At 65.3% G+C, this 55,208-nt stretch carries 56 protein-coding genes (1 of these 56 running past the window's edge); 30 read left to right on the top strand and 26 right to left on the bottom strand.

Annotation, left to right across the window (positions count from 1 at the left end):
- Positions 1-207: 207 nt before the first annotated feature.
- Positions 208-1,656, top strand: coding sequence for a S41 family peptidase (locus H3H36_RS06125; RefSeq protein ID WP_182215221.1), 1,449 nt, complete (start codon positions 208-210; stop codon positions 1,654-1,656).
- Positions 1,657-1,805: 149 nt separating this feature from the next.
- On the top strand, positions 1,806-2,927 hold the full coding sequence (locus tag H3H36_RS06120) for a beta-ketoacyl-ACP synthase III (RefSeq protein WP_182215219.1): 1,122 nt from the start codon (positions 1,806-1,808) through the stop codon (positions 2,925-2,927).
- 99 nt (positions 2,928-3,026) lie between these two features.
- Here the strand turns inward: H3H36_RS06120 and H3H36_RS06115 are convergent, their stop codons facing one another.
- Positions 3,027-5,063, bottom strand: coding sequence for an NADPH-dependent 2,4-dienoyl-CoA reductase (locus tag H3H36_RS06115; RefSeq protein ID WP_182215216.1), 2,037 nt, complete (start codon positions 5,061-5,063; stop codon positions 3,027-3,029).
- A gap of 188 nt (positions 5,064-5,251) precedes the next feature.
- Between H3H36_RS06115 and H3H36_RS06110 the strand changes: the two genes are divergently transcribed.
- Positions 5,252-5,821: an SRPBCC family protein gene (locus H3H36_RS06110; RefSeq protein ID WP_311196587.1), complete on the top strand. Its 570-nt coding sequence runs from the start codon at positions 5,252-5,254 to the stop codon at positions 5,819-5,821.
- A gap of 48 nt (positions 5,822-5,869) precedes the next feature.
- On the opposite strand, the gene H3H36_RS06105 is transcribed toward H3H36_RS06110, so the two are convergent.
- From H3H36_RS06105 to H3H36_RS06075, 7 genes are all read right to left on the bottom strand, one after another.
- Positions 5,870-6,322 (bottom strand): hypothetical protein, encoded by a 453-nt coding sequence (locus tag H3H36_RS06105; RefSeq protein ID WP_182160762.1) that lies wholly within the window; start codon positions 6,320-6,322, stop codon positions 5,870-5,872.
- 53 nt (positions 6,323-6,375) lie between these two features.
- A complete protein-coding gene (locus H3H36_RS06100; RefSeq protein WP_182215213.1) occupies positions 6,376-6,819 on the bottom strand; it encodes a DUF2721 domain-containing protein in 444 nt (147 codons plus the stop codon).
- A gap of 63 nt (positions 6,820-6,882) precedes the next feature.
- Positions 6,883-7,836, bottom strand: a complete 954-nt coding sequence (gene pip / locus H3H36_RS06095; protein WP_182215211.1) for a prolyl aminopeptidase — start codon at positions 7,834-7,836, stop codon at positions 6,883-6,885.
- A 113-nt stretch (positions 7,837-7,949) separates the two neighbouring features.
- The gene (gene phbB / locus H3H36_RS06090) at positions 7,950-8,690 is read right to left on the bottom strand and encodes an acetoacetyl-CoA reductase (protein ID WP_182215209.1); all 741 of its coding nucleotides are present in this window, start codon (positions 8,688-8,690) and stop codon (positions 7,950-7,952) included.
- Positions 8,691-8,782: 92 nt separating this feature from the next.
- Positions 8,783-9,961, bottom strand: a complete 1,179-nt coding sequence (locus tag H3H36_RS06085; RefSeq protein ID WP_182160766.1) for an acetyl-CoA C-acetyltransferase — start codon at positions 9,959-9,961, stop codon at positions 8,783-8,785.
- 174 nt (positions 9,962-10,135) lie between these two features.
- Positions 10,136-10,342, bottom strand: coding sequence for a hypothetical protein (locus H3H36_RS06080; protein ID WP_182215207.1), 207 nt, complete (start codon positions 10,340-10,342; stop codon positions 10,136-10,138).
- A gap of 113 nt (positions 10,343-10,455) precedes the next feature.
- Positions 10,456-11,364, bottom strand: coding sequence for a LysR family transcriptional regulator (locus H3H36_RS06075; RefSeq protein WP_182215205.1), 909 nt, complete (start codon positions 11,362-11,364; stop codon positions 10,456-10,458).
- 109 nt (positions 11,365-11,473) lie between these two features.
- Here H3H36_RS06075 and metE point away from each other — a divergent pair, with 109 nt between their 5' ends.
- Positions 11,474-13,798, top strand: coding sequence for a 5-methyltetrahydropteroyltriglutamate--homocysteine S-methyltransferase (metE, locus tag H3H36_RS06070; RefSeq protein WP_182215203.1), 2,325 nt, complete (start codon positions 11,474-11,476; stop codon positions 13,796-13,798).
- A 94-nt stretch (positions 13,799-13,892) separates the two neighbouring features.
- Here the strand turns inward: metE and H3H36_RS06065 are convergent, their stop codons facing one another.
- Together H3H36_RS06065 and H3H36_RS06060 are read right to left on the bottom strand one after the other, a co-directional pair.
- A complete protein-coding gene (locus tag H3H36_RS06065) occupies positions 13,893-14,393 on the bottom strand; it encodes a GNAT family N-acetyltransferase (RefSeq protein ID WP_182215201.1) in 501 nt (166 codons plus the stop codon).
- The gene (locus H3H36_RS06060; RefSeq protein WP_182215199.1) at positions 14,341-14,664 is read right to left on the bottom strand and encodes a type II toxin-antitoxin system TacA family antitoxin; all 324 of its coding nucleotides are present in this window, start codon (positions 14,662-14,664) and stop codon (positions 14,341-14,343) included. Before H3H36_RS06060 ends, H3H36_RS06065 begins: the two co-directional genes overlap by 53 nt.
- 279 nt (positions 14,665-14,943) lie before the next feature.
- Here H3H36_RS06060 and minC point away from each other — a divergent pair, with 279 nt between their 5' ends.
- Genes minC through minE form a run of 3 tightly spaced genes read left to right on the top strand, consistent with a single transcriptional unit; the run spans position 14,944 to position 16,820 of the window.
- Complete coding sequence (gene minC / locus H3H36_RS06055) at positions 14,944-15,723, top strand: septum site-determining protein MinC (RefSeq protein ID WP_182215197.1); 780 nt, start codon at positions 14,944-14,946, stop codon at positions 15,721-15,723.
- Between the two features lie 28 nt (positions 15,724-15,751).
- Positions 15,752-16,567 carry a septum site-determining protein MinD gene (gene minD / locus H3H36_RS06050; protein ID WP_182160771.1) on the top strand — a complete coding sequence of 272 codons (816 nt, stop codon included), beginning with the start codon at positions 15,752-15,754 and terminating at the stop codon, positions 16,565-16,567.
- A 1-nt stretch (position 16,568) separates the two neighbouring features.
- Positions 16,569-16,820: a cell division topological specificity factor MinE gene (gene minE, locus H3H36_RS06045; RefSeq protein ID WP_173594320.1), complete on the top strand. Its 252-nt coding sequence runs from the start codon at positions 16,569-16,571 to the stop codon at positions 16,818-16,820.
- A gap of 5 nt (positions 16,821-16,825) precedes the next feature.
- Here minE and H3H36_RS06040 read toward each other — a convergent pair whose 3' ends face one another.
- Complete coding sequence (locus tag H3H36_RS06040; RefSeq protein WP_182215195.1) at positions 16,826-17,338, bottom strand: hypothetical protein; 513 nt, start codon at positions 17,336-17,338, stop codon at positions 16,826-16,828.
- Between the two features lie 240 nt (positions 17,339-17,578).
- Here H3H36_RS06040 and H3H36_RS06035 point away from each other — a divergent pair, with 240 nt between their 5' ends.
- From H3H36_RS06035 to H3H36_RS06005, 7 genes are all read left to right on the top strand, one after another.
- Entirely contained in the window at positions 17,579-18,268 is a 690-nt protein-coding gene (locus H3H36_RS06035) for a response regulator transcription factor (protein ID WP_182215193.1), read from the top strand.
- 135 nt (positions 18,269-18,403) lie between these two features.
- Entirely contained in the window at positions 18,404-19,678 is a 1,275-nt protein-coding gene (gene hemA, locus H3H36_RS06030; protein WP_182160774.1) for a glutamyl-tRNA reductase, read from the top strand.
- 90 nt (positions 19,679-19,768) lie between these two features.
- Positions 19,769-20,845: a peptide chain release factor 1 gene (gene prfA, locus H3H36_RS06025; protein ID WP_182215191.1), complete on the top strand. Its 1,077-nt coding sequence runs from the start codon at positions 19,769-19,771 to the stop codon at positions 20,843-20,845.
- Positions 20,846-20,968: 123 nt separating this feature from the next.
- Entirely contained in the window at positions 20,969-21,451 is a 483-nt protein-coding gene (locus H3H36_RS06020; RefSeq protein WP_182215189.1) for a disulfide bond formation protein B, read from the top strand.
- A complete protein-coding gene (gene prmC, locus H3H36_RS06015) occupies positions 21,448-22,290 on the top strand; it encodes a peptide chain release factor N(5)-glutamine methyltransferase (protein WP_182215186.1) in 843 nt (280 codons plus the stop codon). The genes H3H36_RS06020 and prmC overlap by 4 nt, the downstream gene beginning before the upstream one ends.
- A gap of 195 nt (positions 22,291-22,485) precedes the next feature.
- Positions 22,486-24,084 (top strand): glutamate--cysteine ligase, encoded by a 1,599-nt coding sequence (gene gshA, locus H3H36_RS06010; protein ID WP_182215183.1) that lies wholly within the window; start codon positions 22,486-22,488, stop codon positions 24,082-24,084.
- Positions 24,085-24,088: 4 nt separating this feature from the next.
- On the top strand, positions 24,089-25,132 hold the full coding sequence (locus H3H36_RS06005; RefSeq protein WP_182215180.1) for a histone deacetylase family protein: 1,044 nt from the start codon (positions 24,089-24,091) through the stop codon (positions 25,130-25,132).
- A 6-nt stretch (positions 25,133-25,138) separates the two neighbouring features.
- On the opposite strand, the gene H3H36_RS06000 is transcribed toward H3H36_RS06005, so the two are convergent.
- Complete coding sequence (locus tag H3H36_RS06000) at positions 25,139-25,489, bottom strand: HVO_A0114 family putative DNA-binding protein (RefSeq protein WP_182215177.1); 351 nt, start codon at positions 25,487-25,489, stop codon at positions 25,139-25,141.
- The gene (locus H3H36_RS05995) at positions 25,486-25,851 is read right to left on the bottom strand and encodes a toxin-antitoxin system TumE family protein (protein ID WP_182215175.1); all 366 of its coding nucleotides are present in this window, start codon (positions 25,849-25,851) and stop codon (positions 25,486-25,488) included. The genes H3H36_RS06000 and H3H36_RS05995 overlap by 4 nt, the downstream gene beginning before the upstream one ends.
- Positions 25,852-26,122: 271 nt before the next feature.
- On the opposite strand from H3H36_RS05995, the gene H3H36_RS05990 reads away from it, so the two are divergent.
- From H3H36_RS05990 to H3H36_RS05980, 3 genes are all read left to right on the top strand, one after another.
- Entirely contained in the window at positions 26,123-26,548 is a 426-nt protein-coding gene (locus tag H3H36_RS05990; RefSeq protein ID WP_182215172.1) for an organic hydroperoxide resistance protein, read from the top strand.
- Between the two features lie 100 nt (positions 26,549-26,648).
- Positions 26,649-27,101: a GNAT family N-acetyltransferase gene (locus H3H36_RS05985; RefSeq protein WP_182215170.1), complete on the top strand. Its 453-nt coding sequence runs from the start codon at positions 26,649-26,651 to the stop codon at positions 27,099-27,101.
- A gap of 103 nt (positions 27,102-27,204) precedes the next feature.
- Entirely contained in the window at positions 27,205-28,860 is a 1,656-nt protein-coding gene (locus H3H36_RS05980; RefSeq protein ID WP_182215167.1) for a methyl-accepting chemotaxis protein, read from the top strand.
- 76 nt (positions 28,861-28,936) lie between these two features.
- Here H3H36_RS05980 and H3H36_RS05975 read toward each other — a convergent pair whose 3' ends face one another.
- On the bottom strand, positions 28,937-29,788 hold the full coding sequence (locus H3H36_RS05975) for an FKBP-type peptidyl-prolyl cis-trans isomerase (RefSeq protein ID WP_182215165.1): 852 nt from the start codon (positions 29,786-29,788) through the stop codon (positions 28,937-28,939).
- 120 nt (positions 29,789-29,908) lie between these two features.
- Positions 29,909-31,786: a potassium transporter Kup gene (locus H3H36_RS05970; protein ID WP_182215163.1), complete on the bottom strand. Its 1,878-nt coding sequence runs from the start codon at positions 31,784-31,786 to the stop codon at positions 29,909-29,911.
- A gap of 218 nt (positions 31,787-32,004) precedes the next feature.
- Here H3H36_RS05970 and rarD point away from each other — a divergent pair, with 218 nt between their 5' ends.
- Positions 32,005-32,892, top strand: a complete 888-nt coding sequence (rarD, locus tag H3H36_RS05965) for an EamA family transporter RarD (RefSeq protein ID WP_182215359.1) — start codon at positions 32,005-32,007, stop codon at positions 32,890-32,892.
- A gap of 198 nt (positions 32,893-33,090) precedes the next feature.
- Complete coding sequence (gene ettA / locus H3H36_RS05960) at positions 33,091-34,758, top strand: energy-dependent translational throttle protein EttA (RefSeq protein WP_182215161.1); 1,668 nt, start codon at positions 33,091-33,093, stop codon at positions 34,756-34,758.
- A 126-nt stretch (positions 34,759-34,884) separates the two neighbouring features.
- Here the strand turns inward: ettA and H3H36_RS05955 are convergent, their stop codons facing one another.
- Both H3H36_RS05955 and H3H36_RS05950 read right to left on the bottom strand, forming a co-directional pair.
- Complete coding sequence (locus H3H36_RS05955) at positions 34,885-35,472, bottom strand: outer membrane beta-barrel protein (RefSeq protein WP_182215159.1); 588 nt, start codon at positions 35,470-35,472, stop codon at positions 34,885-34,887.
- Positions 35,473-35,685: 213 nt separating this feature from the next.
- Positions 35,686-36,282 carry an alpha-ketoglutarate-dependent dioxygenase AlkB family protein gene (locus tag H3H36_RS05950; protein ID WP_182215157.1) on the bottom strand — a complete coding sequence of 199 codons (597 nt, stop codon included), beginning with the start codon at positions 36,280-36,282 and terminating at the stop codon, positions 35,686-35,688.
- A 43-nt stretch (positions 36,283-36,325) separates the two neighbouring features.
- Between H3H36_RS05950 and H3H36_RS05945 the strand changes: the two genes are divergently transcribed.
- On the top strand, positions 36,326-36,928 hold the full coding sequence (locus H3H36_RS05945; RefSeq protein WP_182215155.1) for a putative pterin-binding protein: 603 nt from the start codon (positions 36,326-36,328) through the stop codon (positions 36,926-36,928).
- Positions 36,929-36,947: 19 nt separating this feature from the next.
- Here H3H36_RS05945 and H3H36_RS05940 read toward each other — a convergent pair whose 3' ends face one another.
- From H3H36_RS05940 to H3H36_RS05910, 7 genes are all read right to left on the bottom strand, one after another.
- Positions 36,948-37,310 carry a hypothetical protein gene (locus H3H36_RS05940; protein ID WP_182160789.1) on the bottom strand — a complete coding sequence of 121 codons (363 nt, stop codon included), beginning with the start codon at positions 37,308-37,310 and terminating at the stop codon, positions 36,948-36,950.
- Between the two features lie 243 nt (positions 37,311-37,553).
- Entirely contained in the window at positions 37,554-38,375 is an 822-nt protein-coding gene (locus tag H3H36_RS05935; protein WP_182215153.1) for a Rossmann-like and DUF2520 domain-containing protein, read from the bottom strand.
- Positions 38,375-38,959, bottom strand: a complete 585-nt coding sequence (locus H3H36_RS05930; RefSeq protein WP_182215356.1) for a DUF924 family protein — start codon at positions 38,957-38,959, stop codon at positions 38,375-38,377. Before H3H36_RS05930 ends, H3H36_RS05935 begins: the two co-directional genes overlap by 1 nt.
- Before the next feature lie 39 nt (positions 38,960-38,998).
- Positions 38,999-39,745 (bottom strand): MgtC/SapB family protein, encoded by a 747-nt coding sequence (locus tag H3H36_RS05925; protein WP_182215151.1) that lies wholly within the window; start codon positions 39,743-39,745, stop codon positions 38,999-39,001.
- A 58-nt stretch (positions 39,746-39,803) separates the two neighbouring features.
- Positions 39,804-40,061, bottom strand: a complete 258-nt coding sequence (locus H3H36_RS05920; protein WP_182215149.1) for a hypothetical protein — start codon at positions 40,059-40,061, stop codon at positions 39,804-39,806.
- Positions 40,058-41,872, bottom strand: coding sequence for an aminopeptidase P family protein (locus tag H3H36_RS05915; RefSeq protein ID WP_182215147.1), 1,815 nt, complete (start codon positions 41,870-41,872; stop codon positions 40,058-40,060). Before H3H36_RS05915 ends, H3H36_RS05920 begins: the two co-directional genes overlap by 4 nt.
- Before the next feature lie 419 nt (positions 41,873-42,291).
- The gene (locus H3H36_RS05910; protein ID WP_182215144.1) at positions 42,292-42,978 is read right to left on the bottom strand and encodes a Crp/Fnr family transcriptional regulator; all 687 of its coding nucleotides are present in this window, start codon (positions 42,976-42,978) and stop codon (positions 42,292-42,294) included.
- Positions 42,979-43,141: 163 nt separating this feature from the next.
- On the opposite strand from H3H36_RS05910, the gene H3H36_RS05905 reads away from it, so the two are divergent.
- The 8 genes from H3H36_RS05905 to H3H36_RS05870 all read left to right on the top strand — a co-directional run bounded on the left by H3H36_RS05905 (position 43,142) and on the right by H3H36_RS05870 (position 52,146).
- Positions 43,142-45,088 carry an AMP-binding protein gene (locus H3H36_RS05905; RefSeq protein ID WP_375539577.1) on the top strand — a complete coding sequence of 649 codons (1,947 nt, stop codon included), beginning with the start codon at positions 43,142-43,144 and terminating at the stop codon, positions 45,086-45,088.
- Between the two features lie 14 nt (positions 45,089-45,102).
- Entirely contained in the window at positions 45,103-45,924 is an 822-nt protein-coding gene (locus H3H36_RS05900; protein ID WP_182215139.1) for an ABC transporter ATP-binding protein, read from the top strand.
- A 6-nt stretch (positions 45,925-45,930) separates the two neighbouring features.
- Complete coding sequence (locus H3H36_RS05895; protein ID WP_182215354.1) at positions 45,931-46,827, top strand: branched-chain amino acid ABC transporter permease; 897 nt, start codon at positions 45,931-45,933, stop codon at positions 46,825-46,827.
- Positions 46,828-46,838: 11 nt separating this feature from the next.
- Positions 46,839-47,897, top strand: a complete 1,059-nt coding sequence (locus H3H36_RS05890) for a branched-chain amino acid ABC transporter permease (RefSeq protein WP_182215137.1) — start codon at positions 46,839-46,841, stop codon at positions 47,895-47,897.
- A 61-nt stretch (positions 47,898-47,958) separates the two neighbouring features.
- Positions 47,959-49,260 carry an ABC transporter substrate-binding protein gene (locus H3H36_RS05885; RefSeq protein ID WP_182215134.1) on the top strand — a complete coding sequence of 434 codons (1,302 nt, stop codon included), beginning with the start codon at positions 47,959-47,961 and terminating at the stop codon, positions 49,258-49,260.
- Between the two features lie 74 nt (positions 49,261-49,334).
- Positions 49,335-50,177 carry an ABC transporter ATP-binding protein gene (locus tag H3H36_RS05880; protein WP_182215132.1) on the top strand — a complete coding sequence of 281 codons (843 nt, stop codon included), beginning with the start codon at positions 49,335-49,337 and terminating at the stop codon, positions 50,175-50,177.
- A 35-nt stretch (positions 50,178-50,212) separates the two neighbouring features.
- A complete protein-coding gene (locus H3H36_RS05875) occupies positions 50,213-51,472 on the top strand; it encodes a phenylacetate--CoA ligase family protein (RefSeq protein ID WP_182215130.1) in 1,260 nt (419 codons plus the stop codon).
- A gap of 98 nt (positions 51,473-51,570) precedes the next feature.
- Positions 51,571-52,146 carry a hypoxanthine-guanine phosphoribosyltransferase gene (locus tag H3H36_RS05870; protein WP_182215128.1) on the top strand — a complete coding sequence of 192 codons (576 nt, stop codon included), beginning with the start codon at positions 51,571-51,573 and terminating at the stop codon, positions 52,144-52,146.
- A gap of 71 nt (positions 52,147-52,217) precedes the next feature.
- Here H3H36_RS05870 and H3H36_RS05865 read toward each other — a convergent pair whose 3' ends face one another.
- The gene (locus H3H36_RS05865; protein WP_182215125.1) at positions 52,218-52,823 is read right to left on the bottom strand and encodes a LysE/ArgO family amino acid transporter; all 606 of its coding nucleotides are present in this window, start codon (positions 52,821-52,823) and stop codon (positions 52,218-52,220) included.
- An 85-nt stretch (positions 52,824-52,908) separates the two neighbouring features.
- Between H3H36_RS05865 and H3H36_RS05860 the strand changes: the two genes are divergently transcribed.
- On the top strand, positions 52,909-53,802 hold the full coding sequence (locus H3H36_RS05860) for a LysR family transcriptional regulator ArgP (protein ID WP_182215123.1): 894 nt from the start codon (positions 52,909-52,911) through the stop codon (positions 53,800-53,802).
- Positions 53,803-53,848: 46 nt separating this feature from the next.
- Here the strand turns inward: H3H36_RS05860 and H3H36_RS05855 are convergent, their stop codons facing one another.
- Positions 53,849-54,829 (bottom strand): CsgG/HfaB family protein, encoded by a 981-nt coding sequence (locus H3H36_RS05855; protein ID WP_182215121.1) that lies wholly within the window; start codon positions 54,827-54,829, stop codon positions 53,849-53,851.
- Between the two features lie 123 nt (positions 54,830-54,952).
- Here H3H36_RS05855 and H3H36_RS05850 point away from each other — a divergent pair, with 123 nt between their 5' ends.
- Positions 54,953-55,208 carry the start of a DUF1579 family protein gene (locus H3H36_RS05850; protein ID WP_182215119.1) on the top strand. Its footprint extends 257 nt past the window's final position, so only the first 256 of its 513 coding nucleotides appear in the window; the start codon lies at positions 54,953-54,955; its stop codon lies beyond the right edge, outside the window.

Below are 55,208 nucleotides of genomic sequence, written 5' to 3'. Positions count from 1 at the left end.
ACAGTGCAAACAAAACCCGGCCTGGCGCAACATTTACAGTCGTGCATGCTGCTAAGGTGGCTGCACGCGCGATGGAAAAAAAACGTGTAAATCATTACGCATTGGATACTACGTTTGCCGGAAATCAGGTTTATACTGAATCGTAGCGTTACGCCAGCGCCGACCGCGCGGCAGCAACGCCGGATGGATAGATTCAACAGGTGAAACATGGGCAAGAAACTCAAGAGTACCGGGCTGGTTGGCCTGGGCGTCATCGCCGGCATCGCCGTGTCGCTACAGTTTTCCGCGATGGCGCAAAAGCCCGTGGAACCTGCCCTGCCCCTGGAGGAATTGCGCCAGCTGGCCGACGTGTACGGCCTCATCAAGTCGGACTACGTGGAGCCGGTCGAGGACAAGAAGTTGCTGACCGAAGCTATCGCCGGCATGGTCGCCTCGCTCGATCCCCATTCGGCCTACCTGGACAAGAAAGCCTATGCCGAGCTGCGTGAAGGCTCGCAGGGCAAGTTCGTCGGCCTGGGCATCGAGATCGGCCAGAGCGAGGAAGGCTATATCAAGATCGTGTCGCCGATCGAGGATTCGCCCGCCTACCGGGCCGGCATCAAGGCCGGTGACCTGATCACGCGGCTCGACGGCACCCCCGTCAAGGGCATGAGCCTGGACGACTCCGTGAAGAAGATGCGCGGCGAGCCGCACACCAAGGTCAACCTGACCATCTTGCGCAAGGGCGAGACGGAGCCGCTGGTGTTTTCCATCGCCCGCGAGGAAATCCGCCAGAAAAGCGTCAAGGGCAAGCTGATCGAACCGGGCTACGCCTGGCTGCGCATCTCCCAGTTCCAGGAACCGACCGTCGATGACCTGGCCGCCAAGATTGTCGAACTGTACAAGCAAGACCCCAACATCAAGGGCCTGGTGCTGGACCTGCGCAACGACCCCGGCGGCGTGCTGCAAGGGGCCATTGGCGTGGCGGCCGCCTTCCTGCCGCGCGACTCGGCCATCGTCTCCACCAACGGCCAGCTGCCCGATTCCAAGCAGATCTTCTACGGCCGGCCCGAATACTATGCCCTGCGCAATGACAGCGACGCGCTGGCCAAGCTGCCCGAGGCCGTCAAGAAGGTGCCGATGGTGGTGCTGGTCAACACGGGATCGGCCTCAGCCTCGGAAATCGTGGCCGGCGCGCTGCAGGACTACAAGCGCGCCGCCATCATCGGCACCCAGACCTTCGGCAAGGGCTCCGTGCAGACCATCCGCCAGCTCACGCCGGACACGGCCGTCAAGCTGACCACGGCCCGCTACTACACGCCCAATGGCCGCTCGATCCAGGCCAAGGGCATCTCGCCCGACCTGGTGGTGGACGAGAACGCCAATGACGACGGCCTGAACAGCCTGCGCACGCGCGAAGCCGACCTCGACAAGCATTTGTCCAACGACCGCGACCAGGAAAGCGCCAAGACCAACCGCGACGAGCTGGAAGAACAGTTACGCGTGATGGCGATGGAAAAGCAGCGCAAGCCGCTCGAATACGGCAGCAATGACGACTTCCAGCTATCCCAGGCGCTGAACCACCTGAAAGGCTTGCCGGTGCAACTGGCCAAGTCGGAATCCAAGCTGGTGCAGGTGGCGAGCCCCACCGTCAAGAAAGACCTGAGCAAAAAATAGGCGACGACACAACGGACCGCCCCCGCCACGCGGGCGCGGTCCGCAAAAAAATCAAGCGGGCGATTAGAAAATGCGCTGATCGGGCCCGCCATTGTGTAGAATTTGCTCACTCGCGGCGCCAGCCCATTACCATATTTGAAAGTTTACCCATGAAACAAGCCGTCATCAGCGGTACCGGCCTCTTTACGCCAGCGCAATCGATCTCCAACGAGGAGCTGGTCGCCAGCTTCAACGCCTATGTCGAAAAATTCAACGCCGACCACGCGGCCGCCATCGCGGACGGCAGCGTGACCGCGCTGGAGCCGTCCAGCGTCGGCTTCATCGAGAAAGCGTCCGGCATCAAGTCGCGCTTCGTGATGGAAAAGAGCGGCATCCTCGATCCCGAGCGCATGGTGTCGCGCATCCCCGAGCGCGGCGACGACGAACTGTCGCTGCAGGCCGAAATCTGCGTGGCCGCCGCCCGTCAGGCGCTGGACCGCGCCGGCCGCACGGCGGCCGACATCGACATGGTGCTGGTCGCCTGCAGCAACATGCAGCGCGCCTACCCGGCCATGGCGGTGGAAGTGCAGCAGGCGCTGGACATCGATGGCTACGGCTTCGACATGAACGTGGCCTGCTCGTCGGCCACGTTCGGCATCCAGACGGCCGTGGCGGCCATCAAGAGCGGCCAGGCGCGCGCCGTGCTGGTGCTCAATCCGGAAATCACCAGCGGCCACCTGAACTGGCGCGACCGCGACAGCCACTTCATCTTCGGCGACGCCTGCACGGCGATCGTGATCGAGGACGCGGCCACGGCCCAGGGCCCGCACCGCTTCGAAATCCTGGAAACCCAGCTCAAGACGGCGTTCTCGAACAACATCCGCAACAACTTCGGCTTCCTGAACCGCTTCGACGAAGCGGGCATCGGCCAGCCGGACAAGCTGTTCCGCCAGCAGGGCCGCAAGGTGTTCAAGGACGTGTGCCCGATGGCCGCCGAGATGATCAAGGCCACCATCGCCGGCGCCGGCCTGGAAGTGCCGCAGGTGAGCCGCTACTGGCTGCACCAGGCCAACCTGAACATGAACCTGCTGATCAGCCGCATGGTGCTGGGCCGCGACGCCGAACCGGGCGAAGCGCCGGTGATCCTGGACACCTACGCCAACACCTCGTCGGCCGGCTCCATCATCGCCTTCCACAAACATTCGGACGACCTGGCCGCCGGCCAGCTGGGCGTGATCTGCTCGTTCGGCGCCGGTTACTCGATCGGCTGCGTGGTGGTGCGCAAGCTGTAAAAAAAGGACGGGGTCAGGTCCGGCATCGCGCCACCGCTGGCGCATTGCCGGACCTGACCCCGCTTCTTGAGCCCGCTTTTCCCCCGATAGCGCGCCCCGTTACAGGCGCACGGCCAGTTCCGCGCCTTCCTTGATGGCGCGCTTGGCGTCCAGTTCCGCCGCCAGCGCGGCGCCGCCGATCTTGTGGAAGCGCGGGCCGCTCTTGGCCTGTTCCTCGGTCGGCATCAGTTCCGTCAGGCTGTCCTGGCCGGCGCACACCACCACGTTGTCCACCGCCAGCAAGCGCTGCTCGCCGCCCACCGTGATGTGCAGGCCATGGTCGTCGATGCGGTCGTACTGCACGCCGGCGATCATCACCACGCCGGCGCGCGCCAGCGTGGCGCGGTGCACCCAGCCCGAGGTCTTGCCCAGGCCAGCGCCCAGCTTGGAGGTCTTGCGCTGCAGCAGATAGAGCTGGCGCACCGGCTCCGGCGCGTGCGCCGGCACCAGGCCGCCGGACGTATCACCCTTCAGGTCCACGCCCCACTCGCGCGCCCACACGTCCAGCGCCAGCGGCAGCGCATGGCGCGGGTCGTGCAGCAGGTATTCGCTGACGTCGAAGCCGATACCGCCGGCGCCGATGATGGCTACCCGCTTGCCCACCGGCGCCTTGTTCTGCAATACGTCCACATACGACAGCACCTTGGCATGCTCGATGCCAGGGATAGGCGGCCGGCGCACCTTGATGCCGGTGGCCACCACCACGTCGTCGTAGCCGCCAGCCAGCAGCTGCTCGCGCGTGACGCGCTCGCCCAGCCGCAGCTTGACGCCGGTCAGTTCGATCTTGCGGCCGAAATAGCGTATGGTCTCGGCGAATTCCTCCTTGCCGGGAATCTGCATGGCGATGCGGAACTGGCCGCCGATACTGGTGTTGGAGTCGAACAGGGTCACGTCGTGCCCGCACTCGGCGGCCACGGTGGCGGCCGACAAACCGGCCGGGCCGGCGCCCACCACGGCCACCTTGCGTCTGGTGGCAGCCTTGGCGTACACCAGTTCCGTCTCGTGGCAGGCGCGCGGGTTGACCAGGCAGCTGGCGCGCTTGTTGGAGAAGGTGTGGTCCAGGCAGGCCTGGTTGCAGCCGATGCAGGTATTGATCTCGTCGGCGCGGCCCTCGGCCGCCTTGACCACAAACTGCGGATCGGCCAGGAACGGGCGGGCCATCGACACCAGGTCCGCCTCGCCGCGCAGCAGGATGCCTTCCGCCTCCTGCGGCATGTTGATGCGGTTCGACGCCACCACGGGGATGGTCAGTTCACGCCGCAGGCGGCCGGCCACGCTGGAGAACGCGGCGCGCGGCACCGAGGTGACGATGGTGGGCACGCGCGCCTCATGCCAGCCGAAGCCGGTGTTCATGATGGTCACACCGGCGTGCTGCAGGGCCTTGGCGACAGCGACCACGTCATCCCAGGTATTGCCGCCATCGACCAGGTCGAGCAGCGAGTGGCGGTACATGATGATGAAGTCCTTGCCCACTTCGGCGCGGATGCGCTTGACGATCTCCACCGGCAGGCGCATGCGGTTCTCGATGCTGCCGCCCCAGCGGTCGGTGCGCAGGTTGGTGCGCGCGCACAGGAACTGGTTGATCAGGTAGCCTTCGCTGCCCATCACCTCCACGCCGTCGTAACCGGCGGCCCTGGCCAGCCGCGCGCAGCGCGCGTAGTCGCGGATGGTCGATTCGATGCCAGCCTCGGTCAGCGCGCGCGGCTTGAACGGCGAGATGGGCGACTTCCGTTCCGACGCCGACACCACGAACGGCTGGTAGCCGTAGCGGCCCGCGTGCAGGATCTGCATCAGGATCTTGCCGCCCTCCTCGTGCACGGCGCCCGTCAGGCGGCGGTGGTTGAACACGTCGGCCTTGAAATTGAGCGTGCCGCCGAATGGCAGCAGCCAGCCGGCACGGTTGGGCGAGAAACCGCCCGTGACGATCAGGCCGACGCCGCCGCGTGCCCGCTCGCGGTAGTAGGCGGCCAGCTTGCCGAAATTGAAGAAGCGGTCTTCCAGGCCCGTGTGCATGGAGCCCATGATCACGCGGTTGCGCAGCGTGGTGAAGCCAAGGTCGAGGGGGGCCAGCAGGTGCGGGTAGCTTGGAGTAGTCATTATCGTTATGGGTGTGCTTGACGTGGAAATGCCGGCATTAAAACCGAATTCTCTAGACCCGTGGTTCTAAACGAGTCGCCTTGGCGAGTCGCCTGGGCGACTCGCCAAGGCGGCGCGACGCGGCTGCCGATTTGTAACCAGAACGTACCACTCTTGTATTCTGCCACCCTTTCCCTTACGCTGGAAAGATGATGCGATTCCTTCTGTTCCTGATGCTCGGTGTGACCGCCCCCGCCATGGCGCAAACACCCAGGCTTGAACTACCCAAGCTGGAAGTGTCGGTGAACCGGGTGGAGCTCGATGTGCTGCACCTGTTCGAAGTGAACGCGGCCGGCACGGTGCAGGCCTCGCCCGCCACCGTGTGGCGCATCCTGACGGACTATGAACGGATGGTCGAATTCGTGCCGGACCTGGAGTCATGCAGGGTGTTGGCCCGCAATGGCAATGAAGTCATCATTGAACAGTTCGGCACGGCCCGCTTCCTGTTCATGTCCAAGTCCATCCACCTGATCGTGCGCGCCACCGAGCAGCCGACGACGTCGATCGACATCGCCCTCATCTCGGGCGACATGAAGCACTATGAATCACACTGGGAACTGGTGCCCGTGCCGGAAACGGGCGGCACCAAGGTGATCTACACGGGGCGGCTGGTGCCCAACTTCTACGTGCCAGGCATCCTGGGGGCGAAGATCATCCGCCACGATATCGAACGCATGATGGCGGCCGTGCTCACGCGGCTCGACAGCAAGCGCGACTGAACAACACGCCCGTGGCGGCGGCCGGCGTCACCGGCCGCGCCGCCGGGATTACGCCAGGTAGGTATCGCGGTCGCGCAGCTCGGCGAAATTCTCCAGGCTGCCGATCTTGATCAGGATGGGATTGAGACTGAGCTGGCTTTGCATGGCGCGCCACGCGAACAGCCATTCGTGCTCATCGGCCTCGGCCGCCGTCTTGGTGAAGGCCGCGCCCAGGGCGGCGCGGGTGCCGTATTCCACGGCGCCGTCGATGCCGGCCCAGCTGGGCAGCGCGCGCTGCACGGCGCGGTGCACGCGCTCGCCGAATTCTTCCGTGTTGTGGATGATCAGGCAGCTGTCGGCGTTGAACTGCTCGAACAGCTTGCCGTCCCATACCTGGGAAAAGCTCAGCGTCAGGCAGTTCGACGCGGGGCGCAGCACGAATTGCCCCTGGCGCAGGGCCAGCTCCAGGTCTTCGCGCACGCCGTAGCGGTACAGGGTGGGGGGGCGTTGATAATCGTGCATGATGGTATTCGATTCGGTCAAAAGAGGTGGCGGCGGGCGCCGGACGACGGTGCTTATTTTACCGGCTGGCGCACGTGGCGGTGGGAACGCATGGCCGCCGAGGCGATAAAGATCTCGCGCAGGAACGACACCAGGCTGCCGACCAGACACACCATGGCCAGCACGAACATGCCGGCGATGTACTTATCGAGCGGCAGGTTGGTGATATCGTCCAGGAACAACATGGCGATGATCAGGCAGATCAGCAAGGCGCACGAGGTGGACAGCGTGATCGACACGTTGATCAGGTGCGAGCGCCGGTACAGGGTATCGAGTTCATCGAGGTAGGCATCGTTATAACCCACGTCCAGCCGGTCCTCCAGCACCCGCGAACGGTCGATGATGCGGGCCAGGCGGTTGATCAGCACCGTCAGGAAGGTGCCCACGCCCGTCAGCAGGAAGACGGGGGCGATGGACAGCTGGATGATGTGGCCGATGTCGCCGATCTGTATGTTCATGAGAGCGATGATGGTTCCTCGATGCTGGTTGTGGCGCAGGCGGTAGTGTAGCAGGCGGCCTGCTTATTCAAAACGCCCATGGCGGCGGAACTGCTCGGTGGCCGCCACCAGCGCGCGCGCGATGCCCTGCTCCAGCGCGCCGTGGCCGGCGTCCGCGATCATCTTCAGCACGGCGCCGGGCCAGGCGCCATGCAGGCGGTGCGCCGACAGCGGCGGGCAGATCACGTCATAGCGGCCCTGCACGATCACGGCCGGCAGGTGGGCGATGCGGCCCATGTCGCGGATCAGCTGGTCGTCCGTGAAGAAGCCCAGGTTGGCCATGTAGTGCGATTCGAGCCGGCCCACACCCAGGTCCAGCGCGTCGGATGACGCTTCGTCCGGCTGCGGCAGCAGGAACACGCGGCGGCCCTCGAAGCGGCTCCACGCGCGCACGGCCGGCCAGTAGACGTCGGGGTCGTCGCTCATGATGCGGTCCACGTACGCTTGCAGCAGGTTGCTGCGCTCGGCCAGCGGAATCGGCGCAATGAATTCCTCGTACAGCTCGGGATAGAACCACTGCACGCCGTGGATGAACCAGTCGATCTCGGCCTGGGTGCACAGGAAGATGCCGCGCAACACGAAGCCCAGGCAGCGCTCCGGGTGCGCCTGGCCGTAGGCCAGCGCCAGCGTGGAACCCCACGAACCGCCGAACACCAGCCACTGGCTGATGCCGAACAGCTCGCGCAGCCGTTCGATGTCCTCCACCAGCAACTGGGTGGTGTTGGCCTGGCATTCGCCGAGCGGGGTCGACTTGCCGGCGCCGCGCTGGTCGAACAGGATCACGCGGTAATGGTCGGGATCGAAGAAGCGGCGGTGCTGCGGCGACAGGCCGGCGCCCGGGCCGCCGTGCAGGAAGATCACCGGCATGCCATCCGGATTGCCCACTTCTTCCCAGTAAATCGTGTGCAGGTCATCGACGGGCAGCATGCCCTGGCGGCGCGGCGTGATGGGCGGGAACAGGGGCGACGTATCGGGCATGGCGACTCCTTTGCATGAGCGGGACGGGTGATACCGCATTGTACTTGAGCCCGCCGCCCATAAAAAAAGCGCCGCCCGAGGGCAGCGCTTTTTTGGTGCGCGAACAGCAGCGATCAGGACATGTGCTGGCCGCCGTTGATGGCGATGTTGGCGCCGGTGACGAAAGCCGCTTCGTCCGACGACAGGTAGGCCACCAGGCCGGCCACTTCTTCCGGCTTGCCCAGGCGGGCCATCGGAATTTGCGGAATGATCTTGGTGTCCAGCACGTCCTGCGGGATCTCCATCACCATCTTGGTGCCGATGTAGCCCGGCGAAATGGTGTTGACCGTCACGCCCTTGCGCGCCACTTCCAGCGCCAGCGACTTGGTGAAGCCGTGCATGCCGGCCTTGGCGGCCGCATAGTTGGTCTGGCCGAACGCGCCCTTCTGGCCGTTGACGGAGGAAATGTTGATGATACGGCCCCAGCCGCGCTCCACCATGCCGTCGCACACGGGCTTGGTCATGTTGAACACGGAGTCCAGGTTGGTGGCCATGACGGCGTCCCAGTTGGTCTTGTCCATCTTCTTGAACGTCATGTCGCGCGTGATACCCGCGTTGTTGACCAGCACATCCACCGGACCGATATCCTTGGTGATGGCTGCCACGCACGCTGCCGCCGAATCGTAATCGGCCACGTCGCATGGATACGCCTTGAAGTTGAAGCCCTGGTCACGGGTGGTGGCCAGCCAGTCATTGACTTTGGTATTGCCAGGGGAATACGTTGTCACGACGGTGTAGCCCAGCGCCGCCAGCTTGAAACAAACCGCTTCGCCCAGACCACCCATGCCGCCCGTTACTAATGCAACTCTTGCCATTTTTCGTCCCCTCGTTTTCAACAACTACAATAAAATCGTTGCCCGCCAGCTGAGCGGGCCGCGCACTGCTTACCGTTGATTGGCCGCGTCGCTTATTCGCGCTCGACCGCCAGCGCCACGCCCATGCCGCCGCCGATGCACAGCGAAGCCAGGCCCTTCTTGGCGTCGCGCCGCACCATCTCGTGCAGCAGCGTGACCAGGATGCGGGCGCCGGAAGCGCCGATCGGGTGGCCGATGGCGATCGCGCCACCGTTGACGTTGATCTTGCTGGTGTCCCAGCCCATTTCCTTGTTGACGGCGATGGCCTGGGCCGCGAATGCTTCGTTAATTTCCATCAGGTCCAGGTCCTGCGGCGTCCAGCCGGCCTTCTTCAGGCACAGGCGGGCGGCCGACACGGGGCCCATGCCCATCACGGACGGGTCGATGCCGGACGAGGCGTAGGCTTTCACGCGCGCCAGCGGGGTCAGGCCCAGCGACTTGGCTTGCGAGGCCGGCATCATGATGACGGCCGCGGCGCCGTCGTTGATGCCGGAGGCGTTGCCGGCCGTGACCGTGCCATCCTTGGCGAACGCGGGGCGCAGGCCCTGCAGCGATTCGAGGGTGGAGCCGGGCTTCACGTATTCATCGTTGTCGAACACGATGGTGCCCTTTTTCTGGGCGATTTCCAGCGGCAGGATTTCATCCTTGAACTTGCCGGCCTTTTGCGCCGCTTCCGCCTTCAGTTGCGACTGCAGCGCGAACTCGTCCTGCTCGGCGCGCGAAATCTCGTATTTCTTGGCCACGTTCTCGGCCGTGATGCCCATGTGGTACTGGTTGTAGACGTCCCACAGGCCGTCCACGATCATGGTGTCGACCATCTTGAAGTCGCCCATGCGGAAACCGTCGCGCGAGCCGTTCATGGCGTGCGGTGCGGCGCTCATGTTCTCCTGGCCGCCGGCGATGATGATGCTGGCGTCGCCGCACTTGATGGCCTGGGCCGCCAGGTGGGTGGCCTTCAGGCCGCTGCCGCACACCTTGTTGATGGTGTAGGCCGGCACGCTGTTGGGCAGGCCGGCCTTGATCACGGCCTGGCGGGCCGGATTCTGGCCGACGGCGGCCGTCAACACTTGTCCCAGGATAGCTTCGCTGATCAATTCTGGCGCAATGCCGGTCTTGGCCAGCAAGCCCTTGATCACGTGCGCGCCCAATTCCGAGGCGGGGATTTTCGCCAGACTGCCACCGAACTTGCCGACTGCGGTGCGGCCTGCGGCCACGATAACTACATCTTCCATGTGTTTCTCCAATGCGCCGGTGGGAACCGGCTTAGTTATGCCACAAACTTCAAGACTCCATCAAGCAACTGGTTGCTCAATTACAAATTCCATTGCCACGTTGTGTCGTGCATGTCATATCGACAAGCCGGCTGTTCGATAATACGCCGACAACGCCGACGGCGGCGCCCGGTTCTAGCGCTCGGAATCAACTGGCGCCCACATAATCTGCTTAGCAGCAACCGTGCCAGTGGCCAGCGTGGTGCGGACTACGTCGGCGTGGCGCTCTGCGCACAGCATGCCGCCGTCCAGCATCGCTTCCGTGTAGGCGCGCAGCGCGGCCAGCTGCGCCTGCATCAATTCGGTGCCTGCCTGTGTACATTGTTGTGCAATATCAAACATGATGACCTTTTTTCCTCTGTCGACCCGAGCCCCACATCGTATGCGGCGAGCGCGCGTGAGCGTTGATCTGTATCAAAGCTACTTAATCATTCTGAAGAACGGATGCATATTTGTCACGATAATAATTTGATACCATCGAGGCTGGCCGCGCACTGCTCCCGTATCACATTGACGAAGTCCAACACGTAGGCTTTCTGCCGCAAGGCCTCGGGTACGGACACGAACAGGTCACTCCACAAGCCCAGCTCACCCACGGGCTTGGCGATCACATAGTCGTAATCGACGTAATTCTTGATGGCCCAGTTGGGCAAGGCCGCCACGCCGCGGCGGCTGGCCACCAGTTGCAGGATGGCCACCGTCAATTCGGCCGTGCGGCGTTCGAAATGGATGCCGGCCGGGCGCAGCACTTCGCGGATCAGGTCGATGCGCTCCTCGGGCACCGGATAGGTGATCAGGGTCTCGCCCTCGAAGTCGGCGGCGGCCAGCCGGCGCGCGCCCTGCAGCCGGTGCTTCTGCGCCATCACCACCAGGATCTCGAAGCGGAACAGGGGGAAGGTGGCGAACTCGCTGCTGTAGTCGGAACCGATCACGAGGTCGGCCGCGCCGCTGCGCAGCAGCTCGGCCGGCTCGCTATGGAAACCCGACACCAGGTCGATCTCCACATCCGGCCAGCGCTGGCGGAATTCATCCATCACCGGCATCAGCCAGTCAAAGCAGGTATGGCATTCGAGCGCCACGCGCAGCTGGCCCTGGTCGCCCTGGGACAGGCGGGCCACGTCGCGCTCGGCCTGTTCTATCTCCGGCAGCAACAGATCGGCCAGCTTGAGCAGGCGCGCGCCCGTGGCCGTGAAGCCGATCGGCACCGACTTGCGCTCGAACAAGGGCCCGCCGTAGCGGTCTTCCAGCAGCTTGATCTGGTGCGACAGCGCCGATTGCGTGAGGTTCAACAGCTGGGCTGCACGCACCAGGCTGCCCGCGGAGCGCAAGGCGCTCAAGGTTCGGAGGTGGCGAATTTCGAGCATGGTCTATATATGAAACTTTTTCATGTGAAGCCGCAAAATCTTTCGTTTTGATTATAGACCGGAATGCCGCACACTTTATCGCACCTTTATGAAATGTAGATGACAAAACATGACAAACATACAAATTCACATTCCCGGCTTCCCCCGCATCGGCTCGGCGCGCGAACTCAAGACGGCGCTCGAACGCCACTGGCGCGGCGAACTGCCGGCCTCCGCACTGGAACAAACGGGCCGCGCGCTGCGCGCCCGGCACTGGGCCTTGCAGCGCGAAGCCGGGCTGGACCACGTGACCGTGGGCGATTTCGCGTTTTACGACCACGTGGCCAACCACATCCAGCTGCTCGGCTGCGAACCGGCCCGCTTCGGCTTCACGCCGCAGCAGGACGCATTGCAGCGCTACTTCGCCATGGCGCGCGGCGACACAGGGCACGCCGCCCATGCCGATTGCGGCCACGGCCACGCCTGCCAGCACGGCGCGGCACTGGAGATGACCAAGTGGTTTGACACCAATTACCACTACTTAGTGCCCGAATTCGCGGGGGATACGGCATTTTCGCTGCACGCCGAGCGCTTGCTGGCGGAAGTGGCGGAAGCGCGTGCGCTGGGCCATCCGGTCAAGGCCGTGCTGCTGGGCCCGCTCACCTTCCTGTGGCTGGGCAAGGAAAAAGGGGCATCCGGTTTCGACCGCCTGGGCCTGCTGGACCAGCTGCTGCCGGTGTATGGCGCGCTGCTGGCGCAACTGAAGCACGCGGGCGTGGACTGGGTCCAGCTCGACGAACCCATGCTGGGCCTGGACTTGCCGTCCGCCTGGCGCAACGCCTTCGAACCGGCTTACTGGCAGCTGAGCCAGGCCGGCGCGCCGCTGCTGCTGGCCACCTATTTCTCGCCGCTCGAGGAAAACCTGGGCCTGGCCTGCCGCCTGCCTGTCGCTGGCCTGCACGTGGACGGCGTGCGCGCCGCCCACGAACTGACCAGCGTGGCCGACTGGCTGCCCGGCCACAAGGTGCTGTCGGTCGGCATCGTCGATGGCCGCAACGTGTGGCGTACCGACCTCGACGCGGCGCTGGCCGTGCTGCGCCCGCTGCGCGACAAGCGCACCGGCCCACTGTGGCTGTCCACCTCGTGCTCGCTGCTGCACGTGCCATTCAGCCTGGAACAGGAAACCCAACTGGACCCGGAGATCCGTTCCTGGCTGGCGTTCGCCACGGAAAAGCTGGCTGAACTGGCCGTGCTGCGCGCCACCCTGGCCGGCGCCGACACTACCGGCGCGCTGGCGGCGGCGCGGGCCGCCGTGGCCAGCCGCCGCGCCAGCCCGCGCGTTCACAACACCGCCGTGGCAGCCCGCCTGGCCAGCCTGACACCAGAACAGGACCGCCGTGCCAAGCCGTTCCCGCAGCGCCAGGCCGTGCAGCGCGAACGGCTGGGCCTGCCCGCCTTCCCCACCACCACCATCGGCTCCTTCCCGCAGACGGCCGAGATCCGCGCCGCGCGCGCGGCCCACAAGCGCGGCGAGCTGGACGCGGCCGGCTACGAACGCACCATGCTGGCGCAGATCGCCGACGCCGTGCACCGCCAGGAACTGCTGGGCCTGGACGTGCTGGTGCATGGCGAAGCCGAGCGCAACGACATGGTCGAGTATTTCGGCGAACAGCTGGACGGTTTTGCCTTCACCCAACATGGCTGGGTGCAATCGTACGGCTCGCGCTGCGTCAAGCCGCCGCTGATCTATGGCGACGTGGCCCGGCCCCAGCCGATGACGGTGGCCTGGACCGCGCACGCCCAGCGCCTGACGAAGCGCCCGATGAAAGGCATGCTGACGGGGCCGGTGACCATCCTGCAATGGTCGTTCGTGCGCGACGACCAGCCGCGCGCCACCACGGCGCGCCAGATCGCGCTGGCCATCCGCGACGAAGTGGCGGACCTGGAACAGGCCGGCATCGCCATCATCCAGATCGACGAACCGGCCCTGCGCGAAGGCTTGCCGCTGCGGCGCGCCCGCTGGGACGACTACCTGGACTGGGCCACGGGCGCGTTCCGCCTGACGGCGGCCGTGGCGGCGGACCATACCCAGATCCACACCCACATGTGCTATGCCGAGTTCAACGACATCCTGCCCCAGATCGCGGCCATGGACGCGGACGTGATCACGATCGAGACCAGCCGCTCGGACATGGAGCTGCTGGCCGGCTTCGGCCAGTTCCAGTACCCCAACGAGATCGGCCCCGGCGTGTATGACATCCACTCGCCGCGCGTGCCGGACACGCAACAGATGGTGCGCCTGCTGCGCAAGGCCAGCTCGGTGATCGCGCCCGACCAACTGTGGGTCAACCCCGACTGCGGCCTGAAGACGCGCGGCTGGGAGGAAACGGAAGCGGCCCTGCGCAACATGGTGGCCGCCGCCCGGCTGTTGCGTGAGGAGCAAGCAGCACTATAGTTGCCGGCGGGGTTGCCCATCCCGCGCACCATAGCCCGGCTGACTGGTGACAGGTTAATAACCTATCGGGGGGTTCGAATCCCCCTCTCGGCTCCTATGCCGGAAACTTTGGCATCGCGGCGATGGGCAACACCAGCGTATCAGGGTCGGAAGGCAATGCCTTGAACCCGTACTGTGCATAGAACGACGCGGCACCTTCCTTGGCGTCAACGAAGAGCGCGAACCCGCCCACGTTCTCGGCAGCGCGCTGCGCGCGCTCCATCGCTTCCAGCAGCAGATAGGTGCCCAATCCCTGGCCTTGATGCTCTTTGGCCACCGCCAATCGCGCCAGGGTATAGCCCGGTACATGGCGAGGCAATTTCTTCTGCATTGCTTCCGGCAGGTCTTCTTTCCGAACCAGGCTCCGCATGGCCATGCTGAAAAATCCTGCCACCTGCGTGGCGTCCCGTTCATCGGGATGGACGAAAGTCCTGGACATGCCGCCTTTTTGGTGTTGCATGGCGATATCCCGAAACCAGCGATTCAAGTCCGCATTGCCGCAATCAAACGCTTTCGTGTCGTGCGTCTTGTCCAGCGCTACGATTTTCTTCGCCATATTTTTCCTTCATGTAGCGTTCGAACGCACGTGTCAGGGCCGCGTTGGGCGCGGGCGGGTTATCGAGCAGCTCGAGTAACATGGCAGCGTCATCTTTCGATATGTGTATCGCTTTTTCCCGATCGATGACCCGGTGCGCCTCCTTCAGCGCCGCTTGTACGACAAAGTTATTCATCGTCGTCCCAGCCAAATCCGCCGCTTCATGCAATAGTTCAGCCACCGCACTTGAAACGCGCGCGGTGATTCGCCCTCTTTCTTGCGTTGCACTCATTTCAAACTCCAGATTTGTTAGACATCGCCCCACGCTCGCCCGCCGCAGGCAAGTCCATTGTAAGGCAGCCGGTGCCAGATTGACACCACGCGCGCCTATCGATAGCGAATGTTGCAATGTCGCCAGCTCCCGCCGGCCGCAGGCCGCACGACGAAAACCGGCGCGCAAGCCGCACCATCAGCCGCTTTGATGTTGTGCGCACCCTCCCATTTCCGGGCTTTCCACAGTAAAATGTGTGCGCTTGCGCATGCGCGCGGGCTAACTCTTACCCTGTCGCCCATGTCCAACAGCCTGTTCCAGAAGCCTATCGAAATCAAGATTTCCACCGTGGTCGCCGTGTCCGCCATTCTGTCCACCGCGGACCGCATCGCCCTGGGCGCGGCGCTCAACGACATGACGGGCGGCTCGGCCGACTTTTTCGAAGATGACCTGACCGTGATCGACATCGGCGCGCTGCCGCCCGGCGGCGAGGCCATCGACTGGGACGCCATCATCGCCCTGCTCAAGAAATACCGGCTCAATCCCGTGGCCGTGCGCAACGCGCCGCCCGAGATGGCGGCCGCCATCCTGGCCCATGGCCTGAGCCTGGAAACGGCTGCCAAGCCGCGCAAGGAGGCGGAAGCGCCAGCGGCCGTGGCACCGGCGCCCGCGCCGGCCGCGCCCAAGCCCGCGCCCGCCCCGGTGGCGGCCCCGGCCACGGCCGTCGTCAGCCCCGGCACCCTGATCATCGACACCCCGGTGCGCGCCGGCCAGCGCATCTACGCGCGCGGCTGCGACCTGATCGTCACGGCCGTCGTCAACAATGGCGCCGAGCTCATCGCCGACGGCAGCATCCACGTCTACAACACCCTGAACGGGCGCGCGCTGGCGGGCGCTTCCGGCAATGCCGACGCCCGCATCTTCGCCATGGCCATGGCACCGGAATTGCTCTCCATCGCCGGCGTGTACCGCACCTTCGAGGACGGTTTCCCGGCCGAGTTTTCCCGCGTGCCAGCGCAAATTCGCCTGGTGGGCGACCGAATCGATATACTACCTGTCAACTCCGTATCCCGCGCTTAAGCACTGGGCTCTCTGAAAAGGATTATTTGTGGCAAGAATTATTGTTGTAACGTCCGGTAAGGGCGGTGTCGGTAAGACGACTTCCAGCGCCAGCTTCTCCACGGGGCTGGCCCAGCGCGGCCACAAGACGGCCGTGATCGACTTCGACGTGGGCCTGCGTAACCTGGACCTGATCATGGGCTGCGAACGGCGCGTGGTCTACGACCTGATCAACGTGATCAACCAGGAAGCGTCGCTGACCCAGGCCCTGATCAAGGACAAGCACTGCGACAACCTGTTCATCCTGCCCGCGTCGCAAACGCGCGACAAGGATGCGCTGTCGGAAGATGGCGTGGAACGCGTGCTCAACGAGCTCATCAACATGGGCTTCGAGTACATCATCTGCGATTCGCCGGCCGGCATCGAGCACGGCGCGCTGATGGCGCTGACTTTCGCCGACGAGGCGATCATCGTCACCAACCCGGAAGTGTCGTCCGTACGCGATTCGGACCGCATCCTGGGCATCCTCCAGGCCAAGTCGCGCCGCGCCCAGACGGGCGGCGAGCCGGTCAAGGAACACCTGTTGATCACGCGCTATTCACCGAAGCGGGTGGAGGCGGACGAGATGCTGTCGCACGAGGACGTGCAGGAAATCCTGCGCATCCCCCTGATCGGCATCATTCCCGAGTCGGAGTCGGTGCTGCATGCTTCCAACCAGGGCAATCCGGCCATCCACTTCAAGGGCACGGACGTGGCGGAAGCCTACGAAGACGTGGTATCGCGCTTCCTCGGCCAGCAAATGCCGCTGCGCTTCACCACCTACGAAAAGCCCGGCCTGCTGCAGCGCATTTTTGGGGGCAAGTGACATGGCTCTGCTTTCCTTCCTGTTTCCGTCCAAACCCAAGACCGCGTCGGCGGCCAAGGAACGGTTGCAGATCATTATCGCGCGCGAGCGCAACGGCCGCGGCGGGCCCGACTTCCTGCCGGCCCTGCACCGGGAACTGATCGAGGTGATTTCGAAATACACCAAGGTCAACGCGGACGACATCAAGATCTCGCTGGACCGCCAGGGCAACCTGGAGGTGCTGGACGTGAACGTGGTGTTGCCGGACGCGTAATCCCCTCAGTTGGCGGCCGCCATGCGGCCCGCCAGCAGTTGCTGCGCCACCTCGGCGCACGCTTCCACGTGCTGGTAGCCGAGCTGGCGGAACACGGCGAAGCCGATCGCGGCCGAGGCCAGCTGGCCGGCGATGGGCACCAGCTTGCCCGCCTGGCGTGCCAGCAGCTTGCCGCCGCTGCGGCGCAGCACGGCCGTCACCAGGTCACGTGTGACAATTTTTCCCACCAGCATGCCGCCGGCGCCCATGGCCGCCTCGTAGGCCAGCATGCGCCATTGCGGCTGCAAGCGGGCGATCTGTTCGGCGGAGAGGCCGAATTCCTGGTTCACATCCTCGATCAGCAGCGCGAACAGGCGCAAGTCCGTCACCACGTCCACGCCCGGAATCGGCACGGCCGCCATGCCGGCCGACCACACGGCGCGCCGCCGCACCAGGCGCCGGCAACGCTCGCGCACAGCCGCGATGTCGCGCGCCGAACCGGGCACCAGCACCCATTCCGACTCATTGTTGCTCGCCATTACGCCCTCCTGCGGACTTGCTTCACGCCATGTTGCATATTGAAATCAGGGTGATGTAAGTGTACCGTGTAATCGTGCAGGAGGCGCGCGAACTGAAAATAGTTATATCCAATCGGAAATATTTAGCTTTTTTACTAACTATTTTTGTAAATCTCTGTTATATTCAATGTGACTTCTCCTTAACATTTATTGACGGGTGGCCAACGATGGCGCCGCCGCCCCATCACACCCTGCACAACCATGCGAATCGCCGTACTTGACAACGACCGCAGCCAGGCCGATCTGATCTGCCAGGTTCTCACTTCCGCCGGTCACGCCTGCCACAGTTTTCAGACCAGCCGCGAGCTGCTCAATCACTTGCGCAAGGACAGTTACGATATGCTCATCATGGACTGGCAGGTGGCCGACCTGAGCGGCACCGAAGTCATGCGCCGCGCGCGCGAGAAGCTGCCCGACAACGCCCCCGTGCTGTTCCTCACCACCACCTCGGGCGAGGATGACATCGTGGCCGGCCTGGCCGCCGGCGCCGACGACTACATGATCAAGCCGCTGCGGCGCAGCGAGCTGGTGGCGCGGGTGCAGGCGCTGCTGCGGCGCGCCTACCCGTCCCAGAACGGGGCCGAACAATTGCAGTTCGGACAATACACGTTCGAGACCCGGCCCGGCCGCCTGCTCAAGGATGGCATCGTGCTGGACGTCACGCACAAGGAGTTCTACCTCGCGTTGTTATTTTTCCGCAACATCGGCCGCCCCCTGTCGCGCGCCTACATCCACGAAGCCGTGTGGATACGGGAAACGGATGTGCCCTCGCGCACCATGGATACCCACGTCTCGCGCGTGCGCAACAAGCTGCAACTGAAGCCGGAAAACGGTTACCGCCTGGTGCCCGTGTACAGCTACGGCTACCGGCTGGAAAAGCTGGGCGCCTGAGCCGGCACGCCGCTCGCTGGCGGCTAGCCTATAGTGCGTAGATCAAGCTCCTCCGGATGACAGGGGCGCCCCCCGGGCGGAATACGGACACAACACGCTATAATGTCGGCTAACAATCAATCGTCCCGCTCCGAAATGCAACTGCTTGCCGTCGGCCTCAACCACAACACCGCGCCGGTCGCCTTGCGCGAACGGCTGGCGTTCGCGCCTGACCAGTTGGGGCAGGCCGTGGTGGCGGCGCGCGCCTGGTTCGACCGGCTGGCGCCGAGCGGCACGGACGAGGCAGCCATCCTGTCGACCTGCAACCGCACGGAACTGTACGCGGCCAGCCCGGCGCCCAATCCGCTCGACGCGGGCGCCCACTTCCTGGCCGACTTCCACCAGCTCAACTACAGCGAACTGCGGCCGCACCTGTACATGCTGCCCCAGCACGACGCCGTGCGCCACACGTTCCGGGTCGCCTCCGGGCTCGACTCGATGGTGCTCGGTGAAACCCAGATCCTGGGCCAGATCAAGGACGCGATCCGCACGGCCGACGAGGCCGGCGGCCTGGGCACCTATCTGCACCAGCTGTTCCAGCGCAGTTTTTCCGTCGCCAAGGAAGTGCGCAGCACCACCGAGATCGGCGCCCACAGCGTGTCGATGGCGGCCGCCGCCGTGCGGCTGTCGCAGCGCATCTTCGACAAGGTGGCCGAGCAGCACGTGCTGTTCATCGGCGCCGGCGAGATGATCGAGCTGTGCGCCACCCACTTCGCGGCCCAGAATCCGAAAAGCATCACCATCGCCAACCGCACGCTGGAACGCGGTGAAGTGCTGGCCCACCGCTTCGGCGGCAAGGCGATCCGGCTGGCCGAACTGCCCGACAAGCTGCACCAGTACGACATCATCATTTCCTGCACCGCCTCGTCGCTGCCGCTGATCGGACTGGGACTGGTGGAACGGGCCATCAAGGCGCGCCGCCACAAGCCCATCTTCATGGTCGACCTGGCCGTGCCGCGCGACATCGAACCGGAAGTGGCGCGCCTGAACGACGTGTTCCTGTACACGGTGGACGACCTGGGCAAGGTGGTGCAGACGGGCCTGGAAAACCGCCAGGCGGCCGTGGCCCAGGCCGAAGCCATCATCGAAACCCGGGTCCAGTCCTTCATGCACTGGATCGACGACCGCGCCGTGGTGCCCGTGATCCAGAGCCTGCATGAAAGCGGCGAAGCGCTGCGCCAGCTGGAACTGGAGCGCGCGCGCAAGATGCTGGCCAAGGGCGAGGATATCGACGCCGTGCTGGAAGCCCTGTCCAAGGGGCTGACGGCCAAGTTCATGCACGGGCCGCAGCAGGCGCTGCACCGCGCCCAGGGCGACGAGCGGGCCCAGCTCGCCACGCTGCTGCCCCAGCTGTTCCGCGGCCGCCGTTAGCGGCCTTGCCGCGCCGCCCCGTCCGGCCCTGCGGCCGCGACCACCGGCCCCGTGCCGGTCCCTCCCCGAATTTCTTGAGATGCATACGCTATGAAACCATCAATGCTGGCCAAGCTGGACCAACTGGCCAACCGCCTGGCCGAACTCGACGAACTGCTGATGTCCGAAGGCGCCACCGCCAACATGGACAGCTACCGCAAGATGACGCGCGAACACGCGGAGCTCGGCCCGCTGGTGGCGCTGTACCACGACTACCAGAAGGCCAACGGCGACATCGCGGCGGCCCAGGAGATGCTGGCCGACCCCGACATGAAGGAGTTCGCCCAGGACGAGATCGAGGCGGCCAAGGCGCGCATGGCGCAGCTGGAACTGGAACTGCAGAAGATGCTGCTGCCCAAGGACGCCAATGACGACCGCAACATCTTCCTGGAAATCCGCGCCGGCACCGGCGGCGACGAGTCGGCCCTGTTCGCCGGCGACCTGCTGCGCATGTACACCCGCTTCGCCGAGCGCAACCGCTGGCAGGTGGAGATGGTGTCCGAGTCGCCGTCCGACCTGGGCGGCTACCGCGAAGTGATCGTGCGCCTGATCGGCCATGGCGTGTATTCCAAGCTCAAGTTCGAATCGGGCGGCCACCGCGTGCAGCGCGTGCCGGCCACGGAAACCCAGGGCCGCATCCACACCTCGGCCTGCACGGTGGCCGTGATGCCGGAGGCCGACGAGGTGGAGGACGTCAACATCAACCCGGCCGACCTGCGCATCGACACCTTCCGCGCCTCCGGCGCCGGCGGCCAGCACATCAACAAGACCGATTCGGCCGTGCGCCTGACCCACCTGCCGACCGGCATCGTGGTCGAGTGCCAGGACGACCGCAGCCAGCACAAGAACAAGGCGCAGGCCATGAAGGTGCTGGCGGCCCGCATCAAGGACGTGCAACTGCGCGAGCAGCAATCGAAGGAGGCGGCCACCCGCAAGAGCCTGATCGGTTCGGGCGACCGCAGCGAACGCATCCGCACCTACAACTTCCCGCAGGGCCGCATGACGGACCACCGCATCAACCTCACGCTGTACAAGCTGGACTTCATCATGGACGGCGACCTGACGGAGCTGACCAACGCGCTGGCCGCCGAGCACCAGGCCGAGCAGCTGGCCGCGCTCGGTGAGTAAAGTCAAGCAGGTCAAGCAGGCGGCCCCGGCCGCCACTGCCCGCAATACTTTATGCGAGAATAAGCGCGCCGCGCGGCGCCACGACCCTGCGGCCAAGACAACCAACCGGAACGGAACCGCCACATGATTTCTACGCGCACGCTGCTGCTGTCCATCGCCATCGCCTGCTTCGGCCTGATCGGGGTCGCCCTCTACCTGCAACACGGGCTGGACATGCTGCCCTGCCCGCTGTGCGTGATCCAGCGCTACCTGTTCCTGGGCGTCGCCTTCAGCTGCCTGCTCGGTGCGTGGTCCGGCAAGACCATGCTGGGCGCGGGCCTGGGCCTGGCCAGCGCGCTGGGCGGCCTGGGCACGGCCGGCAAGCACTTGTGGGTGCTGGCCCATCCGGGCCTGTCGTGCGGCATCGACCCGATGGAAACGGCGCTCAACAAGATTTTCCTGGCCGAATACCTGCCCTCCATCTTCCGCGCCGACGGCCTGTGCGAGGACGCGCTGGCGCCGTGGTTCGGCCTGTCGATTCCGCAATGGTCGTTCCTGTGGTTCGGCCTATTCGCCATCGCGCTGGGCTGGCTGCTGTGGCAGCAACTGCGCCGCCGCCGCGCATGAGCACGGCTGACATCCGGGCCGCGATCCGGCCCGGCATCACGCTGGCCGAACTGCAGCGGCTGCCGCTGCTGGACGCGGTCGACCGCCGCATCCTGCTGTGCCACGCGCTGGGCCTGTCGCGCGTGAGCCTGATCACGCAATCGGAGCGGGCGCTGACGCCAGACGAGGCGCAGCGGCTGGCCACACTGGTGCAGCGCCGGCTCGCTGGCGAGCCGGTGGCCTACCTCACCGGCCAGCGCGAATTCTTCGGCCTGCCGTTTGAAGTGAGCCCGGCCGTGCTGATTCCCCGGCCGGAGACGGAACTGCTGGTGGAACTGGCGCTGGAACGCTTGCCGCCGCAAGGCAGCGTGCTCGACATGGGCACCGGCAGCGGCGCCATCGCCGTCGCGCTGGCCCACAGCCGGCCCGACGCGGCCGTGACGGCGCTCGACGTGTCGGCCGACGCGCTGGCCGTGGCGCGCCGCAACGCCAGCACCAACGGCGCCCGCGTCACCTTCCTGCAAAGCGACTGGTTTGGCGCGCTGGCGCACGAACGCTACGACCTGATCGTGTCCAACCCGCCCTACATCGCCAGCGGCGACCGCCACCTGGACGAAGGCGATTTGCGCTTCGAACCGGCCGGCGCGCTGACCGACCATGCGGACGGGCTGTCGGCGTTGCGCACCATCGTGGCCGGCGCCGCGCGCCACCTGGCGCCGCAAGGCTGGCTGCTGATGGAGCATGGCTACGACCAGTCCGCGGCCGTGCAACAATTGTTGCGTGCTCAAGGCTACACCGAGGTGCAGAGCTGGGCCGACCTGGCCGGCATCGCGCGCGTCACGGGCGGGCGCGCGCCCTGAGCAGGCGCATGCGCATTTGAAAACGCGCTGACCGCGCTTTGATAAAATAAACATCAATCTTTGCAGTGCTGGCGGTGCGGCGACCCGGTCCCGATCAAGGGTGCGCCTGCCGCTTTTGGCGGTCCCCGGCGCGGTTTGCCGTTTTCGGTTACTCTCGCACCCATCATTGTGTGCTGCACAGAAAGGAAGATCCAATTGTCCAATCTCTTGACACGCCGCCTGGCCCTGCTGGGACAGGACACGCACCGGGCGGTGCTGACCGGCCTGCGCGGCATCGAACGGGAAACGCTGCGCGTGGACGCCACCGGCCACCTGGCCCGCACGCCCCATCCGCAAGCGCTGGGCTCGGCCCTGACGCATCCGCAGATCACGACGGATTACGCGGAAACGCTGCTCGAATTCATCACGCCGGCCGAAGCCGACATCGCCACCACGCTCGTCAAGCTGGACGGCATCCACCGCTACGCCTACAGCAAGCTGGGCGACGAACTGCTGTGGAGCGAGTCGATGCCGTGCCAGTTGCCGGCCGAGGAAGACATCGCCATCGCCTGGTACGGCAGCTCCAACATGGGCATGCTCAAGCACGTGTACCGGCGCGGCCTGGCGCTGCGCTATGGCAAGGCCATGCAATGCATCGCCGGCATCCACTACAACTACTCGCTCTCCGAAGACTTGTGGCGCGTGCTGGCCGAACATGAAGGCAAGCCGGCGCGCCAGTCCGCCATGGCCTACCAGTCGGAAGCCTACCTGGCCACGATCCGCAATTTCCGCCGCTACAGCTGGCTGCTGATGTACCTGTTCGGCGCCTCGCCGGCGCTGTCGAGCAGTTTCCTGCGCGGCCGCCCGCACAAGCTGGAACGCCTGTCGGACGACACGCTGTACCTGCCCTACGCGACCAGCCTGCGCATGAGCGACCTCGGTTACCAGAACGACGCCCAGTCCGGCCTGTCGCCGCGCGAGAACTGCCTGGACAGCTACGTGGCCGCGCTGACCAAGGCCGTCAACCAGCCCTACGAACCATACGCCAAACTGGGCACCAAGCAGAACGGCGAATGGGTGCAGCTGAGCACCAACGTGCTGCAGATCGAAAACGAGTACTACGCCACCATCCGTCCCAAGCGCGTGATCCGCACCGGCGAGCGTCCGATCCAGGCGCTGTGCTCGCGTGGCGTGCAATACATCGAAGTGCGCTGCATGGACGTGGACCCGTTCGAGCCGGTGGGCATCAGCCTGCCAACCGGCCGTTTCCTCGACACCTTCCTGCTGTTCTGCGCGCTCGAGGAAAGCGGCCCGATCTCGGAACAGGATGGCGCGCGCTACACGGACAACTTCGCGCGCACCGTCAAGGAAGGCCGCCGTCCCGGCCTCATGCTCAACAACAGCGAAGGCGAAATCAGCCTGCAGCAGTGGGGCCGGCAGATGCTGGAACGGCTGGCGCCCGTGGCCGCCCTGCTGGACCAGCGCCACGGCGGCGGCGAGCACGCGGCCGCGCTGGCCGACGCGGCCCGCAAGCTGACCGACCCGGACCTGACGCCATCAGCCCGCGTGCTGGCCGCGCTGCGCGACCATGGCGGCTCGTTCGGCGCGTTCGGCCTGGCGCAAAGCCAGCGGCACGCGGCCTACTTCCGCAACCCGGCGCCGTCCGCGGCCGAGGCGGCCTATTTCGACCAGCTGGCCGCCGCCTCGCTGGCCGAGCAGGCCGAGATGGAGCGCACCTCGACCGGCAATTTCGACGACTACGTGGCGGCCTACCGCGCCAGCAACCTGTGCCACTCCACGCCGGACTGCGACTGACGCCTTGCTGACCTTCTACAACGAACAGCACAGCCAGCACCAGGGGCGCCACGAATTCTTCCGTGGCCAGCAAGTGCCCTGCTTCGAGACGCCGGCCCGCGCCGACGCCGTGCTGGCCGAGCTGGGCCGGCGCGGCCTGGGCCGCATCGTCACGCCCCATGGCGTGCCGCTGATGTCGCTCGAACGCATCCACACGCCGCGCTACCTGCACTTTTTGCGCAACGCGTGGAGCGAATGGGTGGCGCTCGATCCGGCCAACGCCAGCAAGGATGCGTTCCCGTCCGTGTGGCCGGTGCGCACGCTGCGCTCGGACGTGGAGCCGGACAACTTCTGCGCCAGGCTGGGCCTGTATTCGATGGACAGCGGCACCCCGCTCACGGCCGGCACCTGGAGCGCGGCCAAGACGGGCGCCGACTGCGCCGTCAACGCGGCCCACGCGCTGCGCCTCGGCGAGCGCAGCGCCTTCGTGCTGAGCCGTCCGCCCGGCCACCACGCGGGCGCCGACTTCTACGGCGGCTACTGCTTCCTCAACAACGCCGCGCTGGCGGCCCAGCACATGCTCGACGATGGCGCCCGCAAGGTCGCCATCCTGGACCTGGACTACCACCACGGCAACGGCACCCAGAGCATCTTCTACCAGCGCGACGACGTGCTGTTCATCTCGCTGCACGCCGATCCGCGCGACGAATTCCCGTTCTACCTGGGCCATGCCGACGAACGGGGCGAAGGCGCGGGCCTGGGCTACAACCTGAACCTGCCGCTACCGGCCGGCACCACGGCCACGGCCTGGCTGGCCGCGCTGGAGACGGCCTGCATCCGCCTGGGCAGCTTTGGCGCCGACGCGCTGGTGGTGTCGCTGGGGGTGGATACCTTCGCCGGCGACCCGCTGTCGCGCTTCGCGCTGCACAGCGCCGACTACCTGCGGGTGGGCGAGCGGCTGGCCTGGCTGGGCCTGCCCACGGCCTTCATCTTCGAGGGCGGCTACGCCGTCAAGGAACTGGGGGTGAACGTGGTCAATGTGCTGGAAGGGTTCGAGACGGCGTTGTAGGCGCGTTCACTGGGCGACGATATGAAACTCCGTCGCCTTGGCGACTGGACGTACTTGATTACGCTCGCGCCGCAGCTCCACAATGCCGTAATTGGACATGGTCTTCAGCGTGCGCGATAAATTGCCGGGCTTGCGCCCCGTCACCTGCGCCAGTGCCGAGATGGATTCCGGCTTGGTTTCCAGGATGACATGCAGCAAGGCGCGGTTGTCGTCACTCAATACTTCAGCCAACGATTTCATCGAAGTGAACCAGACTTTAGGTTCGCCCGGCTTTGGCTTATAGCTGCCATTGGCGATCGCCAGTACGCGCGCACGTATCCGCTCTTGCGGCAAAATGCCGATCACTATCGGTTTCATCGTTTTCGTACCTCCTGCAACACCCGGTCGACGTCGGCAAAGAAATCTTCGACCAGTTGCTGTGCATCCTTGAACTCATATGGCACCCCATGGTCCGCGATATGCCGGTGCTTGTGGTCAAACGCCAAGATACGTCCAGCATACTTGAACTTCCTGGGCGGTTTCACCGCATGGGCGTTGTCGTCGCCAAGAATACGCTTTCCATAGGGTTCATGCAGCGTCAGCGAATAACGAATGCCATGTGGTACAGCGTGCGAAGCCGCTACCCGCCAGGCCTCAATCTTGACCCAGTAGCCGCCTTCCTGGTCAAGAATTGCGCCATGCAGATCCAACAAGGTATCGATGGCGGGGTCGCCCTTCATTTCATAACTATATCATCTGCTGATACTCAACGGGACCGTGACGAGGGGCAAACACCCAGCATTCGATATACATCAATTTCAAGACAGAAGCACCCGCGTCCGAACTTGCATTTAAAATCGCTTGCTATTTAATAGCGCGCGATTTATAGTCTTTCCATGGCGATGCGCTAGATCACGCCAGCGGGCGGTCCCACGTAGCGCCTGGACACTTGAATTAAATTGCGCGCGATTTAATCGCTAACACCAATACTCTCTCAAAAAGGAAATCATCATGTCGATCAAACAAGTTCTGTACCGTGCCAACGCCAAAGCCACCGGGGGCCGCGAGGGCCGCGCCGTATCGTCGGACGGCGTGCTGGACGTCAAACTGACCACGCCCAAGGAACTGGGCGGCGCCGGCGCCGTGGGCACCAACCCGGAGCAACTGTTCGCGGCCGGCTATTCGGCCTGCTTCATCGGCGCGCTGAAATTCGTGGGCGGGCGCGACAAGATCGCCGTGCCGGCCGATGTGTCGGTGGAAGGCACGGTGGGTATCGGCGCCATCGAGACAGGCTTCGGCATCGAAGTGGAACTGAAAATCTCGCTGCCGGGCCTGGAGCGCGCGCAAGCCGAGAAGTTGGTGGCGGCCGCCCACGTCGTGTGCCCGTACTCGAACGCCACGCGCGGCAACATCGACGTCACGCTGACGCTGGTGTAATCGCCTGCGCCGCACGGCCCGCCCGGCCGTGCGGGCCCTTCCCTGCCGGAATCGCCACGCTGCCGTACAATCGTCGTCTTCCCCAACGAACGAGGCACACATGATCGAGTGGCAATGGCTGGCATTCAACGATATTCCCGGCGCGGACCTGTATCAAGTGCTGTACCAGCGCCAGCAAGTGTTCGTGCTGGAGCAGCAATGCCTGTATCCCGACATCGATGGCTACGACCTGGCCGCCCATCACCTGCTGGGCTGGCGCACGGCCGACGGCAAGCGCGAGCTGGTGGCCTACCTGCGCTGCCTGGCGCCCGGCGCCAAGTACGAGGAAATGTCGCTGGGCCGCGTGCTGACGACGCAGGCGGCGCGCGGCGGCGGCATCGGCCGCCAGCTGGTGGAACAGGGCATACGGCTGGCCGAGCAGCTGCATCCGGGCCACCGCTTCCGCATCGGCGCCCAGGCCCGGCTGGAGCAGTTCTACGGCAGCCTCGGTTTCAAGGCCGTCACCGCACCGTATGACGAGGACGGCATCCTGCACATCGACATGGTGCGCTGAACGACAGCGCCGCCGTTGTTGCGGCCCCAAAAGATCAACCAGTTGATGGCTTGCCCGCCCCAAAGTGGGGCACAGTGACAGCCAGATCATCACTGGGGGTCACATGAAGCGAGCGCTGAGCATCAAGAAGACGATTTTATATTTTCTGGTTTTTCTGGCGCTGCTGTCCGGCGTCACGTTCTACGGCCTGCTGCAGGTGATCAAGGCGCAGGATGCATCGAACCGGGCCCATGACGCGCGCTACCGTTCCTACCTGCTGGCCGACGAGCTGCGCCAAAGCTCGGACGACCTGACCCGGCTGGCCCGCACCTACGTGGTGACGGCCAATCCTGCCTACGAACAGCAGTATTTCGACATCCTCGACATCCGCAACGGCAAGAAGCCACGGCCCCAGCATTACGAGCGCATCTACTGGGACTTCATCGCGGCCGGCCAGGGCAAGCCCACGCCCGACAGCGATACCTCCGCCCCCCTGCTGACGCTGATGAAGCAGGCCGGCTTCACCGACCAGGAACTGGGCAAGCTGGCCGAGGCGCAAGCCAATTCGGACGGCCTGGTGCGCACCGAGACGGTGGCCATGAACGCCGTCAAGGGCCTGTTTGACGATGGCGCCGGCCACTACACGAAGAAAGGCGCGCCGGACCTGGAGCTGGCGCGCCGCATCACGCACGACGCCGCATACCACGAGAACAAGGCCAGGATCATGAAGCCGGTGAACGAATTCCTGACCATGCTCGACCAGCGCACGAGCGATGAGGTGGCGCGCGCGGAAGCGGCCACGGCGTCGGCGTTCCGCACCACGGTGGGCTTGCTGGCCTTTTCGCTGGCCGCGTCCGTGCTGGCGCTATACCTGATTTACCGCAGCCTGATCGGGCAACTGGGCGGCGAACCGGCCGACACCAAGCGCATCGTGCAGCAGATCGCCGATGGCGACCTGACGGTGGAGATCCAGTTGCGGCACAACGACCGCCACAGCCTGCTGGCCGCCATGCAGGGCATGGTGCGCAAGCTGGCCCAGGTGGCGCGCGAGGTCAACAGCAGCGCCGCCACCCTGTCGAGCGCGTCGGAGCAGGTCAGCGCCACGGCGCAAGCCTTGTCGCAGGCGGCCAGCGAACAGGCGGCCGGCGTGGAGCAGACCAGCGCCGCCATCGAGCAGATGTCGGCCTCGATCGCGCAGAACAATGACAACGCCAAGGTCACCGACGGCATCGCCAGCCACGCGGCGCGCGAGGCCACCGAGGGCGGCACGGTGGTCCGGGAGACGGTGGCGGCCATGCAGCAGATCGCGCAGAAGATCGGCATCATCGACGATATCGCCTACCAGACCAATCTGCTGGCGCTGAACGCGGCCATCGAGGCGGCCCGCGCGGGCGCGCACGGCAAGGGCTTCGCCGTGGTGGCGGCCGAGGTGCGCAAGCTGGCCGAACGCAGCCAGGTGGCGGCGCAGGAGATCGAGCAGGTGGCGTCGGGCAGCGTGCGGCTGGCCGACCAGGCGGGCCGGCTGCTGGACGCCATGGTGCCCAACATCAAGCGCACCTCCGAGCTGGTGCGCGAGATCACGGCGTCGTCCGAGGAACAGGCGCATGGCGCGACCCAGATCAGCCACGCCGTGTCGCAGCAAAACCAGACCACGCAGCAGAACGCGGCCAACGCCGAACAACTGGCCGCCACGGCGGAGGAGATGAGTTCGCAGGCCGAGGCGCTGCAGGAGTCGATGGCCTTCTTCAAGCTGGACCGGGAGCGGACCGCCGTGGCGTGAGGCACGCGGCGGCGAAAAAAAGGGCGGCCTCGCGGGCCGCCCTGGTCGTCTGTCCGCGCGAGGCGCGGTATGGGATTTATTTCACTGCAACCAGTTCGATGTCAAAAATCAGGGTGGAATTGGCGGGAATCGAACCGACCGCCTTCGCACCATACCCCAGGCCAGGCGGAATGGTCAGCGTGCGCTTGCCGCCGACATTCATCCCCACGATGCCTTGGTTCCAGCCCGCGATCACGTTGCCACCGAGGACAAAGTCAAACAGCTTGCCTTGCAGGTCGGTGCTGTCGAACACGTTGCCTTTGAAATCGACGCGGGTGCCGTCATACAGGTAGCCCGTGTACTTGACCGTCAAGGTCTTGCCGGTGGCAGCGGTGGCGCCCGTGCCCACCGTCGTATCCACGCTCTCGAGCGAGGTCGGCGGCGCCACATAGACCGGCGCGGTGGCCTTGGCCACACTCACCAGTTCTACGTCATACACCAGTGCCGAATTGGCGGGAATGGCGGCGTAAGTGACGCTGCCCACGGCAGGGGCGGCCGTCTTGGCGTTGGCGCCATAAGCCATCGAGGCAGGAATGACCAGCGTACGCTTGCCGCCCACCTTCATGCCCAGGATGCCCTGGTCCCAGCCGGCCAGCACCTGGCCAGTGCCCAGCGTGAAAGCAATCGGCGCGTTGCGGTCGACCGAACTGTCGATCTTGGCGCCCTTGAAATCGGACTTGGAAGCGTCGTACAGCCAGCCCGTGTAGCTGACCACCAGCAGGTCGTTGTTGGCCGCTTCGGTGCCGGTGCCGGTCACGGTGTCGGCCTTCTGGAACGCGGGCTGGGTCACGGTCGGCGTGGTGGCGGTGGTGGTGCCGGAACCGCCGCCGCAAGCCGTCAGCGTCAGCGCGACGGCGACGGCAGCGATAAATGGGAACTTCGATTTCATGGTTACCTTTGTGTTGTGGGGTCGAATTGATGCGCGCCGCCGCGCGCCGATCGGAGCAGAAGTTTAGCAGACTGCGTCCCTTCCGCTGCGGGCCCTACATTCGGTTACATATTTATTTGCTCAGATTTCCACCTGGGTGCCCAGCTCGATCACCCGGTTGCTGGGGATCTGGTAGTAGTCGGCCGCGCCGCGGGCGTTGCGCGACATGGCCACGAACAGGTGCTCGCGCCATGGCGCCATGCCGGCGCCGGGGGTCGAGATCACGGTCTGGCGGGCGATGAAGAACGAGGTCTCCATCATCTCGAACGGCAGGCCGTGGCTGGCGCACAAGGACAGCACGCGGGGGATGTCCGGCTCATCCTTGAAGCCGTAGTGCACGTTCAACTGGAAGCAGTTGTGGCCCAGGTCGATGATCTTGATCTGTTCGGCCTCCGGCACATACGGTTCCTCGATGATGTGGATGGTGAAGAACACCACGCGCTCGTGCAGCACCTTGTTGTGCGACAGGTTGTGCAGCATGGCGTGCGGCACGCCGTCGCTCTCGCCGCGCAGGAAGATGGCGGTGCCCGGCACGCGCGTGGGCGGCGCCACGAACAGCGAGGCCAGGAAGTCTTCCAGCGGGATGGCGTGCTTCTGCAGGTTCTGGAACACCAGCGCGCGGCCGGCGCGCCAGGTCAGCATGACGACGAACAGGACAGAGCCAAGCAGCAGCGGGAACCAGCCGCCATGGAACAGCTTGAGCGCGTTGGCCGAGAAGAACGACACGTCGATCAGCAGGAAGAAGCCGGTGGCGGCCCAGCACAGCACCAGGTTGATCTGCCAGCGGTAACGGATCACGAAGAAAGTCAGCACGGTGGTGGCCAGCATGGTGGCCGTGACGGCGATACCGTAGGCGGCCGCCAGGTTGTCGGACGAGCCGAAGCCGATCACGGCCAGCAACACCACCACCAGCTGCAGCCAGTTCACCATCGGCATGTAGATCTGGCCGATCTCGCTGGCCGACGTGTGCAGGATGCGCATGCGCGGCAGGAAGCCCAGCGCGATGGCTTGCTTGGTCATCGAGAAGGTGCCGGAAATGGTGGCCTGCGACGCGATCACCGTGGCCAGCGTGGACATGGCCACCAGCGGGTACACGCTCCAGGCGCCCAGCTGCTGGTAGAACGGATTGGAAATGGCTTCGGGATGGGCCAGCAGCAGGCCGCCCTGGCCCAGGTAGTTCAGCGCCAGCGAGGGGAACACGATCAGGAACCAGGCCATGCGGATCGGCTTTTTGCCGAAGTGGCCCATGTCCGCATACAGCGCCTCGGCGCCCGTGAACGCCAGCACCACGGCACCCAGCGCGACGAAGGCGATCAGGCGGTTTTCCAGCAAGAAGCGCAGCGCATGCCAGGGATTGAGCGCGGCCAGGATTTGCGGCGCGGAGATGATGTTGACCACGCCCATGGCGGCCAGCGCGCCGAACCACAGCAGCATCACGGGGCCGAACCAGCGGCCGATGCCGGCCGTGCCATGCTGCTGCAGCGCGTACAGGGCCACCAGCACGGCGATGGTCAGCGGCACCACGTACGGTTTCAGGGCCGGCGTGGCCACTTCCAGACCTTCGATGGCCGACAGCACGGAAATGGCGGGGGTGATCACGCTGTCACCGTAGAACAGGGCGGCGCCGAACACGCCGCACAGCATCAACTTGTAGTGCAGGCCGGGGGACTTGCTGACGGAATTGAGGGCCAGCGCCATCAGGGCCATGATGCCGCCTTCGCCGCGGTTGTCGGCGCGCAGCACCAAGGTCACGTACTTGAGCGAGACGATGATGGTCAGGCCCCAGAAAATCAGGGAAATCACGCCCAGCAGGTTGGCCGGGTTCAGCGCCAAACCATGTTCACTGGAAAAAATGGTCTTGAGGGTGTACAGCGGGCTGGTGCCGATGTCGCCATAGACGATGCCAATGGCGGCCAGGGTCAGGGCGACGAGATTGCTCTTCTTGTGTTGCGCGGTCAAGATTGCACCTGTTGTTGTTTTGGTGCATTGCACAATAGGATAGGTATTAGCAAAAGGCAAGTAAATTTTGACATGCTGTGGCGTCCAAAGCGGTGCGAATCCCGCAGTGTACGCTGGCCGTGACAAAGTGAAAACTGCCGCGTTGGGAGCGGCTCAGCGAGCTTGCACCATTTCGGGGATAATGACAGACCGTGCCTCGCGCCCTCCCCTATTTCACCATGAACACCGGAATTGTCTACGCCGCGCTGGCGTTTCTCGTCTGGGGCCTGTTCCCCTTGTATTTTCACGCCATCGGCGAAGTGACGCCGCTGGAAATCCTGGCCCACCGCATGGTGTGGTCGCTGCTGTTCCTGGCCATCGTGCTGGCCGTGCGGCGCCAGTGGGGCTGGCTGCCCAAGCTGCTGAACCAGCCCAAGGTGCTGGCCGGCTTCGTGGCCAGCGCCATTTTCCTCAGCAGTAACTGGTTCATTTATATCTGGGCCGTCAACAACGGCCATGTGATCGACGCCAGCCTGGGCTACTTCATCAATCCGCTGGTCAATGTGCTGCTCGGTTTGCTGGTGCTGAAGGAAAAGCTGCGGCGCGGCCAGTGGCTGGCCATCGTCGTGGCGGCCTGCGGCGTGGCCTGGCTCACGTGGCAGGGCGGCCAGTTGCCGTGGATCGCGCTGCTGCTGGCCGGCACCTTCGGCGTCTACGGCCTGCTGCGCAAGACGGCCGCGCTGGCCGCGCTGGAAGGCTTGTCGCTGGAAACCATGCTGCTGTTCCCGCTGGCCGTCATCTATCTGGGCTGGCTCAGCTGGCATGGCCAGAACACCTTCATCAACACGGCGCATGACAGCACGCGCTGGCTGCTGGTGGCGGCCGGCCCCATCACGGCCATCCCGCTGCTGCTGTTCGCGGCCGGCGCGCGCCGCATCCCGCTGTCCGTGCTGGGCCTGCTGCAATACATCGGCCCCACCATCCAGATGCTGCTGGGCGTGTGGTTCTTCCACGAAGCGTTCACGCCGGCCCGGCTGGCCGGCTTCGCCGTGATCTGGAGCGCGCTGCTGCTGTACGTGGCCGAAGGGCTGTGGCTGATGCGCCGCCCCGCCCCCTTGCCCGCCTGAAAAATCGGGGACGTAACACAGTATTCCCATGCAGATAAATCGGGGACGTAACACGATATTCCCGTGCGGATAAATGGTGTTACGTCCCCGATTTTCACGTGGTCGCACGATTTCGGGCTGGCGGGGGCCATTTTTGTGTATGCTGTCACCCTTCCCCGCTTTTCTATTCGTTTTACAGTTTTCTAACCGAGAGTTTCAATGGCAAATTACGTCTACACCATGAACCGCGTGGGCAAAATCGTCCCGCCCAAGCGCCAGATCCTGAAAGATATCTCGCTGTCCTTCTTTCCAGGCGCGAAGATCGGCGTGCTGGGCCTGAACGGCTCCGGTAAGTCGAGCTTGCTCAAGATCATGGCCGGCATCGACACCGACATCCAGGGCGAAGCGCGCCCCATGCCGGGCCTGAACATCGGCTACCTGCCGCAGGAACCGCAGCTGGACCCGGAACAGACCGTGCGCCAGGCCGTCGAAGGCGGCCTGGGCGAAGCGTTCGAGGCGCAAGCCAAGCTCGACGCCGTGTACGCCGCCTATGCCGAGGAAGACGCCGACTTCGACGCGCTGGCCGCCGAGCAGGCCCGTCTGGAAGCCATCATCGCCGCCTCCGACGGCGGCAATCTGAATTTGCAACTGGAAATGGCGGCCGACGCGCTGCGCCTGCCGCCCTGGGACGCCAAGATCGGCGTGCTGTCGGGCGGTGAGAAGCGCCGCGTGGCGCTGTGCCGCCTGCTGCTGTCCAAGCCCGACATGCTGCTGCTCGATGAGCCCACCAACCACCTGGACGCCGAATCGGTCGAGTGGCTGGAGCAATTCCTGCTGCGCTTCCCCGGCACCGTGGTGGGCATCACCCACGACCGCTACTTCCTCGACAACGCGGCCGAATGGATCCTGGAACTGGACCGCGGCAGCGGCATTCCCTGGAAGGGCAACTACAGCTCGTGGCTGGACCAGAAGCAAGCCCGCCTGAAGCAGGAAGAGGCGACGGAATCGGCACGCCAGAAGGCGCTGCAGAAGGAACTGGAATGGTCGCGCCAGAATCCCAAGGCGCGCCAGGCCAAGTCCAAGGCCCGCCTGGCCCGCTTCAACGAGCTGAGCGAGCACGAATACCAGAAGCGCAATGAAACCCAGGAAATCTTCATCCCCGTGGCCGAGCGCCTCGGTAATGAAGTGATCGAGTTCAAGAATGTGTCGAAGTCGTTCGGCGACCGCATGCTGATCGACAACCTGTCGTTCACCATTCCGGCTGGCGCCATCGTCGGCATCATCGGCCCCAACGGCGCCGGTAAGTCGACCCTGTTCAAGATGATCACCGGCAAGGAAACGCCCGACAGCGGCGAAGTGGTGATCGGCAAGACGGCCAAGATCTCGATGGTCGACCAGCACCGCGACGCGCTGTCGGACGGCAAGACCGTGTTCGAGGACGTGACCGGCGGCGCCGATATGCTCAGCGTGGGCCGCTTCGAAATGCCGTCGCGCGCCTACCTGGGCCGCTTCAACTTCAAGGGCGGCGACCAGCAAAAGATCGTCGGCAACCTGTCCGGTGGTGAACGGGGCCGCCTGCACCTGGCCAAGACGCTGCTGATGGGCGGCAACGTGCTGCTGCTGGACGAACCGTCCAACGACCTGGACGTGGAAACCCTGCGCGCGCTGGAAGATGCACTGCTGGAATTCGCCGGCAGCGTAATGGTGATCTCGCACGACCGCTGGTTCCTGGACCGTATCGCCACCCACATCCTGGCGTTCGAAGGCAATTCGCAAGTGACCTTCTTCGACGGTAACTACCAGGAATACGAAGCCGACAAGAAGAAGCGCCTGGGCGAGGAAGGCGCCAAGCCCAAGCGCATCCGCTACAAGCCGCTGACGGTGTAAGCCTCAGCGCTCAACGGAAAAAATGGAAAAAGGCACGGTGCGCAAACACCGTGCCTTTTTTTGTTGCCCGGGAGCCCGGACGGCCCCCGTTTCCAAGTGAGATCTGCGTGAGGCGCGAGGTCGGACTTAGAAGTTGTAGCGCAGACCGCCCGTGATGGCGCCGGTCTTGCGGCCCAGATCGTTGTCATTCTTGCCGTAGTGCTCATATTCGAGCGACAGCGAGACGTTCTTGTTGAGCGCATATTCGCCGCCCACGGAAGCGTACAGCGCATTCTTGTTGCCGCTGCCGCCGTAGGCCGCCGCCGCGCCCGTCGCGTCCACGCTGTTGTGGTTGCGCGAGACGCCCAGCTTGCCGAACACATTGAATTGCTCGTTGACGGGCATGCTGGCCTTGCCGGCCACGTAGAACGAATGGGCATCGCTTTCCAGGCGGCCGTTGGCGCCGTTGAGCGTGTAGTTGTAGCTCTGGCTGCCGAAGTCCGTGTAGCCGCCTTCCACGGCGAAGGTCTTGTCGATGTTGTAGCCGGCGAAAATCTTGCCGCTCACTTTATTGCCACTGTGGTCATCCGTGGCGGACGTGACGGGCACGTCGAAATTGTAGCGGCTGCCGACCAGGCCGGCGCCCACATAGCCCGTGCCGGCATCGGCGGCGTGGGCGGTCACACCGCTCAGGGCGGTAGCGGAGGCAATCAATGCGAACAGAATCTTTTTCATTTGTTGGATCTTTCAGCAAAAAGTTGAGGGACTTGCCTGGGATCGCAGTTCTCTGAATTGCGATGTGACCAAGATAGCAGTTAGGCCGGTCAACGTCCGTCCTAATTTCGTAAGATTTGTGTCCAGTTGTAAGCCCTGCGGCGCATGCGCACCGGGCCAGCCATGATGGCAAAAGCGCGCCGTAGCACGCAATTTCGGACAGTTTGACGAAGATTAAAGAATGCTGCGGAAGGTCAGATTAACCCGCGGCCCGCACGGCGTGCCCTGCTTGTTGATGCCGTGGCGCCAGTGGCGTTGCAGGGTGCCGGCCATCAGCAGCAGGCTGCCGTCGCCCAGCGCCAGCTTGACCGTGCGCGGCAGGCGCTTGTGCTTGAGGATGAACGTGCGCGGCGCGCCGAAGCTGACGGAGGCGATGGCCGGTTCCGGCCCCAGTTCCGGCTCGTCATCGCTATGGAAACCCATGCTGTCGCGCTCGTCGCGGTAGTAATTGAGCAGCACGCTGTTGTAGCGCCGCCCCGTGGCCTGCTCGACGGCGGCCTTGATGGCCAGTTGCAGCGCCGTGAATGGTTGCGGCTCCAGCGTCATGCCCGAATAGCGGTAGCGCGCCGCGCCATGCCAGGCCGTCAGGCGCGGCTGCGGGTGGGTCTTGCCCCACAGGGTGATGGATTCGGCACGCCAGTCCGTGTCCGCGATCAGGCGCGCCAGCACCTGCTCCGGCGGCCAGGGCAAGGCCAGCCGCTGCTGGAAGGCCAGTTCGCCATCCTCGATGGGGATGGGCATCAGGCTGGAGGTGGCGTCAAACAAGTCCATGCGCGTTATGATAGCGGCATCCCACCAGACTAGGACGCCACTGATGCAAAAACGCCAGTTCCTGACCGCCGCCGGCGCTGCCGCCCTGACCTTGCCCGCCGCGTCCACCCGCGCCGGCACGCCCGCTTCGGCAGCTTCCCCCGCCTTGCGCGGCCCCGCCCTGCTGACGGTGACGGGCGCCATGGTCCAGCCCAACCGCGGCCCGTTCGACCCCGTGACGGACCAGATGATGCACAAGCAAAAGCTCAGTTTCGACAAGGCCCACGCGTTCGACTACAACGCGCTGCTGGCCCTGCCCGCGTTCACCATCCGCCCCACGCTGGAATACGATGGCAAGCCGCACCTGCTGCACGGGCCGGCGCTGGTGGACGTGGTGAAGGCGGCCGGCGCCCGCCTGGCCGACAGTGGCAAGCTGGTGCTGCGGGCGGTGGATGGCTATGCGGCCGTGCTGAGCCTGGCGCAAGCGCGCGCGCAGCGCTACATCGTGGCCACCCACCTGGATGGCGCACCGATGGCGTTGGGGGGATTGGGCCCGCTATGGGCCATCTATGACGCGGACCAGGTGCCCGAGATGGCCGCCAAACCGCTGCCGGAGCGGTTCGGCGCCTGCCCGTGGGCCCTGTACCACGTCGAGGTCCAGGCCTGAGGCCTGGATCAGTCCGGGATCAGGCGTAGGCTTCCGCCAGCGACATCACGCGCGGCGTGATCTGGATGCCGATGCCGTTGAACAGGCTGGTGATGGCGGCCAGGTTGGCTTCGCATTCCTCGGCCTTCCAGCCCTTGAACAGGTCGGTGCCATCCTTCTGGAAGTGCAGGTCCAGCACCTTGCCGCGGTCCTTGTGGGTATAACCGCCGCTGTAGGTGTTGTGGAACCCCATGGCGGCCAGCGCCGCCAGCACTTCGGTCGGCTGGTTGTCGGGATCGGTGGCCAGGAAGACGCCGTAAGTCTTGCCAGGCGGCTTGGCGGCGATGTCCACTTCGTAGATGCCGGGCGCCTTGGTCACCGTCGTACTCTTCAGAAATAACATGTTCTTACCCCTATCCTAGTAGCGCAGGCCTGGGCCGCGCGCGTGCTGACTTGTTTTTCTGATCGCTTGCTTCGTCAAGAAAAGATTCCAGAGAACAAGCTTATTGCTAATTGGGGGGTTTGTCGACACCTCCCGTCATTAATTTGCAATTTCGTCTCCTGGCGGCGGCACCGGCGCCCGGCGACGCGGGCCGCCTCTTGTCTAAAATATAGTTGTGAACTAGTCATTTGCAAGGATGGCGCGCTAGCGTGGCTTGCGGCGCGCCACGTCGGCCGTGGGCGCCACCAGCGCCTCGTACAGCGCGCCCGTGGCCGCGTCCCAATCTGTCACGGCCTTCTGCTGGCGCGCCACCGTGGCGTAATCGCCGCGCGCCACCGGGCCGCTGAGCGCGGCCGGCGCCCCCAGCCGGAACACATTGGCCAGCGATTCCGTCGCCAGCGGCCTGGCCAGTTCGCGCGCCACCGCCTCCGGCACGCCGGCCGCCTGGTAGGCGCGCAGGGCCGCGTCCAGCACCGTCACCAGGTAATTGCTGGCGAATACGGCCGCCGCGTGGTACACGGTCTTGGCCGAGGCATCGATGGCCACCGGCCGCGCGGCGATTGCTTCCAGCGCCGGATTGAGGATGGCCAGCGCCTGCGCGTCGCCCTCCACGCCGCAATATGTGCCGGCGAAATGGGCCGCCACCGCCTCGGGGTCGGCGAAACTACGGATCGGGTGGACGCTGGCCACCAGCGCGCCGGCCGCGCGCGCGGCCTGCAACTGGTCCGACGCCAGCGCACCGCTGCAATGGAACACGACGGCGCCCGCCAGCGGCACGGCCTGCGCCAGCGCGGCGCAGGCCGGCACGATCTGGTCGTCGGCCACGGCCAGCAGGTACACGTCGGCCGGGCGCAACCGGTCCCAGCCGCCGGGCGCGCGGCCGGCGCCGATGAAGGCCAGCGCCGACTCGGCCGACGCCGGGGAACGGGTCAGCACGTCCGCGATGGCGAAGCAGCCAGCCTGGGCCAGCAGGCGGCCGAACACGCGGCCCACGTGGCCGGCGCCGATCAGGGTCAAGCGCCGCATCAGAAGCCCGATCCCGGCTGCTGCAGGAATGCCAGCTCGTCCGGCGTGGACGGCCGGCCCAGGATGGCGTTCCGGTGCGGGAAGCGGCCGAAGCGCTCGATCACGTCGCGGTGGCGGTGGGCATAATCGAGCATGTTCTGGAAGCCCGTGCTGGCCGCCGCCAGCCGCGTGAACAGGGCCACGGACTGGCGCTGCATGTCGAGATCCTCCGCGTGCTCGAACGGCAGGTAGACGAAGGCGCGCTGCAAGGGCGTCAGGGCCAGGTCCTCGTCGTCGTCGACCATGTCCTGCGCCGCCTGCAACGCCAGCTTGTCGCCGGCGAACGCGCGCGGCGTGCCGCGGAAGACGTTGCGGGTGAACTGGTCCAGCAGCAGGATGCGGGCCAGCGCCGCCTGCGGGCCGCCCGCGTCCCAGTGGTGCAGGCCGCCGGCCAGCGCCTGCTCGATCAGCGGGCCGAAACGGTGCCCGATCTCGCGGTCGAACGCGTCGTCCTTGCGGAACCATTCGGCGCGCGCGGCGCCGGCGCCGGGCGTACCGGCCGGCAGGAACCAGAAATCGAAGATCGCCTTTGCTTCCGCGTTCATCATGTCGGCCTCCATCGTGGGGACTGCTTCGGTTGCCGCTTAGTTGCGGGCATGCGTCAGCTGGAAGCTGTCGATGCCGTCGAACAGCGCCAGTTCGGCCGCCACCTGGGGCAGGGTCGAGCCGCTGCGCTTGCTCAGCGCGATGGCCACGAAGCGCCACTCCTGGGCGCCGCCCTCGCTGCCTATCATCAGCGTGCCGCTGGCGATCTCATAGCCGCGCGCCAGCGCCATTTCCCGCAGCGCCGGCTCCTGCGGCATGTAGCCGGGCCGGAAGCGCATCGTGATGGCGACCGCGTGGCGCGACGGCAGCCACGCTTCCACCTTGGACAGGAAGATCATGGACATCGCGCACAGGATGGCCAGCCCCATGGCCGACATGTAGAACCCCACGCCCACCATGACGCCGATCACGGACGAGGCCCAGATCGAGGCGGCCGTGGTCAGGCCGCTGATGTTGAAGCCCTCGCGCATGATCACGCCCGCGCCCAGGAAGCCGATGCCCGTCACGATGCCCTGGATGATGCGGGTGGGATCGGTGCCCATGGCCGACGGGATCACGTGGCCGCCGAACCAGAACTGGGGATAGCCGGTGACCACCGTCAGCGCGGCCGAGGCCATGCACACCAGGCCATAGGTGCGCATGCCGGCCGCGCGGCCGTGGTAGGAGCGCTCGTAGCCCACCAGCAGGCCAAGCAGCAGCGCGCCGATCAGGTTAAGCAGGATGACGCCATTGGTGGCGAGCTCGCCCGAGGACCAATAGGCGAACAGGAAATCGAGGGTGGGCATGATGGGCCTCTTGTCAGTGTTGGTTCCCGGGCGCGCACCAGCGGGCGCGCCGCGGCGCTCAAGGCGCCTTCTTGTTCAGCTGCTTTTCAAACGCCACGTCGAGCTTGCTGACGCGCTTGGGCGTCTGCGGCCCCAGGCCGTTGACGAAGGCGACAAAGTCGTCCAGTTCCAGCGGCGCGCACAACGGTGGCAAGCCCGGTCCCTCGGTCAGGAAGAAATGGCCGCTGCCGGTGCGCGACATGGTGTATTTCGGATTGCCGCTGCGCTCCTTGAGCCGGGCGATGGCCGACGTGGCCCTGGTCGAACGGGCGCTCATACGGCCTCCGTGCGCCGCACCAGCCACGCCAGCGCATCGCCGGCCAGGTGCGCACGCAGGCGCGCGCGCACGGTGGCGTGGTAATCATTGAGCCACTGGCGCTCATCGTCGCGCAGCAGCGCCAGGTCCACGCAGCGCGTGTCGATCGGGCACAGCGTGAGCGTTTCGAAGCGCAGGAAGCTGCCGAATGCCGTGCTGCCCGCGTCCACGTTGAGCACCAGGTTCTCGATCCGTATGCCCCACTGGCCGGGACGGTACAGGCCCGGTTCGACGGAGGTGATCATGCCGGCCTCCATCGCCGTGTGCGGCTCCGGCATGGCGGTGGGCGAAATCGACTGCGGGCCTTCGTGCACGTTGAGGAAGTAGCCCACGCCGTGGCCGGTGCCGTGGCCGAAGTCCATGCCGGCCGCCCACAGGGGCGCGCGCGCCAGCGCGTCGAGCATGGGCGAGCGGGTGCCGCGCGGGAACTGCGCCGACGACAGCGCGATCACGCCCTTGAGCACCAGCGTGAAGTCGCGCCGCTGCTCGGCCGTGGGTTCGCCCACCGGCACCACGCGCGTGATGTCCGTGGTGCCGCCCAGGTACTGGCCGCCCGAATCGATCAGCAGCAGGCCGTCGCCCGCAATCGTGGCGTGGGCCGCCTCGGTGGCGCGGTAGTGCATGATGGCGCCGTTGGCGCGGAAGCCGGCGATGGTGCCGAAACTGGGGCTGACGAAGCCGGGCCGGCGGGCGCGGGCGGCCGTCAGCTCGCGGTCGATGTCCAGTTCAGTCAATGGCGCGCGGTGCGGGTCGGCCAGGGTCTGTTCCAGCCAGGCGAAGAATTCGCACAGGGCCGCGCCATCGTGCTCCATGGTCTGGCGCACGTGGGCCGCTTCGGCCCCGGTCTTTTTCGACTTGGCGAACGTGGTCGGGTTGACGGACTCCACCACTTGTACACCGGCCGGTACGGCCTGGCGCGTGCCGTGGGTGACGCGGCGCGGGTCCAGCAACAGCACGGCGCCGGCCGGCAGCGCGGCCAGCGCGGCTGCGGCGTCGGCATACGGCGCGAGCGTCACGCCATCGTGCGCCAGCGCCGCGCGCAACTGCGGCGCCACTTTGCCATCGGCCACGAACAGCGTGGCGCCGGCCGCATCGACCAGCGCGTGCGACAGGAACACGGGATTGAAGTTGACGTCGGCCCCGCGCAGGTTGAACAGGTAGGCGATATCGTCCAGCGTGGACAGCACGTGGTGGCTGGCGCCCTGCTCGCGCATGGCCTGGCGCAGCGCGGCCAGCTTGGCGGCGCGGCTCAGGTCCGCGTGCGGCGGCAGGTGCTCGAATACGGGCGCCGCCGGCAGCGCGGGACGGTCTTGCCACACTTCGTCCAGCACATCGAGGTCGGTGCGCAGCAGCGTGCCCTTGGCGTGCAGGGCCTGGGCCAGCAGGCGGGCCGTGGCCAGGCCCAGCACGGCGCCATCGACGGCCAGCGTCTGGCCCGCTTGCAGGTGTTCGGCCAGCCAGTCGATGTACAGCACGCTGGCGCCGGACGGGATTTTCATCAGCTGCACGGTGGTGCCGGCCAGTTCCGTTTCGGCCTGGGTCCAGTAGCGCGCGTCGGTCCACACGCCGGCGAAATCGGCCGTGATGATGAAGGTGCCGACCGAGCCGGTGAAGCCGCTCAGCCACTGGCGGCCTTGCCAGCGGGCAGGCAGATATTCGGACAGGTGCGGGTCGGAGGACGGCACCATCAGCGCGTCGATCTGGTGGCGGCGCATGGCCTGGCGCAGCTGCGCGAGGCGGGCGGCGATGTCGGAACGTTCGGTATGGGACATGAATGGCTGCAAATCGTTTATACGGATCTGCCTGCGGCGACAGAAGGTAGCCCTATGATACCGCGATTGGGGCTGGGGCAGAAGGAGGCCGGGGCGGGGCGAATTGCCCGGCGAACGTCGTGTGCAGGAAGCATCGTCGATGATCGGACAACTGAGCGGGAATGCGGACTCGCCGCGCCCTGTCTGGCGCGTGTGGATAACGTTCTATTTCCGCTTCTGTTTTCCTCTGCTTTTTCCTGCTTTGCCCTGCTTCGGGTTTGCCGGTGAAAATAGAAGAAAGCAGGACAAAGCAGGAGCGAAAATAGAACGAAATCCACATGGACTCTGGATCTCCCTGGCAGTAGCTGCACGCGGCAGGAAACCCGTGCTCATGTATCTCAACGACCACCGCCCGGAGTTATTCATGGCCATGACTGAGCTCACGCCTCAAACCGCCGCAACCCCTCCAGATCCAGGATCCGTATGCCGCAGTAATCGATGCTGAGCAAGCCCTGCTTCTCCAGCAACTGCAAGGCCTGGTTGGCGCGCTGGCGCGAGGCGCCCGACAAGAACCCCAGCTCCTCCTGCGAAATCTGCACCAGCGGCTCCAGCCCTGGATACAGATGGGAATTGAACATCGACGCCAGGCAGCGCGCCACCCGCGTGTCCACATTGAGCAGGCGGTCGTTCTCCACCATGCCGATGAACTGCCCCAGCCGTTCATTCAACTGGATCAGCAAAAAGCGCGTGAACGGCAGGCTCGATTCCAGCAGCCAGTGGAAAGTGGCGGCCGGCATGCGGGCGATGCGGCTGTCGCGCAGCGCCATCGCGTCGTACTTGCGGAATTCATCCTTGAGCAGCGAGCCTTCACCGAACCAGCCGCCGGGCGGCACGCCGGTGAACGTCACGCTCTTGCCCGAAGCCGAGAAATTGTTCATCTTGACCATGCCGCCGATGATGCCCAGCCAATGTTCCACCTTGTCGCCTTTACGGCACACATAGCCGCCCTTGGGTACGAAGGTCTCGAACGTGTCCGCTTCCACCCGCGCCATCTGCTCGGGCGTCAGGCAGCCGGCCCAGTTGGCCGTGCGCAGCGCTTCCTTCAAGCTACGTTGTTCAGTTTGCATTGTTGCATTGCACCATAAAAAAGTCGGGCGATTGTCGTCGAAAAGACAACCTGGTCCCTGCCGTCAGGCTACTATCATCACACAAAAAGGATGACGGGCCGCTATCTGGATGGCAATCCGCAAGCGAGCACGGCACCATAACAACAGACCGCAACAGGAGACACTGGTGCAAACTGATTTGGATACGTTCCCACGCCGGCTATTGCAGCACGGCGTAGACCGGCCGCAGCGGCCCGCGTTCCGCGAAAAGGACCTGGGCATCTGGCAAAGCTGGAACTGGGCGCAAGTGAACGCGGAAGTGCGCGCCCTGGCCTGCGGCCTGGCCGCGCTGGGTTTTGAGCGCGGCATGCACCTGGCCATCATCGGCGACAACCGCCCCCGCTTGTACTGGGCCATGCTGGCCGCGCAAGCGCTGGGCGGCGTGCCCGTACCGCTGTACCAGGATGCGCCGGCCGCCGACATGGCCTACGTGCTGGACAACGCGGAAATCCACTACGCCGTGGTGGAAGACCAGGAGCAGGTCGACAAGCTGCTCGAACTGCGCGCCGCCTACCCCGGCATCGCCCACATCGTCTACGAGGACGAACGGGGCATGCGCCATTACCGCCAGCCGGAACTGTCCGCGTTCGCGGCCGTGCAGGAGCTGGGCCGGGCATGGGACCGCGACCATCCGGGCGCCTACGAAGCCGCCATCGCGGCCGGCCGGGGCAGCGACCACGCCATCATGCTCTACACCTCCGGCACCACCGGCAAACCGAAAGGCGTGTGCCAGAGCCACGCCTCGCTGATCGCGGCCGCCACCGGCGGCGTGGGCTTCGACCAGCTGACCGAGCGCGAAGACATCCTGTCCTACCTGCCCATGGCCTGGGTGGGCGACTGCCTGTTCTCGCTGGCCCAGGCCATGGTGGCCGGCTTCACGGTCAACTGCCCCGAATCGGGCGACACGGTGCTGACCGACATGCGCGAGATCGGCCCCACCTACTACTTCGCCCCGCCGCGCATCTTCGAGAACATGCTGACCACCGTGATGATACGGATGGAGGACGCGGGCGCCATCAAGCGCCGCATGTTCCACCACTTCATGGAGGTGGCGCGCCGCTGCGGCGCCGACATCCTGGATGGCAAGCCGGTGCCGCTGGCCGACCGTGCCGCCTACGCGCTCGGCAACCTGCTCGTGTATGGCCCGTTGAAGAACGTGCTGGGCCTGTCGCGCGTGCGCGTGGCCTACACGGCCGGCGCGGCCATCGGCCCCGACCTGTTCCGCTTCTACCGCTCGATCGGGGTCAACCTCAAGCAGCTGTACGGTTCCACGGAAACCTGCGCCTACGTGTGCCTGCAACCGGATGGCCACATCAAGTTCGACAGCGTGGGCCTGCCCGCGCCCGGCGTGGAAGTGCGGCTGGCCGAGAACGGCGAAGTGCTGGTGCGCTCGCCCGCCACCATGGCCGGCTACTACAAGCGCCCCGACGCCACGGCCGAAGTGATCGACGCCGACGGCTACTTCCACACCGGCGACGCCGGCCTGTTCGACGCCGAAGGCCACCTGAAGATCATCGACCGCGCGGCCGACGTGGGCCGCATGAACGACGGCGCCATGTTCGCGCCCAACTACATCGAGAACAAGCTCAAGTTCTTCCCCTTCATCAAGGAGGCGGTGGCGTTCGGCCATGCGCGCGACCAGGTGTGCGCCTTCATCAACATCGACATGGAAGCCGTGGGCAACTGGGCCGAGCGGCGCGGCATCGCCTATTCCGGCTACACGGACCTGGCGGCCCACCAGCAGACCTATGAACTGGTGCGCGACTGCGTGGAAAAAGTCAACGCCGGCCTGGCCGCCGAGACCGGCATGGCCGGCACCCAGGTGCACCGCTTCCTGGTGCTGCACAAGGAGCTGGACCCGGATGACGATGAGCTGACCCGCACCCGCAAGGTGCGCCGCAAGTTCATCGCCGAAAAATACGCGGTGCTGATCGACGCCCTGTACAGCGGCAAGAGCTCGCAGTTCATCACCACCCAGGTCAAGTTCGAGGATGGCCGCACGGGCGCCGTCTCGGCCGACCTGAAAATCTGGGACTGCAAGACCTACCCGGCAGTCCAGGCAGCGGCATGACGGAGGACACCACCATGCAAATGAATGAAATCGAAGCGCATCTGGGCGCCCATGCCGGCCGTCGCACCGGCCCCGTGATCCTGGACCTGAAAAATATCTCGCTGTCGTTCGGCGGCGTGCGCGCGCTGACCGACATCTCCTTCAACGTGAAGGAGCACGAGATCCGCGCCATCATCGGCCCCAACGGCGCCGGCAAGAGCTCCATGCTCAACGTGATCAACGGCGTGTACCGCCCGCAGCAAGGGGAGATCATCTACCGCGGCGAACACCGCAAGAACATGGACTGCTACGCGGCCGCCAAGTCCGGCATCGCGCGCACCTTCCAGAACATCGCCCTGTTCAAGGGCATGACGGTGCTCGACAACATCATGACGGGCCGTAACCTGAAGATGAAGTCCAATTTCCTGCTGCAGGCCCTGTACTGGGGCCCGGCGCGCCGCGAGGAGATCGAACACCGCATCAAGGCCGAGGAGATCATCGACTTCCTGGAGATCCAGGCGATCCGCAAGACGCCCGTGGGCCGCCTGCCCTACGGCCTGCAAAAGCGCGTGGAGCTGGGCCGGGCGCTGGCGGCCGAACCGGAAATCCTGCTGCTGGACGAACCGATGGCCGGCATGAACGTGGAGGAGAAGCAGGACATGTGCCGCTTCATCCTGGACGTGAACGACCAGTTCGGCACCACCATCGTACTGATCGAGCACGACATGGGCGTGGTGATGGATATCTCGGACCGCGTGGTGGTGCTCGACTACGGCAAGAAGATCGGCGACGGCACGCCCGACGAGGTACGCACCAACCAGGACGTGATCAACGCTTATCTCGGGGTGGAGCACTAAATGAACGTGAACTTTTTCTTCGAAGTGCTGATCGGCGGCCTGCTGTCGGGCGTGATGTACGCGCTGGTGGCGATCGGCTTCGTGCTGATCTACAAGGCGTCCGGCGTGTTCAACTTCGCCCAGGGTGCGATGGTGTTCTTCGCCGCCCTCACCTGCGTGGGCATGGTGGACAAGTTCGGCCTGTCCGTGTGGCTGGCGATCCCGATCACCATCGTCGTGATGATCGTGCTGGGCCTGGCCATCGAGCGCGTGGTGCTGCGCCCGCTCGTGAACCAGCCCGAGATCACGCTGTTCATGGCCACCATCGGCCTGGCCTTTTTCATCGAGGGCCTGGCGCAACTGATCTGGGGCTCGCAGGTGCACAAGCTGGAACTGCCGATCGAGGACGTGCCGCTGCAATTTTTGCTCGATAAATTCAACATCATCGTATCCCAGTTCGACGTGGCGGCGGCCGGCATCTGCGCGCTGCTGGTGACGGCGCTGGCCCTGCTGTTCGCCCGCACCAAGGTGGGCCGCGCGCTGCGCGCCGTGGCCGACGACCACCAGGCCGCGCTGGCCGTGGGCATTCCGCTGCAGCGCATCTGGGCCGTGCTGTGGTCCGTGGCCGGCATGGTGGCGCTGGTGGCGGGCCTGCTGTGGGGCGCCCGCAACGGCGTGCAGTTCGCGCTCACCTTCGTCGCGCTGAAAGCGCTGCCGGTGCTGATCCTGGGCGGCTTCACCTCCATGCCGGGCGCCATCGTCGGTGGCCTGATCATCGGCGCGTCGGAAAAGCTGGCCGAAGTCTACATCGGCCCCATGGTCGGCGGCGGCATCGAGGGCTGGTTCCCTTACGTGCTGGCCCTGGCGTTCCTGCTGGTGCGGCCCGAAGGGCTGTTCGGCGAAAAAATCATCCGCAGAATCTGAGAGGATCGACCATGTTCTACCGCGAAGCCGGACAATTCAAGACCAGCTACCAGGCCGACAACCAGATCTTCCCGATCCGCCAGGACCGCATCGCGCTGGGCGCGCTGCTGGTGGTGGCGCTGGCGCTGGCGCCCGTGCTGGCCTCACCCTACACGCTGTCGGCCATCCTGATCCCGTTCCTGATCTTCTCGCTGGCCGCGCTGGGGCTCAACATCCTCACCGGCTACGCAGGCCAGCTGTCGCTGGGCACGGCCGCCTTCATGGCCGTGGGTGCGTTCGGCGCCTACAACTTCGTGCAGCGCATTCCCGGCATGCCCATCCTGCTGGCCTTCGTGCTGGGCGGGCTGTCGGCGGCGCTGGTGGGTGTCGCGTTCGGGCTGCCGTCGCTGCGCATCCGCGGCTTCTACCTGGCCGCCGCCACGCTGGCCACCCAGTTCTTCGTGCTGTGGTGCCTGACCAAGATCCCCTATCTGACCAACTACAGCAGCTCGGGCGTGATCACGGCGCAGAAGATCACCATCCTCGGCTATGAATTCGACAGCCCGGCCAGCAAATACCTGCTGGTGCTGGCCGTGGTGGCCGTGATGGCGCTGCTGGCCAAGAACATGATCCGCTCCAACGTGGGCCGCTCGTGGATGGCCGTGCGCGACATGGACGTGGCGGCCGAAGTGATCGGCTTCCGCCTGATGCGCACCAAGCTGCTGGCGTTCGCCGTCAGCTCGTTCTACTGCGGCGTGGCCGGCGCCCTGTACGCGTTCGCCTACCTGGGCACGGTGGAGCCGGAAGCGTACAACCTGGACCTGTCATTCCGCATCCTGTTCATGATCATCATCGGCGGCGTCGGTTCCGTGCTCGGTTCCTTCCTGGGCGCGGCCTTCATCGTGCTGCTGCCCGTGTTCCTGAACGTGCTGGCGCACGGACTGGCCCTGCCCACCAGCGTGGCGTCCAACCTGGAGCTGATGGTGTTCGGCGCATTGATCGTGTTTTTCCTGATCGTCGAGCCGCATGGCTTGGCGCGTTTGTGGCAAATCGGTAAAGAGAAGTTGCGCCTGTGGCCGTTCCCGCATTGACCATCACAGAGCGCAATCACATAGCTGGCAATTCGTAGTCCGACTCTTGGAGGAGACAACAATGAAGTGCATCAAATCCCTCGTGCTGGGCGCCGCGCTGGCGGCCAGCGCCATAGTTCCGGCCTGGGCCGACCAGTTCATCGCCCTGCCATCGTATCGCGTGGGGCCTTATGCGGCGGGCGGTTCCGGCTTTTACGGCGGCGTGATCGACTACTTCAACCTGGTCAATATGAACGGCGGCGTGAACGGCGTGAAGATCAGCTGGGAGGAATGCGAGACGGAATACAACCCCTCGCGCGGCGTGGAATGCTACGAGCGCCTGAAGACCAAGAACGGCGGCGCCACCATGGTCGAACCGCTGTCGACCGGCATCGCCTACGGCATCCTGGACCGGCTGCCGCAGGACAAGATCCCGATGACGATGCTCGGCTACGGCCGCTCGGACGCGGCCAACGGCAAAGTGTTCCCCTACGTTTTCCCGCTCATCACCAGCTACTGGAACCAGGCCGCCGGCATGATCAAGTACCTGGGCGACAAGAGCGGCGGCATGGATAAACTCAAGGGCAAGAAGATCGTGCACCTGTACCACGACTCCGCGTTCGGCAAGGAACCGTTGCCGGTGCTGGAGGCGCTGTCCAAGCAGTATGGCTTCGATCTGATCAAGATCGCCGTGCCGCCGCCGGGCAGCGAGCAGCAATCGCAATGGCTGCAGATCCGCCAGGCCAATCCCGACTACGTGATCCTGTGGGGCTGGGGCGTGATGAACTCGGTCGCCATCAAGACGGCCCAGCGCAACGGCTTCCCGCGCGAGAAGATGCTGGGCGTGTGGTGGGCCGGTTCCGAGGAGGACACCGTGCCGGCCGGCGACGCCGCCAAGGGCTACAGCGCCATGACCTTCAACACCCCCGGCAACTACCCGGTGATGGAGGAGATCCACAAGAAGCTGTATGACGCCGGCAAGGGTAACCTGGCCGACCGCAACCGCGTCGGTTCCGTCTACCACATGCGCGGCGTAACGGCCGCCATCCTGTGGGTGGAAGCGATGCGCACGGCGCAGGAAAAATTCGGCAAGGGCAAACCCGTCACGGGCGAACAGCTGCGCTGGGGCCTGGAACACCTGAATGTGGACGAAGCGCGCGAGAAGGCCATCGGTGCCTACGGCATGCTGCCGGTGGTGAAAACCAGCTGCGAAGACCATGAAGGCTCGGGCGCCGTGAAAGTCCAGCAGTGGGATGGCAAGAAGTGGAATGCCATCACGCCGAACTGGGTGGTGGGCGACAAGGCGCTGACCCGCAAGCTGCTGGAGGAATCCTCGAACGCCTACGCCGCCGAGAAAAAAATAACGCCAGCCTGCGCGAAATAGCCACGCCATAGCTGTAACGCGCCCTGATGCGGGGAGTCCCTCCTCCTCCCCGCATCTTTTTTAACCAGCGAAGAATGACCATGAACACAGCCGCCGCAGCCGCAACCGTCAGCAGCCAGCCCTACCTGTCGGTCAACAATATCGAAGTGATCTACGACCACGTGATCCTCGTGCTCAAGGGCGTGTCGCTGCAAGTCCCGCAAGGGAAGATCGTGGCCCTGCTGGGCGCCAACGGCGCCGGCAAGTCGACCACGCTGAAAACCATTTCGACCTTGCTGCGCGGCGAGCGCGGCGACGTCACCAAGGGCGAAGTCCAGTTCAAGGGCGAACGGGTGGACCAGCTCACGCCCAATGAACTGGTCAAGCGGGGCCTGTCGCAAGTGATGGAAGGACGCCACTGCTTCGGCCACCTGACCATCGAGGACAACCTGCTCACGGGCGCCTACACGCGCACCCTGTCGCGCCCGCAGCTCAAGGAAGCGCTGGACAAGGTCTACCACTACTTCCCGCGCCTGAAGGAACGGCGTGCCAGCCAGGCCGGCTACACCTCCGGCGGCGAACAGCAGATGTGCGCGATCGGCCGCGCGCTGATGGCCAAGCCGTCCATGATCCTGCTGGACGAACCGTCGATGGGCATCGCACCGCAGATCGTCGAGGAGATCTTCGGCATCGTCAAGGACTTGAACCAGAAGGAGAACGTGTCCTTCCTGCTGGCCGAGCAGAACACCAGCGTGGCACTGCGCTACGCCGATTTCGGCTACATCCTGGAAAACGGCCGGGTGGTGATGGAAGGCGCTGCCACCGACCTGGCCAGCAACGAGGACGTCAAGGAGTTCTACCTGGGCGTGTCCGGCGCCGGGCGCAAGAGCTTCCGCGACATGAAGTTCTACCGCCGCCGCAAACGCTGGCTGGCCTGACGCCCCGCCCAAAAAACTTCACACAAGGATCCAACATGGCCGATACGCTCGATAGCCTGGAGACGCGCGACCCCGTGCAGCGCGAACGCGACCTGATGCAACGCCTGCCGCGCCTCGTGGCGCGGGCCCAGGGCACGCCCGGCTGGGCGCGCATCCTGCACGGCGTGGCGGCCGGCGACATTACCAGCCGCGCCGCGCTGGCCCAGCTGCCTGTCACGCGCAAGTCCGGCCTGAAGGAACTGCAGCGCCAGCAGATGCCGTTCGGCGGCCTGAACGCCACCCCCGTTGGCCAGCTGGCGCGCGTATTCATGTCGCCCGGCCCCATTTTCGATCCCGAAGGCCGGGGCCAGGACTGGTGGCGCTTCGCGCGCCCCATGTACGCGGCCGGCGTGCGGCCGGGAGGGCTGATACAGAACTGCTTCTCCTACCACTTCACGCCGGCCGCCTTCATGGTCGAAGGCGGCGCGGCCCGCATCGGCTGCGCCGTGATCCCGGCCGGCGCCGGGCAGACGGAAATGCAGGTGCAGGCCATGGCCGAACTGCGGCCCGACACCTACATCGGCACCCCGTCGTTCCTGAGGATCATCATCGAAAAAGCGCAGGAGATGGGCGCCGACATTTCCAGCGTGCGCCAGGCCATGATGGGCGCCGAAGCGCTGCCCGAATCGCTGCGCGCCTGGTTCGCCCAGAACGGCGTGCCGCACGTGTTCCAGACCTACGCCTCGGCCGACATCGGCAGCATCGCGTACGAGACGGCCAGCGCCGGCGTGCTCGATCCCGGCATGGTGCTCGACGAGGACGTGATCCTGGAGATCGTCCGCCCCGGCACCGGCGAGCCGGTGGCGCCGGGCGAGATCGGCGAAGTGCTGGTCACCGTGTTCAGCCACGACTACCCGCTGATCCGCTTCGCCATGGGCGACCTGTCGGCCGAGCTGACGCATGCGCCGGCGGCCGGCGCCCGCACCAACACCCGCATCCGCGGCTGGCTGGGGCGGGCCGACCAGGCCACCAAGGTGCGCGCCATGTTCGTGCACCCGTCGCAGGTGCATGAGATCGCGCGCCGCCATCCGCAGATCGTCAAGGCGCGGTTGGTGGTGTCGGGCCACATGGCGCAGGACGTGATGACGCTGCACTGCGAAGTGGACGATCCGCAGGGCGCCAGCGCCAGCCTGGGCGCGGCCGTCATTGATTCGATACGCGATCTCACCAAGCTGCGCGGCGAAGTGTGTTTCGCCGCGCGCGGCAGCCTGCCCGACGACGGCAAGGTGATCGACGACGTGCGCGATTACCGCTAGCGAGAGGGGCTGTGGCGCAAAACCAACTACCCCGACACAGCGCGATATGGCGGATAATAGCGGGATTGTTCACCCGTTTTACGAAAAACTAGAAGATCATGCAAGACTTCCACCACAACCGCGCCCGCGCCCTGCTGGAAACGGCAGAAGAGCTGTTCAACAAAGAGACCGTCGATGCCGCCGTCACGCGCATGGCCGACACCCTCAACGCCCGCTTCAACGCGCCCGACAGCCAGGAATTCCCGCTGGTGCTGGGCGTGATGGGCGGCGCCGTCGTCTTCACGGGCAACCTGCTGCCGCAGCTGACCTTCCCGCTCGAATTCGACTACATCCACGTCAGCCGCTACGGTGACGAGGACCAGGGCGGCCAGGTGGTGTGGAAAGTCGTGCCGCGCTCGAACGTGACGGGCCGCACCGTCATCGTGCTGGACGACATCCTGGACGAAGGCGAAACGCTGGCCCACGTCAAACAGCGCCTGCTCGACATGGGCGCCGCTGAAGTGATCCTGGCCGTGTTCTGCGACAAGGCCATCGGCAAGGCCAAGCCCTGCAAGGCCGACATCGTCGGCATCACCATCCCCAACCGCTTCGTCGTTGGTTTCGGCATGGACGCCTACGGCTACTGGCGCAACCTGCCCGGTCTGTGGGCCATCAAGACCGACAGCGAAGCGTAACAGCCGGCAAAATCGGGGACGTAACACGGTTTTTCTGACAAGAAAAACCGTGTTACGTCCCCGATTTTTCTTTAGAGCAGCAGCGAGGCGGCGATGGACCACATCACCACGGCGATCACGCCATCGAGCACCTGCCACGCCCGTGGCAGCGCGAATACGGGCGCCAGGTAGCGCGCCCCCCATCCCAGTCCACTGAACCAGGCCAGCGAAGCGGCCATCGCGCCGGCCGCGAAATACAGCCGTCCATTGCCGGCCTGCTGGCCGCCGATGGAACCGAGCAGGATCACCGTATCCAGATACACGTGGGGATTGAGCAGGCTGAATGCCAGCATGGCCGCCACCACGGCGCCATGACTGGACACGGTGGCCCCATCGCCGGCCACCAGCGCGGCCGGCCGCAGCGCGGAACGGGCCGCGCGCCAGCCATACGCCAGCAAAAACGCGGCGCCGCCTATCTTCAGCCACCACAGCAAGGCCGGCGCGCCCGTGATCAGCTGTCCCATCCCGGCCACGCCGGCCGCGATCAGCACCATGTCGCACACCACGCAGATGGCCACGCAAGTGAGCACGAATTCGCGCTTGATCGCCTGCCGCAGCAGGTATGCGTTCTGCGATCCGATCGCCACAATCAGGCTGCCGCCCAAGCCCACCCCCTTCAAGAATGCCGTCGCCGCCATGTTTTCTCCTCAAACAGGCGGCCAGCTTACGGCGCGGACGCAGATAAGTATAATTAATATTATTGGACAAACATTAGAGAAACTAATGAGCGCAGTGGATTACCGGGGCCTGGCCGCCCTCGACGCCGTGATCGAGCATGGCAGTTTCGACAAGGCCGCCGTGGCCCTGTCGATCACGCAATCGGCCGTGTCGCAGCGCATCCGGCTGCTGGAAAACGACGCGGGCGAACTGCTGGTGGTGCGCACCCAGCCGCCGCAAGCAACGGAGGCTGGCCAGCGCCTGATCGCCCACTACCGCCAGGTGCGGCTGCTGGAAGCGGCCCTGAAGCAGCGCCCCGGCCAGGCCGACGAGCGGCCCGACATCGCCATCGCCGTCAACGCCGACAGCGCCGCCACCTGGCTGCAGGAAGCCGTGGCGCCGCTGCTGCTGTCGGACGCCTGCCTGCTGCGCATCCGCCTCGACGACCAGGACCACACCTTGAGCCAGTTGCGCGAAGGCCGCGTGTTCGCCTGCGTGACCAGCGAAGCGACGCGCGTGGCCGGCACCACGGCCACGCCGCTGGGCGCAATGCGCTACCTGTGCGTGGCCGCGCCCGCGTTCGCGCAGCGCTGGTTCGCCGATGGCTTCACGCTGGACGCGGTACAGCAAGCGCCAGCGCTGGTGTTCGACCGCAAGGACGCGCTGCTGGACCAGTTCCTGGGCCGCCAGTTCGGCCAGCCAGTGCGCTATCCGCACCATGCGTTATCGAGTTCGGAGGGGTTCGTGCGTTTCCTGGAAGCGGGCTACGCCTACGGCATGCTGCCAGTGCTGCAATGCGAGGCGGCCCTGCGCGCGGGCACGCTGATGGAACTGGCGCCCGGCGCCAGCCTGAACGTGCCGCTGATCTGGCACGCGTGGGACATCCAGACCCCGCTCACGCGCCGCCTGACCGAACAGGTGGTGGCGACGGCGCGCAAGTGGCTGGAACAGGAGCAATGACCGTGGCGCAGCGAAAACAAGGCCACGGGCTTGTTGGAACGGCCTCTTACTGCTTGCGGACCAGGACCTTCTTGACCCAGCCCTCGCCCTTGCTGGCCTGGACCTTGAAGTAGCCATCCTTCTCCTCGCCCAGGTACAGCACCTCGTCCGTCTTGTTGAGCGCAACCAGTTCCGCCGCCCCGTCGCGCGGCTGCCTGAGCACGCGCACATTGGCGATCTTGGGCATCATCACATCGCCTTCGGCGGCCGCGCCGGCCTGCACGCTGTTGGCCGCGTTCTGCTGCGATGCCTTGCCGGCCTTGGCCTGGATCAGCGATGGATTGTCGCGCACCGCGCGCACCACCTTGTTCCAGTTGTCGAGGAAGGAGGCGACGATGATCTTGCCCTCGTTGGTGTTGGTGTAGCCGCCACCGCCGCCAGCCATGGCGCCGCCGAACAGCGCGCCGCCGAGCGCGAAGTCGGTCTTCTCGGCCTTGCCTTGAGTCGCCGCCACCTGGATGCCGGAACGGGCGTCCACCAGCAGCATGCTGGTTTCCGCTTCCTTGAATTTGAGGCTGCCGGCCAGCGCGCCCAGCACGTGGCCCACGCCGCCGAACATGCCCAGCATGCCCGCGCCCACGCCGCCCGCGTTGTTTTCCGAGAAGGTGATATTGGGCGTGAGCAGGAAATCGGCCGTGACCATCTGGCCTTTGCCCATGTTGCTACCCTGCTGCATCATGCCGCTTTCGGCCAGCTGGCGTTCCTGCATCAGGTTCTGCATGGCCACGCCGCGCTCGATCACCTGGAAGCAGTTCGACTGCTGGATCATCATGCGGATCATGGCCGTGGGCGAGGCCAGGCCAAAGCCGCGCAGGCGCGCGATCAGGTCGTCCTGCGGTTCATGGACGGCGATGGTGCCCTTGGGCGCGTCGCATTTCTCCACCTGCGGCCCATTGCTGCTGGTGGCCGGCGCGCCGCTATCCTGCGCAAAGCCTGCCAAGGGAAGCGCCATCGCGCACACCAACACACCGATCTGTCCCGCTTTCATCCAGCCCCTCCAGGTTGTTTAATTAGGAACTGATTTTACTATGATTTCTACCGGGCAAGAATTGCATGTTGCGCAATTTTCCAATATTGTCTGTTTCATTTAACCGACACCAGACCAAAACCGATGCGCATCCTTCTCCCATTGCTGCTGTCCACCGTGCTGGCGACAGCCGGCGTCCACGCCGCGCCGCCCACCGCCCCGGCCGACGCCCGCCCCGCCCTGCTGCAAGCCTTGGACGGCGACTGGATCATGACGGGCGACGTGATGGGCAAGCCCGTGCGCTACACCATGGCCGCCACGCCCACGCTGAACGCCACGTTCACGGAAATGCACATGAAGGATGTGCAGGTGCCGGCCAGGTACGAGGCGCGCGTGTTCA

This window comes from Rugamonas fusca (genome assembly GCF_014042365.1).
GTDB lineage: Bacteria > Pseudomonadota > Gammaproteobacteria > Burkholderiales > Burkholderiaceae_D > Rugamonas > Rugamonas fusca.
Note: the sequence above shows the minus strand (reverse complement) of the source record. Positions and strands in the feature narration are given on the sequence as shown.

Excerpts from the sequence above, each read along its gene's own strand:
- H3H36_RS06125 (WP_182215221.1), top strand. The coding sequence starts at position 208 with ATGGGCAAGAAACTCAAGAGTACCGGGCTGGTTGGCCTGGGCGTCATC.
- H3H36_RS06120 (WP_182215219.1), top strand. The coding sequence starts at position 1,806 with ATGAAACAAGCCGTCATCAGCGGTACCGGCCTCTTTACGCCAGCGCAA.
- H3H36_RS06115 (WP_182215216.1), bottom strand. The coding sequence starts at position 5,063 with ATGACTACTCCAAGCTACCCGCACCTGCTGGCCCCCCTCGACCTTGGC.
- H3H36_RS06110 (WP_311196587.1), top strand. The coding sequence starts at position 5,252 with ATGATGCGATTCCTTCTGTTCCTGATGCTCGGTGTGACCGCCCCCGCC.
- H3H36_RS06105 (WP_182160762.1), bottom strand. The coding sequence starts at position 6,322 with ATGCACGATTATCAACGCCCCCCCACCCTGTACCGCTACGGCGTGCGC.
- H3H36_RS06100 (WP_182215213.1), bottom strand. The coding sequence starts at position 6,819 with ATGAACATACAGATCGGCGACATCGGCCACATCATCCAGCTGTCCATC.
- pip (WP_182215211.1), bottom strand. The coding sequence starts at position 7,836 with ATGCCCGATACGTCGCCCCTGTTCCCGCCCATCACGCCGCGCCGCCAG.
- phbB (WP_182215209.1), bottom strand. The coding sequence starts at position 8,690 with ATGGCAAGAGTTGCATTAGTAACGGGCGGCATGGGTGGTCTGGGCGAA.
- H3H36_RS06085 (WP_182160766.1), bottom strand. The coding sequence starts at position 9,961 with ATGGAAGATGTAGTTATCGTGGCCGCAGGCCGCACCGCAGTCGGCAAG.
- H3H36_RS06080 (WP_182215207.1), bottom strand. The coding sequence starts at position 10,342 with ATGTTTGATATTGCACAACAATGTACACAGGCAGGCACCGAATTGATG.
- H3H36_RS06075 (WP_182215205.1), bottom strand. The coding sequence starts at position 11,364 with ATGCTCGAAATTCGCCACCTCCGAACCTTGAGCGCCTTGCGCTCCGCG.
- metE (WP_182215203.1), top strand. The coding sequence starts at position 11,474 with ATGACAAACATACAAATTCACATTCCCGGCTTCCCCCGCATCGGCTCG.
- H3H36_RS06065 (WP_182215201.1), bottom strand. The coding sequence starts at position 14,393 with ATGGCGAAGAAAATCGTAGCGCTGGACAAGACGCACGACACGAAAGCG.
- H3H36_RS06060 (WP_182215199.1), bottom strand. The coding sequence starts at position 14,664 with ATGAGTGCAACGCAAGAAAGAGGGCGAATCACCGCGCGCGTTTCAAGT.
- minC (WP_182215197.1), top strand. The coding sequence starts at position 14,944 with ATGTCCAACAGCCTGTTCCAGAAGCCTATCGAAATCAAGATTTCCACC.
- minE (WP_173594320.1), top strand. The coding sequence starts at position 16,569 with ATGGCTCTGCTTTCCTTCCTGTTTCCGTCCAAACCCAAGACCGCGTCG.
- H3H36_RS06040 (WP_182215195.1), bottom strand. The coding sequence starts at position 17,338 with ATGGCGAGCAACAATGAGTCGGAATGGGTGCTGGTGCCCGGTTCGGCG.
- H3H36_RS06035 (WP_182215193.1), top strand. The coding sequence starts at position 17,579 with ATGCGAATCGCCGTACTTGACAACGACCGCAGCCAGGCCGATCTGATC.
- hemA (WP_182160774.1), top strand. The coding sequence starts at position 18,404 with ATGCAACTGCTTGCCGTCGGCCTCAACCACAACACCGCGCCGGTCGCC.
- prfA (WP_182215191.1), top strand. The coding sequence starts at position 19,769 with ATGAAACCATCAATGCTGGCCAAGCTGGACCAACTGGCCAACCGCCTG.
- H3H36_RS06020 (WP_182215189.1), top strand. The coding sequence starts at position 20,969 with ATGATTTCTACGCGCACGCTGCTGCTGTCCATCGCCATCGCCTGCTTC.
- prmC (WP_182215186.1), top strand. The coding sequence starts at position 21,448 with ATGAGCACGGCTGACATCCGGGCCGCGATCCGGCCCGGCATCACGCTG.
- H3H36_RS06000 (WP_182215177.1), bottom strand. The coding sequence starts at position 25,489 with ATGAAACCGATAGTGATCGGCATTTTGCCGCAAGAGCGGATACGTGCG.
- H3H36_RS05995 (WP_182215175.1), bottom strand. The coding sequence starts at position 25,851 with ATGAAGGGCGACCCCGCCATCGATACCTTGTTGGATCTGCATGGCGCA.
- H3H36_RS05990 (WP_182215172.1), top strand. The coding sequence starts at position 26,123 with ATGTCGATCAAACAAGTTCTGTACCGTGCCAACGCCAAAGCCACCGGG.
- H3H36_RS05985 (WP_182215170.1), top strand. The coding sequence starts at position 26,649 with ATGATCGAGTGGCAATGGCTGGCATTCAACGATATTCCCGGCGCGGAC.
- H3H36_RS05980 (WP_182215167.1), top strand. The coding sequence starts at position 27,205 with ATGAAGCGAGCGCTGAGCATCAAGAAGACGATTTTATATTTTCTGGTT.
- H3H36_RS05975 (WP_182215165.1), bottom strand. The coding sequence starts at position 29,788 with ATGAAATCGAAGTTCCCATTTATCGCTGCCGTCGCCGTCGCGCTGACG.
- rarD (WP_182215359.1), top strand. The coding sequence starts at position 32,005 with ATGAACACCGGAATTGTCTACGCCGCGCTGGCGTTTCTCGTCTGGGGC.
- ettA (WP_182215161.1), top strand. The coding sequence starts at position 33,091 with ATGGCAAATTACGTCTACACCATGAACCGCGTGGGCAAAATCGTCCCG.
- H3H36_RS05955 (WP_182215159.1), bottom strand. The coding sequence starts at position 35,472 with ATGAAAAAGATTCTGTTCGCATTGATTGCCTCCGCTACCGCCCTGAGC.
- H3H36_RS05950 (WP_182215157.1), bottom strand. The coding sequence starts at position 36,282 with ATGGACTTGTTTGACGCCACCTCCAGCCTGATGCCCATCCCCATCGAG.
- H3H36_RS05945 (WP_182215155.1), top strand. The coding sequence starts at position 36,326 with ATGCAAAAACGCCAGTTCCTGACCGCCGCCGGCGCTGCCGCCCTGACC.
- H3H36_RS05940 (WP_182160789.1), bottom strand. The coding sequence starts at position 37,310 with ATGTTATTTCTGAAGAGTACGACGGTGACCAAGGCGCCCGGCATCTAC.
- H3H36_RS05935 (WP_182215153.1), bottom strand. The coding sequence starts at position 38,375 with ATGCGGCGCTTGACCCTGATCGGCGCCGGCCACGTGGGCCGCGTGTTC.
- H3H36_RS05930 (WP_182215356.1), bottom strand. The coding sequence starts at position 38,959 with ATGAACGCGGAAGCAAAGGCGATCTTCGATTTCTGGTTCCTGCCGGCC.
- H3H36_RS05925 (WP_182215151.1), bottom strand. The coding sequence starts at position 39,745 with ATGCCCACCCTCGATTTCCTGTTCGCCTATTGGTCCTCGGGCGAGCTC.
- H3H36_RS05920 (WP_182215149.1), bottom strand. The coding sequence starts at position 40,061 with ATGAGCGCCCGTTCGACCAGGGCCACGTCGGCCATCGCCCGGCTCAAG.
- H3H36_RS05915 (WP_182215147.1), bottom strand. The coding sequence starts at position 41,872 with ATGTCCCATACCGAACGTTCCGACATCGCCGCCCGCCTCGCGCAGCTG.
- H3H36_RS05910 (WP_182215144.1), bottom strand. The coding sequence starts at position 42,978 with ATGCAAACTGAACAACGTAGCTTGAAGGAAGCGCTGCGCACGGCCAAC.
- H3H36_RS05900 (WP_182215139.1), top strand. The coding sequence starts at position 45,103 with ATGCAAATGAATGAAATCGAAGCGCATCTGGGCGCCCATGCCGGCCGT.
- H3H36_RS05890 (WP_182215137.1), top strand. The coding sequence starts at position 46,839 with ATGTTCTACCGCGAAGCCGGACAATTCAAGACCAGCTACCAGGCCGAC.
- H3H36_RS05885 (WP_182215134.1), top strand. The coding sequence starts at position 47,959 with ATGAAGTGCATCAAATCCCTCGTGCTGGGCGCCGCGCTGGCGGCCAGC.
- H3H36_RS05880 (WP_182215132.1), top strand. The coding sequence starts at position 49,335 with ATGACCATGAACACAGCCGCCGCAGCCGCAACCGTCAGCAGCCAGCCC.
- H3H36_RS05875 (WP_182215130.1), top strand. The coding sequence starts at position 50,213 with ATGGCCGATACGCTCGATAGCCTGGAGACGCGCGACCCCGTGCAGCGC.
- H3H36_RS05870 (WP_182215128.1), top strand. The coding sequence starts at position 51,571 with ATGCAAGACTTCCACCACAACCGCGCCCGCGCCCTGCTGGAAACGGCA.
- H3H36_RS05865 (WP_182215125.1), bottom strand. The coding sequence starts at position 52,823 with ATGGCGGCGACGGCATTCTTGAAGGGGGTGGGCTTGGGCGGCAGCCTG.
- H3H36_RS05860 (WP_182215123.1), top strand. The coding sequence starts at position 52,909 with ATGAGCGCAGTGGATTACCGGGGCCTGGCCGCCCTCGACGCCGTGATC.
- H3H36_RS05855 (WP_182215121.1), bottom strand. The coding sequence starts at position 54,829 with ATGAAAGCGGGACAGATCGGTGTGTTGGTGTGCGCGATGGCGCTTCCC.